Source organism: Salipiger sp. PrR002 (assembly GCF_010500775.1).
GTDB lineage: Bacteria > Pseudomonadota > Alphaproteobacteria > Rhodobacterales > Rhodobacteraceae > Salipiger.
The window spans coordinates 109,499-165,838 of sequence record NZ_JAAGOU010000007.1 but is presented as its reverse complement, the minus strand read 5'-3'; the positions used below and the strand labels follow the sequence as shown (position 1 = coordinate 165,838).

Genomic DNA, 56,340 nt, shown 5'->3' with positions numbered 1-56,340 from the left:
GACCTTCGTCGATCACATCCGTCAATCGGTGCCCCTCTATGAAGACGGGCATCAGCTGGTGTGCGAGCTTTCGAGCTTCTTCTGTCACAATTCCAGCACCTGCTATGAGATCGGCGTCTCGACCGGCGAGTTGCTGCGCAAACTTGCGCTGCACAATGCGGCGAAGCCCAAGATCAACTGGGTGGGTCTGGACGTCGAGGACTCGATGGTGCGCAAAGCGCGCGACCATTGCGACGACGTGCCGAACATCCAGATCCTGCGTGAGGACGCGCGGGATTATGAGTTCGAGAAGGCCGATCTGATCGTCTCATACTACACGATGCAGTTCATCCCGCCGCGCCACCGGCAGGCGCTTTTCGACAAGATCTATGAGTCGCTGAACTGGGGCGGTGCCTTCATCTGCTTTGAGAAGACGCGCGGCCCCGACGCCCGTTTTCAGGACATCCTGTCTTCGCTCTACACGGATTTCAAACTGCGCAACGGGTTCAACTGCGACGAGATCATCGCGAAATCGCGCAGCCTGAAGGGCGTTCTGGAGCCCTTCTCGACCCAAGGCAACATCGACCTGATGCGCCGCGCCGGCTTCGAAGACCTTATGACGATCCAGAAGTACATCTGCTTCGAAGGCTTCCTCGCGATCAAATAGTGACCCGTATCCGAACGAGAGACTGTGGAATGATGAAGGGCCCAATGGCGAGCATAAGCGCGTTCCGGCTGCACGCTTGGTTGGGCCTCGTCTTTTCCTTGCTGCTTTGGGCTGTCTTCCTCAGCGGCACGCTTCTCGTCTTCGGAGATCAAGCGGACAAAGCGGTCTACCCGCAGACGCGGGCCAATAGCGCCCCCGCCGCACTGGTGAGCTTTGGACAGGTCTATGACGCCGCCAAGGCCAGCGCGCCGAATACCCAGATCGTGTCGATCCGGCGCGTCACCAAAGCCGGGCGCGCCGATCAGGTGGTAATAAAAACCCCAGACGGCGGAACCCAGCATCTCTGGATCGATCCGGCAACCGGCGATGCCGCGGGAACCACACCAACCATGGGCCCGCGCCGCCTGCTGCACGATCTGCACAGCCATCTGTTCATCTACAACACCTTCGGGGCCTATCTGGTCACCGGCCTTTCGGTGGTGCTGGCCGTGTCGATTTTCACCGGTCTGGCAAGCAACAGATGGTTTTCGGGAAATTGGTTCCCAAAGCTCTCGCTCAAAGGAAGCCGACGCGCGCTTTGGCGCGCCCTGCACCGCATCCTCGCCATCACGTCCCTGCCCTTTCTGATCGCAATCACGCTGACCGGGGCCTATTACCTTCTCGCCGATCCGCTCAACCTCTGGGGTCGCCTGCCCGCAGCCGAGCCCGCTGCCGAGAGAGCCGCCGCCCTGCCCGAAGGGTTCGATGGCGCGCAACTCGACCGGGCGGTATCGGTCGCCCTGACCAGCTTTCCCGAGTTGGCAATCCACCAGATTTCGCTTCCGACGTGGCGCGGCGACGGGATCAAATTCGACGGCCAGGCGAGCGCCGCGATGGTCGGCGATGTTGCCAATAGGGTCACTGTCGATCCGGTCACTCTCGATGTGCTCGGACGCTATCGCGCAGAAGACCTCTCCGCCGCGCGGCGGATCACCGAAGCGGTCGACCTGCTGCATTCGGGCCATTGGGGCGGGCGCGCCGTGCAGGTGATCTGGTTCGCCTTCGGCCTGATGGGCACGATGCTCGCCTTTACCGGCGCCCTGCTATGCACCCGAAGCCTGCGCCGAAACCCCGCTTCTGCCGCCTCGGCGAGCAGTCGGGCCTTGCCCATGAGCTTGCCGCGCAACCTGCTTGGCTGGCCATGGGTGTCTTTGCTTTTCCTCGCCATCATCGCCCTCGCCTCTTCGCTCTCGATCAAGCTGATCGCCAGCCGAGAGGATGGGCAGAAATCCGCACAACTCCCGACCGCGCTGGCGACAGGCGCAGGGCCGGGCATCGAGGTATCTTCGGAAGAAGGACCCGGAAAATGACCAACCGCTTTGCTCACACAGGTCCGCTCCGGTCCCGCTCGCCTTTGGCGACACTGGTCTGGCTCGTCATCGCCCTCGCGATTTGCCTGTCCGTAACGATCATAAACCGCACGCCCACGGCCTATTTCGACACCGGCCTCTACCTTACGCGCGGGGAAAACACGCTTCAGACGCTGGGGCTTGCGCCCAAGCAGAAGGCCGCCGACGAAAGCGGAACAGCAGACCCGAAAGCCGCTGCAAAGGGCGCGGCAAAGGGCAACGCCGGTGCTGACGACGACCGCACGACCTCTGGCAGCCGCTCGCTTTTCTATGCGGTGTTTCTGGCCTCCGCGCTCACCTTCGCCGATCTTCGCATGGTGCCCATCCTGCAGGCCTGCGCCCTGATTTTGACGATCCTGATCTCGGTCCGAACCATCGTGCGCCGCTACGATCTGAGCATGTCACCGCCAGCGCTGACGGCCCTTGCCGCGGCCGGCGCCGCGATGGGATCGGCGCCTTTCTATGTGGCCTTTCTGATGCCCGACATCTTCGCGCCGATCCTGCTGCTTGTCGTGGCGGGCTTCGTGGCCTTCATCGCCGACATGCTGCCATGGGAGCGCGCGGCGCTTTTTGTGCTCGCGGCTGTGGCGGTGATGACCCATCCGTCGCATCTGGCCATCGCATTGGTCCTCGTCCCGCCCGCGCTTCTGGGGATCGTGCTCTTTCGCAGGCCGCGGAAGTTGCTGGCGGCGGTGATGGTGGTGGGGATCCCTCTGGCCGGGCTGGCCGAACATATGGCGGTCCGCACCGCCGTCAAAACCGTGGTCCACTCGGACGTGGTCTATACGCCCTTTCTGACGGCACGGCTGATCGTCGATGGCCCCGGTCTGGAGTATTTGCACGCCACCTGCCCCAACCCCGAGGTCGCCAGCTGTGCGCTCTTGCCGATGCTCAACGAGCCGCAGCGGGTGACGCCATACAACATTCTCTTTGAGAAACAGCCCGACCTTGGATCCTTGGCGCTGCTCCCGAAAGAGACGCAACGGCAAATCATGGCCGAGCAGGTCGATTTTGCCAAAAACGTCTTCACCTCAAAGCCGCTCAGCGTGTTTGCCGCGGTCACCAGAAATACGCTGATCCAGCTTCGCAAATATTCAGCGGGCACAACGATCACCGAGCCCCGCGAACTTAGCGCAATCCGCAGAAGCGCCTTCGATCTGCCGCCGCATTTCGACGACGCGCGGCTTTCCACGCGCCAGCCGTGGATGGATCAGACAAACACGCTTCACGCCGCCGCCTATGCCGTCTCGACCGTGCTGATCCTTTCGCTGGTCCTCTGGCCGCGATCCGGGCTTCCGCTGCAACTGCGGTGCTGGGCCCTCTTCCTCCTCGTGGGGATCATCGCCAACGCCTTCGTCTGCGGAGCCGTGTCGCAGCCCGCCGCGCGCTATGGGGCGCGGGTTCTCTTCCTGCTGCCGATGGCGGCGGTTCTGCTCGTCGCGGTCAGACCAGCGATCCAGTCCTCGACGGCGGCGCGCTTCGTGAAGCCAAAGACCTCAATCCCAAGCGAATAGAGTGCGATCAACCTGCATGAGCAAAGCTGAACATTCCGCAAGGGCCAAGATTACCGTGGTGATGCCCGCCTATAATGCGGCCGAGCTGATGGCGGATGTGCTGACGCCGCTGCTGCAGATGCACGAGGCAGGCGAGATCGACCAGATCTTGGTCATCGACGACAGATCGACCGACACCACCGCAGCGCGTGCGCGCGAACTTGGTGCTGAGGTCATCATCGCCGAGCGCAACGGCGGCCCCGGTGCCGCGCGCAATCTTGCTGCCCGACATGCGGATGGCGAGATCCTGTGGTTCGTGGATTCCGACGTGATAGCCGATCCCGCCGGACCAGCCTTGATCCGCAAGGCTTTCACATCGCCCGACGTGGTGGCGGTTTTTGGCTCTTACGACGATGCGCCTCGGGGGACATCGTGGATCAGCCAGTACAAAAATCTGGTGCACCGCTATTACCATCAGCGCGCCCCGAGCGAGGCGTCAACCTTCTGGGCAGGCTGCGGCGCGGTACGCAAATCGGCCTTTCTGGAGATCGGCGGCTTCGACGTCGAGACATTCACCCAGCCCTCCATCGAGGACATCGATCTGGGCTATCGGCTGCGGCATAACGGCGGGCGCATACTGCTGTTGCCGGATCTGCTGGGCAAACACCTCAAAGTCTGGACATTTTCCAGCGTGCTGCGGACCGACATCTTCATGCGCGCGCTTCCATGGTCGCGGCTGTTGATCACGCGCGAAGGTCTCAGCGACGATCTGAACATCAGCGTGGCCGAGCGTTTCCGGGCGGGCCTTGCCCTGCTGCTGCTGCTCGGCCTTCTGATGCTGCCGTTCTATCCTGCGGCCTGGCCCGCCGTCTGCGCGATCTTCATTCTGTGCATCCTCGCGAACGCATCTCTCTACCGTTTCATGAAGGCAAATGGTGGCTTTGCCTTTGCCATCTTTGCGGTATCGTTTCATCAGATTTACTACATCTACAGCAGTGTCGCCTTCGTCTACTGCCTTTTCGAAGCCAAATTCATTTCCCCCCGCAGCGCCCAATAGCTGCGGTTCCGACCGGCACGTCATCGCTGATTTCACCCGCGCCCCCGTGCCAGCCCAATTTGTACGTCATCGAGGTTGCGCGAGGCCCCATACGGCCCTGCCGACAGGAGGATCATTGAATGACAGCACATCGCGGACCGCGTGACCTTGGCCCGGCACACCGCGTGACGCCAGTCCAAGCTCGCCGCCACGCCGCCGCCAATCCCACCGAAGCCACGGAGGGATCGACGTGAAATGTGTGATCCTTGCGGGCGGCCTTGGCACCCGTCTTGCAGAAGAGACCGTGCGGATCCCAAAGCCCATGGTCGACATCGGCGGCTACCCGATCCTGTGGCACATCATGAAGATATACAGCGCCCATGGGATCAACGAATTTATCGTGTGCCTTGGCTATCGGGGCTATGTGATCAAAGAATATTTCGCCAATTACTTTCTGCATTCCTCAGATGCCACCATTGACCTCTCGACCGGAAATCTGCGGATCACACGCAACCAGTCAGAGCCATGGGTGATCCATATGATCGACACCGGCCAGACCGCGATGACCGGCGGGCGGTTGAAGCGGGTGCTGCATCTGGTCGAGGACGATGAAGCCTTCTGCCTGACCTATGGCGATGGCGTCGCAGACATCGACCTGACCGCCGAGCTTGCATTCCACCGCAGCCATGGGCGGCTTGCCACCGTCGCCGCGGTGCCGCCCCCGCGCCGCTTTGGTCGGCTGGAGCTCAATGGCGACGAGGTCACCTCTTTTTCAGAAAAGCCCTTGGGCGAAGGCGGGCTGATCAACGGCGGGTTCTTTGTGCTGTCGCCGGACGTCGGCTGTTATCTGGAAGATGACGCAACCGTTTGGGAGCGCGAGCCCCTGATCAGCCTCGCCTCTGACGGCGAGTTGCAGGCCTTTGAACATCGGGGCTTCTGGCAGCCAATGGACACGGTGCGCGAGCGTCAGGAACTCGAGGAGCATTGGTCGAGCGGCAGGGCCCCATGGAAAGTATGGTAGCGGCGCAGCGACTGGCCGGACGCCGTGCGCTGGTGACCGGGCACACCGGGTTCAAGGGCGCATGGCTCGCCGCTTGGCTGGCCGAGCACGGCGCGAAGGTCACCGGCTATGCGCTGCCCGCCGAACCGGGCGAAAGCCTCTGGCGAATGCTGGACGATGGCCGCATCCGCTCGGTAGAGGCCGATCTGAACGACCGGGCGGCGCTTGATGCCGCCATCGCCGATTGCGATCCCGAAGTGGTGTTTCACCTTGCGGCGCAAGCGCTGGTGCGGCGGTCCTACCGCGAGCCGGTGACGACATTTGCCTCGAACGTACTTGGAACGGTGCAATTGCTGGATGCGCTGCGCGCCGCGCCCTCCTTTCGCGCGGCAGTGGTGGTGACCTCCGACAAGGTCTACGAGAACAGCGGCCAGATCTGGGGATACCGGGAAACCGATCCGATGGGCGGGCATGATCCCTACTCTGCCTCGAAAGGCGCGACCGAGATCGCCGCAGCGGCCATGCGCCGCTCGTATTTCTACGGGCCCGGCGCGCCCCATCCCGCGCGCATCGCCTGCGCCCGCGCGGGCAATGTGATCGGCGGCGGCGACTGGGCCGAGGACCGGCTGGTGCCCGACATCGTGCGCGGCTGTCTTGGGAGCACCGGATGTGTGGTTCTGCGGCAGCCCAATGCCATCCGGCCATGGCAGCATGTGCTCGAGGCGCTGGACGGATACATGCGCCTCGCGGGGGCGCTGCTTGACGGCGCGCCAGTGGATCAGGGATGGAATTTCGGCCCAAGCCGCGACGACGAGCGCCCGGTGATAGATGTGGCGCGGGCGGTGGTTGCCGGCTTGGGTCAGGGCCGGATCGAGATCGATCCCGCTGCCGCCGATCTGCACGAGGCCCATCTGCTGCGGATCGATGCCACAAAGGCGCGGACCGCGCTGGGATGGACCCCGGCGCTTGGCTTCACCGAGACCGTCGCGATGACCGCCGATTGGTATGGCGAGCTGCACCGCGGCACCCCCGCCGCGGCGCTGTGCCGCGCCCAGATCGCCAGCTACGAGGCCCGCCGATGTGCCCAGACGGAGACGCCGTGTTGACCGACCATCCCCCCTGCCGCGCCTGCGGCGCCCCCCTGACGCTCACCCTTGTGGACCTTGGCTTGTCGCCGCTGGCAAACTCCTATGTGCCGCTGGACCAGACCACCACTCAGGATGCGCGCTACCCGCTGCACGCCCGCGTGTGTCAAAGCTGCTGGCTGGCGCAGGTCGAAGACGCGGTGCCCGCCGAGCAGATTTTCTCTGCCGATTACGCCTATTTCTCGTCTTTCTCAGAGAGCTGGTTGGCCCATTGTCGCCGCTACGCCGAGGCGATGACCGACCGGCTTGACCTCGGGCCGCGCAGTCTGGTGATCGAGATCGCCTCGAACGATGGCTATCTGCTGCAATATTTCGTCGAGCGCGGCATCCCGGTGCTTGGCGTCGAGCCTTCTGCCGGGGTGGCCGAGGCCGCCATCGCCCGCGGCGTGCCGACCGAGGTGGATTTCTTCGGCGAAGCTTTGGCCCGATGGCTCAAATCCGAAGGGCAGCGCCCGGATCTCATCTGCTCGGCGAATGTGCTGGCCCATGTGCCCGACATCAACGATTTCGTGGCAGGCGTGGCGGTGCTGCTCGAGGCAAACGCGATCTACACGGTGGAGTTTCCGCATCTGCTGAACCTCATCGAGAAGGTCCAATTCGACACGATCTATCACGAGCATTATTCCTATCTGTCGCTGCTCGCGGTGGAGATCCTTTTCGCCCGGCACGGCCTGCGTGTCTTCGACGTCGAGCAGATCCCGACGCATGGCGGCTCGCTTCGGGTCTTTGCCTGCCGGAGCGAGGCGAACCACCCCGAAGGTCCGGGTCTTGCAAAAGTGCGCGCGCAGGAAAGCGCGGCAAAGCTGGACGAGGCCGCCGGATATCAGGGCTTTGCGCCGCGCTGCGAAGACCTGCGCGATGGGCTCCTCGCCTATCTGCAGGCGGCCAAATCCGAAGGCCGCCGGGTCGCCGCCTATGGTGCCGCCGCCAAGGGCAACACGCTGCTGAATTACGCTGGCATCGGGCCGGACCTGATCGCCTATTGCGTCGATCGCAACCCCGCCAAGCAAAGCACCCTTCTGCCCGGCAGCCGCATTCCGGTGCACCCGCCCGAGATGCTGCAAAGCTGCCGACCCGACGATCTGCTGATCCTGCCCTGGAACATCCGCGACGAGGTGACCCGGCAAGAGGCCGCACTTGCCGAGAGGGGCACGCGCTTTGTCACTGCAGTGCCGCGGATCGCCTTCGGCTGATGGCGCGGGTGCTCGTCACCGGCGCCACCGGGCTCATCGGGCGGGCGGCAGTGGCCGCGCTTGCCGCGCAGGGCCATCAGATCTGGGCGATGTCGCGGCGCGGCAGCGCCCTGCCCGGCGCAACCCCCATCGCCTGCGATCTGACCGACCCGGCCGCCCGCAAGCACGCCGTGGCGCATGCAAAGGCCGACGCGCTGCTGCATCTGGCTTGGCTCACCGGCCCGGCGCGCTGGCACGGCGCGGAAAATCTGGACTGGGTGCGTCACTCGCTCGGCCTCGTTCAGGACTTCGCCGCCAGTGGCGGCCGCCGGGTGGTCGCGGCGGGCAGCTGCGCTGAATATGACTGGAGCGCGGGCACATTCAGCGAGGCGACCCCCCTGCGCCCGGCAACCGCCTATGGGGCCGCCAAGGCAGCCACTGGTCTCGCGCTTTGCGGGGCCGCACCGGCGCTCGGGCTGTCGCTTGCATGGGCGCGGGTGTTCTTTGTCTTCGGACCCGGCGAGCCAAGGGGACGGCTGTTCGGCGACCTGATACAGGGGCTTGCCGCGGGCGAGACGGTGGCCTGTACCGATGGTCGCCAGAGGCGCGATTTTCTGCACGTGGACGATCTTGGGCGGGCGCTGGCGCTGCTGTGCGATGCCGAAGACCTGACCGGAGCCGTCAACGTCGGCCATGGCGATCCGGTGGAAGTGCGGCAGCTGATCGGCGAGTTGGCGCGGCAATTGCACGCCGAGAACCGCGTCCTGCTTGGCGCACGCCCGCGCGCTGCGGGCGATCCCGATCTTCTTGCCGCCGATGTCACGCGGCTGCGCGCCGCGCTTGGCTTTCGACCAAGGCTCAGCTGGCCCGAGGCGGTTGCCGCGGTTCTGCGGGCCGAGGGGGTTCTGTGAGGCGCTTGTCGGCGGCGCTGAACACGCCAGAGACCCTTCGCTTCTTAAAGTTCCTAGCGGTGGGTCTGCTCAATACGCTGTTTGGCTATGTCGTCTTCGCCCTGCTGGTCATGCTGGGCCTCCCGCCGCAACTGGCCTTGGCGCTGGCCTTCGTGCTTGGTGTGCTTTGGAACTATCAAACCCATGCCCGGCTTGTCTTTGCGGTGCGCGGTTTCCAGCGGCTGCCGGGCTATCTGGCCGCCTATCTGGCCATCTACGGCATGAATGCCGGGGCGCTGGCCGCTCTGATGTATCTTGGGCTGGGCCCGGCGCTTGCGCAGGCGCTGTTTCTGCCGGTCGCCGCGGTGCTGTCTTATCTCGCCATTGGCCGGGTGCTCACTGGCTGCTTTCCGTGGCGCCGCCCTGCCCCTCGCTGACCCAGCCCTTCGGGCCCAGACGCACATGCGACGTGCCGCGCTCGGGATAGAGGGCGGCAGCAGCGGCATCCGCCTCCGGCCCCAGCGCGCGCAGAAAGATCGGCTTGTCGGGCGGCAGGAACGGATCATTGAGAACCAGCGCCGATTGCACATCGCCCTCGGTCGAGACAAACACCAGATCCGTGCCGAAATCCTCCAGCCTCAGCCCCGCGTAATTGCCGCGGAACTGGTAGTATTTCACCGCCCCGCGCCACGCGGTGAACACGCAAAGCCCGCTGATGCAGAGCAAGGCGACAACCGCCCAGAGCCGCGCCTGCGCGGCGGCAGGCAGCCGGTCCTTCAGCGCCAACAGTCCGGCGGCGGCGGCGTAAAACACCGGCAGGCTGGCGATCGTCCAGTAGCGCGGACCGATGTAGAAACTGCCCGCGAACCAGTAGAACACCAGCCCGCCCACCGTCACCGCGAAAAGCGCGAACAAAAACCACGCGGCAGCGCCGGGCCGTGACCAGCGCCGGAACAGCAGCAACAGCACCGCAAGCGCCGATCCCGTCGCCCATCCCAGCGCCTCGAGGTTGAGCGACGCCATGTTCTGCAGCGTGTTGATCGTGCCTTCAAAGAGCGAATGGCCCGCGCGAAAATCAAGCAGCTGCCACGAGCCTGCGGGCGGCCCGAGGTCCGGGCCAAAGCCAAAGGCGTTGCGGGTCGTGGGCCATTCGGTCTGAAGGTAGCGTGCCAGCGGCGCGACCAGCGGATTGCCGGTCATCGCCCAGTTGTAGGAGAAATAGACCAACCCGGTGATCAGGCAGCCCGCGCAATAGCCAAACACCGCGCGCCACGGCAAGGGCCGCAGGGTCAGCAGCGCGGCGCCGGTGACGACGCCCGCCACCAGCCCGTCGTATTGGCGCGTGGTGAACACCCAGCCCATGGCCAGCCCGCCCGCCACCGCCCAAGGCAGTGACAATTGCCCGCGTGCCCCCTCACGCAGCGCGCCGCCGCGGACCAGACACCACCAGCCCAGCAAAGCCATGCAAAGCGCGGTGCTTTGGGTCATCAGCGATGCGCCGGTCGCCAACAGCCATGGCGAGCAAGCCATGAGCCACGCGACAAGCGCCGCAAGCGCGCGCTGCCCGCTGGCCCGCCGCACGAGGTCATAGGCGATCAGCACCGCCAGCGCCGTGAGGATGGGATTGACCAGCCAAGCCGCCCCTGCAAGCGTGCCGAGCGCCAGCAGCAGCGGGTATCCCGGCGCGGTGGTGCAGAACCAGCGCCCCTCTTGGATATCGAGCAGGTAGTAGCTCAGCCCCTCGCGCAGCGCCTCGGGGGGCGCGGGCACCGTCAGATGTCCGCTGGCGAGCGTCTTGGCCTGAAACAAATAGCACAGATCATCGCCCACATGCGGGATGTTCTGAAACGCATAGCGGGCCAGCAGCGCAGAGGCGATCAGCGCAACCGCGCTTGCGGCCAGCGGCACTGCGCCGCGCGGAAGCCGCAGCAGCCTCGGCCCGGGCACCAGCAGAAGCGCGCCGAGCGTCGCCACCTGAAGCGCCGACATCACCCCGCCGCGCAGAATCTGCGCGACATACTCCGCAGGCTGGCCATTGGCGGCGTAACTGGTGGGCGAGACCGACAGCAGCGCCAGCCCGCCAAGCAGTCCCAAAAGCCGCACCAGCGTCCCGGCACGGCCAAGCGCGGCGCGAAGCTCGATGCGGTGGCGCCAGAGCACATGCAGCGTCACCGCCACTTGCAGGGCAAGGACCACCAGCGCGATCAGGACAGGGATGCTCAGGGGCTTCAGCGCAAGCGACGGAAACCACACCCCGCGCAGCAGCATCAGCCGCCCCGCGCTGCCCAGCAAAAACAGCCCCGCCAGCAGACCAAAGCTGCGATAGCCGCGCAGGGCCAAGCCGCCGCCCAGCACCAAGGCCAGCACTGCGACCGCCGCCAGCCACCCCAGCACCCTTGCCTCGCGTGCGCCAAGCTCGGCTGCGAAGGCAGGCGCCGCGCTCGCCCAGAGCCCCAAGACCGCCAGCGCCGCGCATCGGCCCGCCAGCCTCATCCGCGCCCCCGCGAGCGTCCGGTCGGCGGCGGCTCATCCTCGACGTTCAGCCGTTCGCGTTCCACCACCAAAGGCCCGCCCCGCACTTGGCTGTGGATCGCCGTGATGTACTCGCCAAGCATGCCGAACATCAGCATCTGGATGCCCGACAGGAAGAACAGCGCCACGATCACCGTCGTTATGCCGCGCGGCGCGGCATCGGGGGCGGCGAAATAGATGACGACGGAGGCAATCGAGAAAAGGATGGAGGCCAGCGCAATCACCAGCCCCAGCAGCGTGCAAAGCCGCAGCGGCGCCCGCGTGAAGGCGAAGATTGCGTTCAGCGCCTGATCCGTCAGCATGCCGATATTGTGCTTTGAAACGCCGCGGCGGCGGGCGCGCCAGAAGTAGGGCACGATCACCCGGCGAAAGCCGCAAGAGGCGATGATGCCCCGGATATAGGGATATTGATCGTCGTGGCGCAGCACCGCCTCGAGCACTTTGCGGTCGATGAGTTGAAACTCTCCCACCGAGGGCACCAGTTCGACGTCGGACAAAGCGTTCACGATGCGATAAAAAATCCCGCGCGCGGCGCGCATCGTGCGGCTCTCGTCCCGCTCGTTGCGGGCCCCGGCGGCGATGTCATAGCCGCTTTCCCAAAGTTTGACGAACTCCGGGATCAGTTCCGGCGGATCCTGCAGATCGACCGGCAAAAGAACGATCACCGCATCGCCGGTCGCGTAGCGGAGCGCATTGAAAGACGAGCGGAACACCCCGAAATTCCGCGCATTGAACACGACCTTGATCGCCGGATTGGCCGCTGCCATCCGCCTCAGGATCTCTGGTGTCTGATCGGTCGACCCGTTGTCGGCGAAGACATGCTCCAGCCGATAGTCCGGCAGGTGCTCGTCAAAAATCTGCCGCACGGTATTGGCGCAGACCTCAACATTGTCTTCTTCGTTGTAACAGGGCGAAACAACGGAAATGGTTTTCATCTGAAATTAACGATTAATGAAAATATCGGGCTCAATTGTCTCCCAAAGTAACTCAGGCAGCGACAGTTGCACAGCATTCAAGTGCAGATCACCGCCCCGAGCCTCAAGAAGCCGCGATTTTCGTCTACGCTTTTGGCAAATTGCGTGCAGCGCTGCGGGAGCATGGCCCCGGCCAAAGCCGCGCGGGCCTTTTCCAGCCCGGCGGCAGAGCGCCTACCCCGCGATCGCCCGCAGCGCCTTGGCCCGCGCCGGAGGGATGGCGGCGGTCTCGACCCCGGTGAACACATGCAGCGTGTTCATCTGCCGGTCCACCACCGCGTGATCGCTCACCCAGCCGCCCATGCCCAGATAGGTGCGCAGCAGCGGCGGGATCAGCCGCATCACTCCGCGCGCCTCCGCCTCGGCGGGCAAAAAACCCACCCGCTCCGCTGCCTTGGCACCGATCCGCCAACGCTCGGGGGCCGCATGGCGCGCCGCGAGAAAGCCGAAAGCCTCGGCATAGGGCGCCGGATCGGTCCCTGCGAAACTGGCGCAGCCAAAGAGCATCCGCGCGCCGCCCCGGTCGACGAGCGCGGTGATCGCCCCCCACGCCAGCCGCAGCACATCGGGATCCACCAGACCGGGCCTTGTGCAGAAGCGCCCCAGTTCGATCATCGGCCCGCCGTAGCCCGCGAGCCGCTGCAGATCGTAGTATTGCGCCGAATAGCTGGTGCCGATCTCGGCGCTGGTATCGAGCCAGAGATAGCGGAAACAGGCCTGAAGCTGCCCGGCGCGATCCTCGATCAGCGCGTGGCTGCAGCGCGTGTCGAGCGGGTCCACATCGGCCCCGCCCTCGGGGCCGAAGAACGCCAGCCCGCGCAGCCGCTGCGCCGCCGCGACATCGGCAGCGCCTTGCGCGAGGCGGACCCTCAGGCCGCCGCGGGATAGAAGAACGCCGCCCTCTCCCGGTGCAGCGTCGTGCAGGCGGGAGGACATGGCGCGTGCCTCACTGCTGGTCGAAATCGCCGAGGGAAAGCCCGCCGATGTTGCCGAAGAGCTTGCGGATGAAGCCCAGTTCGCCATCGGTGGTGCGGGTGATCCGCCGGGTCAGCGGCACGACATTGCCATCCTCGAGCCCGTAGCGGGTGATATTGTCCACCACGCCCTGCCCGTCGAAGGTGATCGCCAGCACCTGCCGGTCCACCACTTCGGGCTCGTGCCAGGCAAAGCTGCGCACTTCCGACTCGATGTAGTAATAGCCGCCCTGATCCAGCACGCCCGAGGCCGTGGGAACGCCGATCACGTCCTCTACGGTCGCGCGGGTGTCGATACCGGGCACGATCTGCTGCAATTCGTCTTCGCGCGGCACGTAACCGTGGGTCTGGTACTGCGCCGAACAGGCGGTCAGTGCCAGCGTAGCCGCTCCGGCCAGAAATGCGAATCTCAACCGTGATACCATGGACGCAGTCCTGCCCCTTGCCTTGCCCTCGCGGGCCTTCTATCCCGCATTACACAACCGAGCCAAGCGCTTCAAGCAAAGGAAAGCCCAGCCTATGGACAGAGGCGGAAACCCCGCGCGGCTGCGCGTCTCGACGATGCGCCGCGACTCCCCCACAGAATTCGATTTCCGCCCCGACGCGGACGAGCGCGCCGCCATGGCCGAGCAGCTGGGTCTGCTGGGTCTGCGCAAGGCGCGGCTTGCCGGACGGCTCAGCCCCGAGGCGGGCGGGGCCTATCGGCTGACCGCCGAGCTTGGGGCCACCGTGGTGCAGCCCTGCGTCGTCACACTCGATCCGGTGACCACGCGGATCGACGAGCCGCTGAACCGCGTCTTCCGTCCCGCCGCGCAGATCGCCGAGCCCGATCCCGGCTCGGAAATCGAAGTGCCCGAGGAGGAAGAGGACGAACTGCCCGACGTGATCGACCTTGCGTCGATTCTGACCGAGGCCCTCAGCCTCGCGCTGCCGCCCTACCCCCGCAGCGAGGGGGCCGAGGCCGCCGCCGAGCAATCGTCGCAAATCATCGACGCCGCAGAGGCCGAGGAGCAGGACCGCGAATCTCGTCCGAACCCGTTTGCCGGGCTCGCCGGACTGCGCGATCAGCTCTCAAAAGACGAAAAAGACGAGAAGTAAGAGCGATAAGCGCGAAAACTCTCTTGCGTCTTTGCAAGAAATACCTATTTTCGCGCCTTCATCGGAATTCCGGGTTGCCAGCCGCCATGGGTTAAGACTATGAGGCCGGACACGCCCGAACGTTATCGGGCACTCGTATAGCCCCCACACGCGAACAATCGAGGTTGAGACATGGCCGTCCAACAGAACAAAGTATCGAAATCGCGCCGCAACAACCGTCGCGCCCATGACGCGCTCGTCGCGGCCAACCCCAATGAGTGCAGCAACTGCGGCGAACTGAAGCGCCCGCACCACGTCTGCCCCTCCTGCGGCCACTATGCCGACCGTGAGGTCGTCGCCATGGCCGACGAGATCGACCTGGACGAAGACGCGGCATAATTTGCTGAAAGGCCCGGTCGTCGCATGACATCCGCAACGGATAACCGTCAAGCGCGCGGGCCTCTGGTCCTTTCCATCGACGCCATGGGTGGCGATCGCGGACCGGCAACTATTGTTGCCGGTCTTTCCGCCTTTGCGCGGAAGCACCGCGATGTCCGCTTCCTTTTGCACGGACCCGAGGCAGAACTGCGCCCGCTGGTGGACAAGCACAAAGGCTTGCCCGCCCAGGTCGAGATCCGCGACGCTTCCGGCGTCGTGTCGATGGAAGACAAACCCAGCCACGTGATGCGCAACGGGCAGGACACGTCGATGTGGTCCACGCTCGACGCGGTGCGCAACCGTGAGGCCACCGTTGCCGTGTCCTGCGGCAACACCGGCGCGCTGATGCTGCTGTCGATGGTCCGGCTGCGCAAGCTGCCCGGGGTGAACCGCCCTGCCATCGCCGTGCTCTGGCCCTCGCTGAACCCGCAGGGGTTCAACGTGATGCTGGACGTGGGCGCGGACATCCGCGCCGACGCCGACGATCTGCTGAAATACGCGATGATGGGGGCGTCCTACGCCCGCAACGGCCTGTCGCTGACGCGCCCGCGTGTTGGCCTGCTGAACGTCGGCACCGAAGAGCACAAAGGCCGCGCCGAGCTGAAAGCCGCGCATGACCTGATCGCCGCGAACGCCGAGGCGGGCAGCTTCGATTATGTCGGCTTCGTTGAAGGCGGAGACATCCCCGGCAAGCGCTGCGATGTCATCGTCACCGACGGGTTCACCGGCAATATCGCGCTCAAGACCGGCGAAGGCACCGCCTCGCTGATCAACAAGCTGCTGCGTGAGGCCTTCACCTATTCGCCGCTGTCGCGGCTTGCGGCCCTGCTGGCGCTGAGCTCGCTCAAGCGGCTGCAGGCGCGCGTCGATCCGCGCCGCAAGAACGGCGGCGTGTTCCTCGGGCTGAACGGAACCGTGGTGAAATCCCATGGCGCCGCCGATGCCACCGGGGTGGCAGCAGCGGTGGAACTGGCCTATGACCTCGCGCAGTCGGGCTTTGGCGACAGGCTGGCGGCACGAGTTGCCGCCTCTGCCGCAAGCGCAGAGCCCACAGAGGCCACAGAGCCGGCAGAAGCCACAGAGACAAAAAAGAGCGGAACAGGCATATGAGCATACGGGCAAAGGTCGCGGGCGTCGGGCATTACCTGCCGGAGCGCATCGTCCCCAACTCGGAATTCGAGAAAACCCTCGACACCTCCGATGAATGGATCCGCACCCGCTCGGGCATCGAACGCCGCCATTTTGCCGCCGAGGGCGAGACCACCTCGATCCTCGCCGCCCATGCCGCCGCCGCTGCGCTGAAAGATGCCGGCGTCGACGCCTCCGAGGTCGACGCGCTGATCGTCGCCACCTCGACCCCCGATCTCACCTTCCCCTCCGCCGCCACCATGGTGCAGGCGCGCATCGGCATGACCGGCGGGTTTGCCTTTGACGTGCAGGCGGTCTGCGCGGGCTTCGTCTATGCGCTGGCCAATGCCAACGCGCTGATCGTCGCGGGCACCGCCAAGCGCGTGCTGGTGATCGGCGCCGAGACCTTCTCGCGCATCATGGACTGGACCGACCGCTCGACCTGCGTGCTCTTCGGTGACGGCGCGGGCGCGCTGCTGCTCGAAGCGGATGAGGGCGAGGGCACCTCTGCCGACCGCGGCGTTCTCTCGGTCGATCTGCATTCCGACGGCAACTTCCGCGATCTGCTGTATGTCGACGGCGGTGTCAGCACCCAGTCGATCGGCTACCTGCGGATGGAGGGCAAGGAAATCTTCCGCCACGCGGTCGAGAAGCTGGCCAAGACCGCCACCGCCGCGATGGAAAAGGCCGGGATCAGCTCGGAAGAGGTGGATTGGGTCGTGCCGCATCAGGCCAACATCCGCATCATCAACGGCACCGCGAAAAAGCTCGGCCTGCCGATGGAGCAAGTGGTGGTCACCGTGCAGGATCACGGCAACACCTCCGCCGCCTCGATCCCGCTGGCGCTGTCGGTCGGCAAGGCCGAAGGCAAGATCAAAACCGGCGATGTTGTGGTCACCGAGGCCATCGGCGGCGGTCTGGCATGGGGCGCGGTGGTGCTGCGCTGGTAAGCGCCAGCGCCTCGCCCTGCCCCAATCCCAGACCCGGCTGCCCACCCAGCCCGCAACCCAGCCCGAAAACTCCGGCAAAATCCGGCCCTTGCACGGCAAGAGGACGCTCCGCGCGCTTGACTCGGAATCCGCCTGCCCCCTATGCTTGGCCGCAACCTTTGGAGGCTGCCACTATGAGTGACAAGACTTTGACCCGGATGGACCTGAGCGAAGCCGTGTTTCGCGAAGTGGGCCTGTCGCGCAATGAAAGCGCGGAACTGGTCGAATCCGTGCTGCAGCACATGTCCGACGCGCTGGTGCGCGGCGAACAGGTGAAGATCTCGTCCTTCGGCACCTTCTCGGTGCGGGACAAGGCGGCGCGCATCGGTCGAAATCCCAAGACCGGCGAAGAGGTGCCGATCCAGCCGCGCCGCGTGCTGACCTTCCGGCCCTCGCACCTGATGAAAGAACGCGTGGCCGAGGGCAACAAGTCCTGAGCGGCCCGCGCTGATCCAACTGCAACCCTGCGTCCCCTCCGCCCCGCGCCCCAGCGCTTCGTCTGGGGGGCGCTTCTGAGGGGACCGACCACATGAGCAAGTCGCGCGACGCCTTCCGCACCATCAGCGAGGTCGCCGAACTGCTGGAGACCCCGGCGCATGTGCTGCGCTTCTGGGAAACCAAGTTCACCCAAGTCAAACCCGTGAAACGCGCCGGCGGCCGCCGCTACTACCGGCCCAATGACGTCGCGCTTCTGGCAGGGATCCGGCAGCTGCTGCATGACGACGGGCTGACCATCAAGGGCGTGCAGAAGGTGCTGCGCGAACAGGGCGTCAAACATGTGGCGGCCATCGCGCCGCCGCCCGGCTTGCTGGACGAAAGCGGCGAGGATGTCGCCGAGGCCCCTGCCGCGCCGACCGCTGCCGAGCCCGCACCGCAACAAGACAGCGCCACCGTCCTGCCCTTCGCGCAGCCGCAAGCCGCGTTGCCCGAGGCCGAGTCGGAAGCCTCCGCCGAACCGGCGCCTGCCCCCCAGCCCGACTCCACTGCGCCCGACGCACCGCTCTTTGCCGAGGCCAGCGATCCGGAGCCGCAGACCGCCACCGATGACGCGCTCTGGCAGCCCGACCCTCAGGCAAACGCTGAGGCCCTGCCCGCAGACCCTGTCGACACCCCGGAAGAGCCGCTTCCCGACTTCCTGACGCAATCGCTGGAAGATCGTGGCGCCACGCCTCTGCCCGAGGCCGGAAGCGCCGAAGGCGCGGCTGACACCCCCGCGGTCGCTGCCCCGCTACCCGAGGTGGCGCAGCTCGACAGCCTGCCCCAGCCCGCGTCCGGCCCACTCACGGCGCTCGCCACAGCCCCGCAACTGACCGCGCAGCAAGCGGTTTCTGCCCGCGCGCAACTGGCCGCGCTGCGCGCCTTCGTCGCCGCGCGCGACAGCCATTCGGCGGCGTGAGAAAATTGGTGAAAAAACTTGCGCATTAGGGGTTGTGCCTGCGCTCAGAACCAGTAAATACCGGCCTCACAAGTCGGGCTATAGCGCAGCCTGGTAGCGCGTCCGTCTGGGGGACGGAAGGTCGCAGGTTCGAGTCCTGCTAGCCCGACCAATTCACCCCCGCCGCCGTTTCTGACTTGTTCCTCCCCTCGGGGTGAGAGAAACGGCCAGAGGTAAGCCTCTCTAAAAACATCGAAATTTTGCACCGCTCGCCCTTGGGCGTAGCTGCTGTGTTGCCCTGAGGGCCGCTGTCACACAGCCGCGCCCGAAGCGCTGCCCGCGCGCATTTGCCGTTCCCCTCGCCCACGCCGCTTGCTAAGCAAGTTCAACGCAATACCGGGGGATCGTGACCATGACAGGGGTGCTCGCCAGCCAGCAGATTTCGGCGCTCGTCGACAGCGGAGCCATCCGCAGCGCAGCACCGCTCGTCGAGGGGCAAATCCAACCCGCCAGCCTCGATCTGCGACTCGGCCATGAGGCGATCCGCGTGCGCGCCTCCTTCCTCGCCGGGGCCGGACGCCCGCTGGACGCGCGGCTGCAGGAGTTTGAGATGCACCGCGTCGACCTCACCGAAGGCGCCGTGCTGGAAAAGGGCTGCGTCTATGTGGTGCCGCTGCTCGAAAGCCTCGATCTGCCCGAAGACCTCTCGGCCGTCGCCAATGCCAAAAGCTCGACCGGGCGGCTCGACCTGCTGACCCGCACGATCACCGACGGCGGCACCGAGTTTGATCGAATCGCGCCCGGCTACAAGGGCCCGCTCTACGCCGAGATTTGCCCCCGGTCCTTCTCAGTGCTGGCGCGCACCGGCATGCGGCTCAACCAGATCCGTTTTCGGCGCGGCCAGTCGGTGCTGAGCGACGCCGAGCTTGCCACCCTGCATGAGGCCGAAACGCTGGTCAGCGGCGGCCCGGCGGTGATTGGCGAGGGTCTTGGCTTTTCCGTCGACCTGCAGCCCGGCGCTGGCGAACTTGTCGGCTGGCGCGCCAAGCCGCACACCGGGGTGATCGACCTCGACCGGATCGGGCAGTATGACCCGGCGGAGTTCTGGGACCCGCTGCAGGCCTCGCGCGGGCAGTTGATCCTCGACCCCGACGCATTTTACATTCTCGTCAGCCGCGAAGCGGTGCATATCCCGCCGCTCTACGCTGCCGAGATGGCGCCCTATCTGGCCATGGTCGGCGAGTTCCGCGTGCATTACGCGGGCTTTTTCGATCCCGGCTTTGGCCATTCCGCGGCGGGGGGCAGCGGCTCTCGCGGGGTTCTGGAAGTGCGCTGCCACGAAGCGCCCTTCGTGCTTGAGCATGGGCAGATCGTCGGGCGGCTGGTCTATGAGCGTATGGATGAGCCCCCAGAGCAGCTTTATGGGGCCGGGATCGCCTCGAACTATCAGGGTCAGGGTCTGAAGCTGTCGAAGCACTTTCGCAGCTAAGACCCCATAAGACTCCGCGCTGACCGCCGAAGCGTCACGCCGCCTCACAGAGGACCACGCCCCGCTCGCCCTGCTTGCGGGCCTCATCCAGCGCCTGCCGCGCCCGGCGCAGCGCAGGCCCGAGATCGCCGTCGCCGCGCCGCGCCATAACCACAGCAGCGGTGAGCGCAATCGGCAGCAATTCCCGCTCGGGATCGCGCAATTCCCCGCCCCGCGCGCAGAGGTCCTGCGCCCGCATCGTCAGGGAATCCAGTGTGCAGTTCCGGGCTAGCAGCATGAGGCCCATATCCTCGTCGCGGCAAAGCAGTTCCTCTGGTGCGAGGTCGCGGTGCAGCCCGACAGAGACCAGCCGCAGCACCCGTTCGGCGGCGGTGCGGCCATAGCGCGCCTCCAAAGCGTCTATCCCCTCAACCTCGAGGAGCACGAGCCCTTGGCTGGTCAGCGGCCCGAAGGTGGCGCTGTACAGCTCCGCCGAGGCCCGGGTGCGCATGCCCGTCGACGGATCGCGCATCGCAGCACGGTAGAGCCGCCATTCGGTGAGACGCAGCCGCGAGGCGCTGGCGTCAAATTTGCCGCCAAGAAAGAGGATCGCTGCCAGCATCACCAGCGTGTCCACCAGCATCAGCGTCACGCTCGACAATTCGAGCCATGGGCCCGGCACGAAGCGGACAGAGACCGCCTGCACCGCCACCAGCACGAGCCACGCGAGGAGGATGCCGCGCACGATCCGCCCCGAGGACGAGCCGCTGACCAGCGGCCGCAGCAGCGCGCGGCGGGCATGTCTGGAAACATTGGCCACCCCAAGCGCCAGCAGCAGCAGCGATGTGGACAGGGACATATCGCCGAACATCACGGGCTGTCCGTTGAGATAGCCCACGGCGGCGATGAACGGCAGGAACATGGTCATCAGCGTCAGGCTGAAAGACGACAGCGGCAGCCGCCGGTAGCAAAGCTGCGCCCCGGCCAGCAGCACGAAGGACACCGCGGTGTTGCCGCCCATGCGCCCGGCGCCCACGGTGATCCCTGCGCGGTAGCCGAGCCCGGTGAGCAGGCACAGCGCAATGACCATGAGCCAAAGCAGCGTCTCGCGCCCGTCAGAGCGGCGCAGGGGCCGCTGCAGCAACGTCGCCGACAGCGCCGCGACCCCCGCCAGCAGCGTCGGCAGAGACAGCGCCGCGTCGCCGCTAGGCGCATAGAGACGCGAGATGCCGTAGATATGCCCCTCTGCCGCGATCAGCAGCAGCGCACCGGCCAGCACCAGACAGACCATGCGCGTCCACGCGAGGGGCCGGAGGCTGGGATGGGCGGGCGCGAGAAACACGCCGTTCTGCGCCGTCAGAGCCTGAAATTTCGCACTGTGATCCACCTGTCCGGCCTCCGGAATTCGCTTGGTAAGACAGGCATCCTCGCAGATCGCAGTTAAGGCGGGCTTTAGATGACGCCGCCGCCGCGCCGCGATCTTCGACTTACTCCGACGCATTTGACGAAAACCTGCGCGGACCTGCCATCACCGGCTGCCGGGCGACGTCAAAAGCATACCCAGATCGCGCGAGGGCAAGATAACTCCCCCCGTTGCGATCTTGTTCCAATTCACCAAGCCGCCAAGCGCCATTCCGCCCAAACAATGAAATATCAATCACTTCGGGCGGTTTTTTCATCTTTCCGGGAACGGTCTTGCTGATCTTGCGGTTGAGGCACCAGAACGGCGGATCGCAGCGCGGCCGCCAAAGATCAGAAAGGATTACTCCGATGACCACCAAGAAAACGCTTCTGCTTTCGCTGCCGCTTGCCGCTCTAGTTGCCGCTCCCGTCTCCGCCGCGATGAGCGCCTCGGCCACCACCGAGCTGAACCTGCGCGCAGGCCCCGGCCCGCAGTACCAGATCGAGAACGTGATCCCCTCGGACGCCGAAGTTGACGTGAAGGGCTGCCTGGCAGACGCGGAATGGTGCGAGGTGAGCTATGAAGGTGTGGAAGGCTGGGCCTATTCCGCCTATCTGACCACCCCGGTCGAGGACGAGCCGGTTGTGCTTTACGAAAATCGCGATCGCGTCGAGGTGAAGACCATCACCTATGAAGACAAGGACAATGCCGCAGCTGGCGCAGGCGTCGGCGGTGCATGGGGCGCGGCCGTGGGCTCGCTGCTGGTGGGCGGCCCGGCTGCCGTCGCAGCAGGCGCGGTGCTGGGTGCCGTGACCGGCGCGGCCAACAACGCCGAAGAAAAGACCGTCACCTATATCGAACGCAACCCGGTCGAGCCGGTCTATCTGAACGGTGAAGTCGCCGTGGGCGCAGGCATCCCGCAGGAGATCGAGGTCTATGAGGTGCCGGAGAGCGACTTTGAGTATCTCAACGTCAACCAGCAGACCGTGCTGATCGACCCCGAGACCCGACGCATCGTTCAGGTCGTGCGCTAACTTATCGCCACAATGGTCTGATTATAAATACGAAAGGCCCCGATTTATCGGGGCCTTTTGACGTCTGCAGCGCGCCTTGGACTGGCAAAGACGGAGTCAGTCTTCGAACAGTTCCGACTGACCGGGGGCTTCGTCTTCCTCGTCGTCCTCGTCTTTCTGACCCAGCGAAATGCTGCCCGGCGGCGGGCGGTTGTCGAGCAGACCGGCGGCGCGAAGTTCCTTCAGCCCCGGCAGGTCGCGCGCGTTCTCCAGCCCGAACTGGTCGAGGAAATCCTGCGTCACCACGAAGGTCACGGGGCGGCCCGGGGTCATCTTGCGGCGGCCAAAGCGGATCCACTCCATCTCCAGAAGCTGGTCGATGGTGCCGCGCGAAACGCTGACGCCGCGAATCTCCTCGATCTCGGCGCGGGTGACCGGCTGGTGGTAGGCAATGATGGCCAAGGTCTCGATCGCCGCGCGCGAGAGCTTGCGGGTCTCCACCGTTTCCTTTTGCATCAGGAAACCGAGGTCGGGCGCGGTGCGGATCGCCCAAGCGTCGCCGACGCGCACCACATGCACGCCGCGCCCCTCATAGCGTTTGCGCAGATGCGCCAGCGCTTCGGCGGGATCGCAGCCATGCGGCATGCGGTCTTCAAGCTCGCGCACCGTCACCGGCTCGGCAGAGGCGAAGAGGATGGCCTCGACCATGCGCTCCTGCGCGCCCATGGGCGGTGCCTCGAACAGGCTGTCCTGATCCTCCTCGGCAGGCTGCTCGGGGCGGAAATCGTCGATATCTTCACTCACGCGGGGTCTCTCTCTTGCGCAGATGGATCGGCGCGAAGGTCTCGTCCTGCCGGATCTCCACATGGCCTTCCTTGGCCAGTTCCAGCGAGGCGGCAAAGGTGGCGGCGGTGGCAGAGCGCCAGCGCATGGGATCCTCGGACCAGCCATCGGGCAGCCAGCCGGAAATGTCGGTCCACTCCCCGGCAAAGCCCATCAGCCCGCGCATCCGGTCGAGCGCCTGCTCCATGGTGAAGACATCGTGGCGGTCCATCACGAAGGGGCGGAACTCGTCGCGGGTGCGGATGCGGGCATAGGCCTGCATCAGGTCGATCAGCGAGGCGGTGTATTTCACCTTGCGCACGCGCTGCATGTCTTCGGGGATGCCACGGGCGAAGAAGTCGCGGCCCAGACGGTCGCGCGCCATCAGCCGGGCGGCGACGTCGCGCATGGCCTGCAGACGCTCGAGCTGGAAGGCAAGGTGGGCGGCCAGTTCCTCGCCCGACGGCCCCTCTTCGGTGGGATCGGGCGGCAGCAGCAGGCGCGATTTCAGGAAGGCCAGCCAAGCGGCCATCACCAGATAGTCGGCGGCCAGTTCGATGCGCAGCTCCTTGGCGCGCTCGACGAAGGCGAGATACTGGCGCGACAGCTCCAGCACCGAGATCTTGCGCAGATCGACCTTTTGCGTGCGCGACAGCGACAGCAGCAGGTCGAGCGGCCCCTCATAGCCCTCGACGTCGACGATCAGCGCCTCCGCCGCAAGACGGTCGGCGACGCTGAGCGTCTCGAACTCCAGTTGCGAATTGTCCTGCATGTGATCAGCGGTGCCCGGCCAGCAAGGCCTCACGTTCGGCCCTGAGGGCCGCTATGTCAATCTCGGCAGGCACGGTGCGCGTGCGCAGCGCCGCCTCGGCGCGCGTCTGCGCAGCCTCTGTCATCAAGCCCGCCTCGCCCACAGCCTGCTCCATCTCGGGCATCTTGCCGTTGCAATGCAGCACCAGATCGCAGCCCGCGGCAATCGAGGCCGCGCTGCGCGCGCCGATGCTGCCCGAGAGCGCCTCCATCGAGATGTCGTCGGTCATCAGCAGGCCCTGAAAGCCGATGTTTTCACGAATGAGCGTGATCATCGCCGGGTCGATGGTGGCGGGCTTGGTGTTGAGCCCTTCAAAGACCAGATGCGCGGTCATCGCCAGCGGCAGATCGGCGAAGGGCCGGAAGGCGGCGAAATCCACCTCTTCCAACTCCGCGCGCGGCGCGTCGATGCGCGGCAGGTCTTTATGGCTGTCGAGCTGCGCAAGCCCATGACCGGGCAGGTGTTTCATCACCGGCAGCACGCCGCCATCGACCATGCCCTTGGTCGCGGCCTTGCCCATTTCGACGACCTGCGACAGGCTCTCGCCATAGCAGCGGTTGCGCAGGAAGGCATGGGTCTGAGGCCGCGCCACATCGAGCATGGGCGCACAATTGCCGTCGATCCCCAGCGCCAGAAGCTCGGCGGCGATCAGGCGATAGCGCAGTTCCATGGCGCGCGCGGCGTTGGGTCCGGCCTGCATCACCTCGTCGAGCGGCGGCAGGAACTCGGTGGCGAGCGGCGGGCGCAGGCGCTGCACGCGGCCCCCCTCCTGATCAATGAAGATCGGGGCGTGCCAGCCCACAGCGGCGCGCAGATCGTCGCAGAGCGCGCGGATCTGCTCCGCCGTATCAAGGTTGCGGGCAAAGAGGATGAAGCCGAACGGGCGCGCTTCGGCAAAGAAACGCGCCTCGTCCTCGCTCAGCACCGGGCCGAGCGGGGCCAGAATAGTCGCTCCGAAGCGGCTCACCGGGTGGTCACCGGGATGCAGTCGGCGTTTTCGGCAACGAAGGCGGCGCAGAAGCGGCGCGCGTCGGCCAGATCGTCAAAGCCCGCAGCGCGCAGCCGGTAGAAGGTGCGCCCGCCCGAGCTTGCCTTTTCGATCACCCGATCCTTGCCGTCCATGAACTCGCCGAACCGGGCGCTGAAGCGCTGCCATTCCTCGCGCGCCACATCGGCGCTGACATAGGCGCCAAGCTGCGCAAGCCGTGTGCCCGCGGGCAGCGTGTCGGGGCTGATCTCTTCGGGGCCAACGGCTTCGGGCTCTGCCGGGGCCAATGCGACCGGCTGGTTGAGCAGATCGCCGGGACGGGTGGAGGGCCGCAGCGAGCGGATCAGCGCGCCCGCGGGCGCGGCGCCGGTGACGCTGGCGACCAGTTCGCCCTCGCCGTTCTCGCCATCAAGATCGCTGAGCGGCTTGGCATTGGCGGCGATCTGATCGGCAAGCGCCTGAATCGGATCGACCTCGCCGCCTTCGGCCAGATCATCGCTCAGCCCCTCGCCGGACGCGTCGCTGGACAAGACCGCCGGTTCGATCCGGTCGGCGTTGCGCCGCGCCTCGGCCAGCCGCGATTGCGGGATATCTTCGTCCGAGAGGCCAATGCCCTGCGGCGCCAGCAGCAGCCGGTCCGCGCCGCCCGCGGCGGTGCCGGTCCCGGCTACGGCGTTGACCGCAAGCCCCTGATGGTCGGCGGTCGAGCCGCCCGGATCCTCGGGCGCGACGCGCATGGGACCGTCCATGGCCTGCACCACGGGGATCCCGTTCACATCACGCATCAGAAGATCGTAGCCCCAGACGCCAACGCCAACGACCAGCGCCAGCGACACCGCCGCGCCGGCCCAATTGGCCAGCGATGCGGCGCGGCGCCCGGACGGGGCCGGTGCCTCCGGCCCCTCATAGGGGTAATCGGGGTAGTCCGCGGAATAATCCGCCGGGTAGTCCGCCATGTCTGCCTCGGTCTGCCTGTCGGGCCGGCGACGGGTGTCGCTGCCGGCCATCTTGCTCTGCCTTGTTGCCCCGAGGCGCCTTATGTCAGCGCATCTCTTCTGCCGGGGTCACGCCCAAGATACCAAGACCCGCCGAAATGACAACCGCGACGGCCCGTGCCAGCGCGATTTTGCCTTGGCTGACAGTCGGATCGTCCTGCAGGAAGCGCAGGTCGGGCTCGTCGTGGCCGCGGTTCCACAGACCGTGCAGATCCGAGGCCAGTTCGTTGAGCCAGATGGCAACCTTATGCGGCTCGTGGCCCTTGGCGGCGATCTCGACGAGGCGCGGCCATTCGGCGACCTTCTTGGCCAGCGACAGCTCTGCCTCATGGGTCATGCCCGACAGATCGACCTTGGAAAGCGCCGCATCGCTGACGTCGATCCCCGCCTCCTGCGCCTTGCGCATCACCGAGCAGACACGCGCGTGGGCGTATTGCACGTAGAACACCGGGTTCTCGCGGCTCTGCTCGACGGCCTTGGCAAAATCGAAGTCCAGCGAGGCGTCGTTCTTGCGGGTCAGCATGACGAAACGGGTGACATCGGGGCCAACCTCTTCGACCACGTCGCGCAGGGTGACAAAGGTCCCCGCCCGCTTGGACATTTTGAATTCTTCGCCGTTTTTGAAGAGCTTAACCAGCTGGATCAGTTTGATATCCAGCGGCACCTTGCCATCCGACAGCGCCGAAACCGCCGCCTTCATCCGCTTGACGTAGCCGCCGTGGTCGGCGCCGAACACGTCAATCAGCATGTCGAAGCCGCGGCTCACCTTGTCGTAGTGATAGGCGATGTCGGGGGCGAAATAGGTCCAGCTGCCGTCCGACTTCATGATCGGGCGGTCGACGTCGTCACCATGCTCGGTCGACTTGAAGAGGGTCTGCTCGCGCGGTTCCCAATCCTCGGGCTTCTTGCCCTTCGGCGGCTCCAGCACGCCGCGGTAGATCAGGCCCTTCTCTTTCAGCGAGTCGATGGCGGCCTCGATCTTGCCGGTGCCGTAGAGCGACTTTTCCGAGAAGAAATGATCCATCTTCACGCCGAGCAGCGCCAGATCCTCGCGGATCATGCCCATCATCTCGTCGGTGGCGAAGTTGCGCACCTCTTCGAGCCATTCGGCCTCGGGCTGATCGACATATTTGTCACCAACCTGCGCCTTCAGCTTCTCGCCGACGCCGATGAGATACTCGCCCGGGTAGGTTCCGGCTTCGAACTCAACGGTGCGGCCATGCGCTTCGAGGTAGCGCAGGTACACCGACCGCGCCAGCACATCGACCTGCGCGCCGCCGTCGTTGATGTAATACTCGCGCGTCACAGCGTAGCCCGCGTAGTCCAGCAGCGAGGCCAGCGCATCGCCGAAGACAGCGCCGCGGGTATGGCCCACGTGCATCGGGCCGGTGGGGTTGGCCGAGACATATTCGACGTTGACCTTCAGCCCCTGCCCCATGTCCGAGCGGCCATAGTCGGTGCCGGCCTCTAGCACGGTGGCGGGCAGCGCCTGCCACACCGACGGGTCGAGGCGCAGGTTGAGGAACCCCGGCCCCGCAACCTCGGCGCTGGCGATCCGGCTGTCGGCGCCCAGCTTGGCGGCGAGCGCCTCGGCGATGTCGCGCGGCTTTTGCTTGGCGGGCTTGGCCAGCACCATCGCGGCATTGGTCGCCATGTCGCCATGCGAGGGGTCTCGCGGCGGCTCCACCGTCACGGCGGCGGTCGCCAGCCCTTCGGGCAGCGCGCCTTCGGACTGCAGCGCCTCGATTGCCTGAAGGACAAGCGCGCGAATGTCGGTGAAGAGGTTCATCTATCTGTCTCCATACGGTCGGATGCTCCTCTACCATCTTGGCCCGCAGGGTCAAATGCAGAGAGCGGCGGAATGGCCGGGAATGTGCTGGAACGCCGGCAGGCGGCCCCGAAACCGAACCCCGGCCCCTGCCCTAGACCGCTTTCGCGCCCTTCAGCGTGTCATTGCCGTTCTCGTCGCGGCGGTCTTCCTTGCGCTCTTCGCGCTTGGGCGCCAACACCACCAGCCGCACGCCGTCGGCCTCTTTCGGCGCATCGTCCGGCCCGAGCAGGCGGAAGGTGCCATTGGGCCCAAGATCGGCCACGATATGCCCGCGCGGGTTCATCTCGCGCCAGTTTTCCAGCGTGAACTCTTCGGTGAGCCGCGAGACGCGGAATTCCCAGCCCTCGGAGATGCGCGCGTTGCCCTCCCAATAGCTTTCGTCCGGCCCGAAGCGGCGCCCGCCCAGCGTGGCGGGCAGTGCGTGGCGGGACGAACTGTCGCGCTGGGGCTTGAGCTGGAAGATGTGCTCGCGCCCGAAATCCGGCGCAAGGTCGGTGGCCACCAGCGTGTTGTAGGCGTCATTGTCGGTGGCGGCGATCAAATGCTCGTAGCTCACCAGATCGAGCCGATGCTCGGCGGCTTCCGACAGGATGTCACCAAAAAACGTATCGAGCCCCGCCTTGCGCGCGTCGCGCAGATGCGCGTGGTTGGGATCGGCGATCAGAACGGGCAGTTCCAGCTTCTTCAGCGCCAGACCCAGCGCCACCGACCAGCGCGAGCCGCCGGTGATCAGCACGCCGGGCGTCTCGGTCGCGGTCTGCCCCAGCAGCCGCGCCATGGGCGCCAGCGTGAAGCCATGCAGCACCACCGTCGCCGCCACCAGCGCGAAGGCCAGCGCCGGAATGCGGCCCGCGTCCTCGATCCCCAGCGACACCAGCCGCTGCCCAAAGAGCCCGGCCACCGCCACCAGCACCACGCCGCGTGGCCCGGTGAAGGCCACCAGCAGCCGCTCGGACCACGGCAGATTGGTGCCAATGAGCGAGATCAGCACCGGAATCGGCCGCGCCAGCAGGATCACCGACAGCACGAAGGCGGCGGCGCGCCAGTCGAGCGACGTCAGCGTCTCGCGGCTCATATTGGCGGCGAGCAGGATGAACACGCCCGACACCAGCAGGATCGTCGCGTGCTCCTTGAAGCGGCGCATCTCTTCGTAGCTGGCGAGCCCGGCGTTGGCGATCCACACGCCCATCAGCGTTACCGCCAGCAGCCCGCTTTCATGCAGCACCGAGTCGGCCAGCGCAAAGACCGCCAGCATCGACACGAACAGGACCGGCACCTTCATATACTCGGGCACCTTGCCGCGCTTGAAGGCCTGCGACAGCCCCCAGCCGCCCAGCACCCCCAGCGCCGAAGCCGCAAGAATGCCCACCGCGATATCGACCAGCGCCTCGCTCATGGACACGGCATCGGCCAGCACGGTGACCACCTCGAAGGCGAGCACCGCCGCCAGCGCGCCGACCGGGTCGTTAACGATGGCCTCCCATTGCAACAGCGCCGAGGGGCGGTGTTTCAGCCGCGCCTGCCGCAAGAGCGGCGCGATCACTGTGGGGCCGGTGACGATCATGATGCCGCCGAAGACCGCCGAGCTCTCCCAGCTCAGCCCCGCCACCCAATGCAGCGCCGCCGCCGAGGCCAGCCAGCCCAGCGGAGCGCCGACAAAGATCAGCCGCCGCACCCCAAGCCGCGCGTCGCGCAGCCCCTGAAAGTTGAGCGTCAGCCCACCCTCGAACAGGATGATAGCCACGGCGATCGCCAGCATCGGCTCCATCAGCTCGCCGAAATCGCCATGCGGATCGAGAATGCCGAGACCCGGCCCGATGGCCAGCCCCGCCACCAGCATCACCACGATCGCCGGCAGCTTCATCCGCCATGCAAGCCATTGCGATCCCACGCCAAGCGCGCCCACGAGGGCGAAGCCAAGTATAGGGTCGATCCCGCCCATATCAGGTCCGGTCATTCATGGGCCCTTTCGTCTGTCCCGCGCCTCCCGCGTCCATGATCTGGTCCGCGGGGCAGCTCTGTCCAGAGCACAGGCTAACACGGGCTCATGGCACGTCGTGCAGGATATCCTTGCCGGTGAGCTTGGCATGCTGCTGCAGGGCGAAACGGTCGGTCATCCCGGCCACGTAATCGGCCACCATCCGCGCAAGCTCGGTCTCGCCGCGCGGCTCGGTCGCGCGCCAGCGCGCCGGCAAGAGCAACGGGTTGTTCATATAGATCGGGAACAGCTCCATCAGCGCCTGCGTCACCTTCTCGCGGATCACCACCACCGAAGGGGCGCGATACATGCGGGTGAAGAGGAACGTCCGCACCTGTTTCAGCTCGCGGTACATCTCATCCGAGAAGGCCACCACCGGATGGCCAAGCGCGCGGATGTCGTCGCAGCTCTGCGGGTTCGCGGCGGCGATGCGGGCGCGGCTGGTGTCGATCACGTCGCTGACCATATAGCCGAAGACCCGGCGCAGCGCCTCATGGCGGCGGCGGTAGGCGTCGAGGCCCGGATAGAGCCGGTCGACCTCGGCATAGGCGGGCGCGATCAGCGGCAGATCGGCGATATCCTCTTCGGTGAACAGCCCGGCGCGCAGCCCGTCCTGCAGATCGTGGTTGTTATAGGCCACATCGTCGGCGATCGCCGCCACCTGCGCCTCGCCGCTGGCATGGGTGTGAAGCTCCAGATCATGCTCGGCGTTATATTCGGCCAGCGCCAGCGGCAGCGTCTCACCCTCTTTCAGCGGCAGCAGCGGGCCGTTGTGCTTGGCGATCCCCTCCAGCGTGTCCCAGGTGAGGTTCAGCCCGTCGAACTCGGCATAGTGGCACTCGAGCCGGGTGACGATGCGCAGGGTCTGGGCGTTGTGATCGAAGCCGCCATAGGGCGCCATCAGATCATGCATCGCATCCTCGCCGGTATGGCCAAAGGGCGTGTGCCCAAGGTCATGCGCCAGCGCCACCGCTTCGGTCAGGTCGGTGTTCAGCCCCAGCGCGCCGGCCATGGTGCGCGCCACCTGCGCCACCTCGATGCTGTGGGTGAGCCGGGTGCGGTAGAAATCGCCCTCATGTTCGACGAAGACCTGCGTCTTATGTTTGAGCCGGCGGAAGGCCGAGCTGTGAATGATGCGGTCGCGGTCACGCTGAAAGCACGAGCGGAACGCGCTTTCCTCTTCCGCCACGCGGCGGGGTCTCGCCCCTTCGGGGTCGCAGGAATAGATAGCCATCTCTTCAGCCTTTCAGCGCATCGGGTCGCGGCTCACGGCACGGTGGTTGGCACGGCTGCGCCGGGTGGTTGCCGCTGCTCTTGAGGATCCCTATATTATGGACCGACCGGGAGATAAACCTTTGAGGCCGCCCATGAACCTGCCCCCGAAAGTGACTGACCGCGCCTATGAGCGCCTCGCCGAGATCGGTGCGGGCGCGCAGGGCAAGGCGCTGCGCATCGCCGTCGAAGGCGGCGGCTGCTCGGGCTTTCAGTATGACATCCGCCTCGACGAGGCCGCCGAGGACGATCTCGTGCTCGAACGTCAGGGTGAGCGCGTGGTGGTGGACAGCGTCTCGCTGCCCTTCCTGACCGACGCAGTGATCGATTTCTCCGAAGAGTTGATCGGCGCGCGTTTCACCATCGAGAACCCCAATGCCACCAGCTCCTGCGGCTGCGGTACCAGCTTCTCGATGTAAACGCGCCCTGCCCATGACGCATCAAAGCCACGGCAGCGCCGTGGCTTTTTTGTTTGCCTGCAAGGCCTTCCACGCCTATTCTCCGGCGGCCGCGGTGGCGAAGCGCTGCAGCGCCTCCTCCATCTTCTCGATGTACGCGGCGTCATCGTCGATATCGAGATCGTCGAAGGTCTCCTCCGGCTCCTCCCAGAGGATCTGCGTTTCGCCATCCTCGCCCGCATAGACCAGCATCTTCAGCGGTAGGTAGAGCCCGGCCCGCATGTCGTCCTGCATGGCGGGCGTGCCGAGCTTGGGGTTGCCGAAGATCAGAAGCTGCGCCTCGGCAAGCTCCATCCCCGCCGCCTGCGCGCCCGCGCCGTGATCGACGCGCGCAAAGACACTCGCTCCCGCGGCTTTGATACTGGCCTCGAGCCTGTCCGCGACCTCGGCCACCGAACCTTCGGCCTGCAAGCGCTCCACATCCGCGAAAGCTGCGGCGGGCAAAAGCGCCGCGAGCGCAATGGGTGCAAGAAGATGTTTCATATCGCTCCTCCCTAAAGCTGCGTAGCCAAAACCAGCATCCGACGCCAGAGGTTCCCCGCAAGCCTCTCCGCCACCGCCACAGCCCGCTGCGGCAAAGGAAAAAAAGGGGCGCGCCCGCCAAGGCCCGCCCCTTCTTCTCTTTTCAAATACGCATGTCGCGATCGCGCCATCGGCGCTGCGTCAGCGGTCCCGACTGGCGGTCAGCACCAGTGGTCCGCGCCTCAGTCCTCGGTGACCGCGTCGTCGCCGTCGCTGCCGTTGAACTCGAGCCCATGCGCCGCCCGGATCTTATCCTCGATCTCGGTGGCGATCTGGGTGTTTTCCTTCAGGTAGTTCTTGGCGTTCTCACGCCCCTGACCGATGCGCTCGTCCCCGTAGGAATACCAAGCACCGGATTTGTCGACCACTCCGGCCTTGACCCCAAGGTCCAGCAGTTCGCCGGTTTTCGAAATGCCTTCGCCGTACATGATGTCGAACTCGACCTGTTTGAACGGCGGCGCGACCTTGTTCTTCACCACTTTGACGCGGGTGGCGTTGCCGACCACTTCGTCCCGGTCCTTGATCGAGCCGATGCGGCGGATGTCGAGGCGCACCGAGCTGTAGAACTTCAGCGCATTGCCGCCGGTGGTGGTTTCGGGCGAGCCGAACATCACGCCAATCTTCATCCGGATCTGGTTGATGAAGATCACCATGCAGTTGCTGCGCGCGATCGAGCCGGTAAGCTTGCGCATCGCCTGGCTCATCAGGCGGGCGTGCACGCCGACCGAACTGTCGCCCATGTCGCCCTCAAGCTCGCTCTTGGGGGTCAGCGCGGCGACGGAGTCGACCACCACGAGGCTCACCGCGCCCGAGCGCACCAGCGTGTCAGTGATTTCCAGAGCCTGTTCGCCGGTGTCGGGCTGCGAGATCAGCAGCTCGTCAAGATCGACGCCCAGTTTCTTGGCGTATTGCGGGTCAAGCGCATGTTCCGCGTCGACAAAGGCCGCAACGCCGCCCTTTTTCTGTTCCTCGGCCACCGCATGCAGGGTGAGCGTGGTCTTGCCCGAGCTTTCCGGGCCATAGATCTCGATGATCCGGCCCTTGGGCAGGCCGCCAATGCCGAGGGCGATGTCGAGCCCCAGCGAGCCGGTGGAGGTTGCCTCGATGTCGCGCAGGGCGTTGTCGCCGCCCAGCTTCATGATCGAGCCCTTGCCGAATTGCCGCTCGATCTGGGCCAGCGCCGAGTCGAGTGCCTTTTGCCTGTCCGCGTTGCGCTTGCTGTCCATAGTCAGAAGATCTGCCGTTGCCATGATTTCCGATCCTTATTTCACACCGCGTCCGGGGCGGCAATCGCTGCTTTTGTTCGCCTCTTGTTCTTACTTGCCGTTATGGGACCAAAAAGAGAACATTTCAAGCACGAACTCACGTAAGTCTTGCGAAACATGGTTAAAGAGTAGTTTATCGGCAAAAAGACAAAGCTGGGGACGGGAATGCTGGTGTTCTGGAAGGCGCGGCTGGTGCTGCTGGCGGTTCCAAAGACGGGAACCTCTGCCTATGAGGCGGCGCTGGGGCCACATGCGTCGATGGCGGTGCTCGACCCGCCCGAGCTGAAACACGCGCCGGTCTACCGCTACAACCGCTTCTTCCGGCCGATGTTTGAGAAGATGGGCGTCGAGCATATGGAGCTTATGGCCGTGGTGCGCGAGCCGGTGTCCTGGCTCGGCTCGTGGTATCGCTATCGCCAGCGCGGGTTTCTGGAGGGCAAGCCCACCTCGACCCGCGGCCTCAGCTTCGACGATTTCGTCGAGGCCTATACCCGCGGCGAGCGCCCGCCCTTCGCCAATGTCGGCAGTCAGGCGAAATTCGTCGAGCCGCGGCCCAATGGCACCAACGTCACGCATCTGTTCCGCTACGAGAACCAAGCGGTGATCACCGGCTTTCTGGAAGAGCGTCTTGGGCTGCAGCTGGATCTGCCGCGAGAGAACGTCTCGCCGCGCGCCGATCTGGCGCTGTCTCCCGAGATCGAAGCGAAGCTGCGCCGCAAATGCGCGGCGGATTTCGAGCTTTGGGAGCGAGCCGGCTGAGCCCGCCCCTCAGGCCAGCTGCCGCTGCACCGTCTCGGTGAGATCGCTGAGCGAAAACGGCTTGGGCAGGAACACCGAATTGGGCACCTCGATCCGGCTCTTGTCGAGCGCTTCCTCGGCATAGCCCGACACGAAGACCACCCGCGTGCCGGGCCTATCGACCAGCGCCCGGCGCACCCAGCTGGGCCCGTCGAGCCCCGGCATCACCACATCGGTGACAAAGACATCCACATGCAATTTCGCATCGCCGAGGATCTCCAGCGCCTCCTCGGCGGTCTCGGCCTCGATCACCTCAAAGCCCCGCAGCCGCAGCGCCCGGCCCGCAAAGGCGCGCACCGGCGCTTCATCCTCGACCAGCAGCACGGTGCTGCCGTCGCGCGGCGCTGAGCTGGCGCTCTCCTCGGGCCTTACTGTTTCCACCTCGGCGGCCTGCTCATGGGCCGGGAAGAGCAGCGTGAAACAGCTGCCCTCGCCCACCACGCTGTCGACAAAGATGAAGCCGCCGGTCTGTTTGACGATGCCATAGACCGTCGACAGGCCAAGCCCCGTACCCTCGCCCGTGCGTTTGGTGGTAAAGAAGGGCTCAAAGACTTTCTGCAGCTTGTCCTGCGGGATGCCGACGCCCTGATCGACCACCTTCACGCAGGCATAGGCCCCCGGCTCGACCCGCGCGCGGTCGCGCTGCAGCGGGTCGTGCAGCACGCAGCGCTCGGTCTCGATGGTGATCTCGCCGCCCTCGGGCATGGCGTCGCGGGCGTTGACCACGAGGTTCATCATCACTTGCTCGAGCTGGCGGCGGTCGCCGCGGATCGGCGGCAGCACCGGATCGTGGCGCAGGGTCAGATTGACCCGCTCCCCCACCAGCCGGTTGAGCAAATGGGTGAGGTCCGACAGCGTGTCGCGCAGGTCGAGCTTTTCGGCGCTGAGCGTCTGCTTGCGCGAGAAGGCCAGCAACTGTCCGACCAGCGCCGCCGCGCGGTTGGCGTTCTGGTTGATCTGCATGAGGTCGGCGTAATCGGCATCGCCCTGATCATGGCGCAGCAGCAGCAGGTCGCAATGGCCCGAGATGGCGGTCAGCAGGTTGTTGAAATCATGCGCGACACCTCCGGCCAACTGGCCGATCGCCTGCATCTTCTGGCTCTGGACGAATTGCGCCTCGAGCGTTTTGAGCTCGGTCGCGTCGTTCAGCACCGCGACAAGCTCGGCGCGCCCGCCCTCCATCACGCGGTTGAGGGTGACCTGCACGAACACCTCGCGGTCCGGACGCACCAGCCGCAGGAACTCCGAACGGTGCAGGCCACGGCCCGCGGCGGCATCCACCAGCCAGTCAGTGATCGCGCGGCCCAGCCCCTCCATATGTTCGCCGATCCGGCTGCCGTCGGCGCTGGTGACTTCGAGCATCCGGCAGGCCTCGGGGTTGGCGCGCAGGATCAGCCCGTCGGGGCGCAGCCGCAGCAGCGGCACAGGCAGCTCGTCAACGCCGTCGCGCACCGCTGCGCCGCTGGTGTCCGGCAGCCGCTGCAGGGTGATTTCCTGCCGCCCCACGCCCGCATCGGCGATATGGATCTCGAAACTCTCCGGCCCTTCCGCCGTGACCACCTGCTGCACCATGCCCGAACGCGGCGCGGCTTCGAGCACCTCGTCGAGCCGCTTGATGCGGCGGCCCAGCAGGCGCCGCGCGGGCGCGTTCATATAGAGCACCGCGCCGCTGCGCCCCACGGTCAGCACCGGCGTTTCGGGGCTATGGAGGCGCGGCGGCACCGCCGGATCGGCCAAGGGCCGCGGCGGCAGACGTTCGAGCCGCCAGCAGGCCGTGCCCGCGGTTTCGATCAAAGTGACCCGGTAGCGCCCCGCAGAGGACACCACATCCTCGCTCGCCCCGCCCTCGCCATCGGCGCGCAACAAGAGCCGCTGGATCAGCGCCGCAGCGTCGGGCAGCAGCGGCGACAGCACCGCCTCGACCCGGTCGCCCGGGCCCGCGCCCAAGCCAGCGCGCGCCGCGCGGTTGGCATAGCTCACCCGCCCGCCGCTGCCCGAAAGCAGCGCCGGCACCGGGTCCACCTCGATAAGGCCCTCAAGCGCCGCCACATCGCGCCCGGCGCGGCGCCGCCCCAGACCGCGCCGCAGCGCCAGCAGCCCCGCCAGCGCAAAGAACGCGCCGCCCGCGGCAAACAGCGCAAGCTCCATCTCGGCGCTGGCCATATCGCCCGGCGGCGGCAGGAATGCCGCCGCGGCGACGCAGCCCAGACCGGCCGCCGCCAAAACGAGACCCGGAACCATCTCGCGCAACTGCCGCGGCAGCCCTTTCGCCTCATAGGCCTCTGATTGCGTCACACTGCCTCCATTCCCGCGACAAGCATCACGTCTTCATGTGGCACATGCAGGATTAACCAAAGGTTAACCGCGCCGTGACATGACGTCAGGCAGCGGATGGAGCGGCAAGATTGCGCTTCAGGAAGGGAGTTTCAAAAAGGGAGCTTCAGGAGGCGCGCTTCAGGAGCGCGTGATAAAAACCGTCGCCACCGTCGCGCGGCAGATACTGGCGCTGCTCCGTCACCGTCCACTCCGGGTGGCGCTGCGTGAACGCCGCGATCTGCGCGCCGTTCTCGGGCGCCAGCATCGAGCAGGTCGCATAGGCCAGCACCCCGCCGGGGCGCACCAGACGCGCGGCGATATCGAGGATCTCGGCCTGCACCTTCTGCAATTCCTCCAGCCGCTCCGGCGTCAGCCGCCATTTGCCTTCGGGCGCCCGGCGCCACGCACCGCTGCCGGAACAGGGCACATCGCAAAGCACCAGATCGTAGCTGCCCTTGGGTTTGGCCACGGGGCGCACACGGGCCCCGGCGCGCTCGGCGCGGGCGGGCAGATCGGACATGCGGCGCGGCTCGGCGTCATGCGCCTCGATCTCGCCGCCGGTGCGGGCGGCCATGGCGAGCGCCTTGCCCCCACCCCCGGCGCAATAATCCAGCACCCGCAGTCCCGGCGCCAGCGGCAGCGCCTCGACCACCGCCTGACTTGCCACGTCCTGCAGTTCTACCAGCCCATCGGCAAAGGCGCGGCCCTGCGCGATACGGCGCGCGCCTTCGATTACCTCGAGCGCCCCTGCGGCGAGCGGATGCGGGCGGGTCTCGATCCCCTCGGCGGCCAGCGCCTCCTGCGCCGCGGCCAGATCCCCGCGCAGGCTGTTGACCCGCAGAAACACCGGCGCGCGCTCGCGCAGCGCCTCGGCTGCCGGACCCGCCTCATCGCCAAGGCTTTCGGTCAGCAGAGCGTCGAGCCAATCGGGCATGTCGCGCGCCTCGGCGCCCTCGGGCAGCGCGCCCGCCGCCGTTTCGGCATCGGTCAGCGGCGCGGGGGCGTGGCCGTCGCCGGTGAACAGCGTCTCGGGCGCGATCCCCTGCTGGCGCAGCAATCCGATGAGCCGCGCGCGACCGCTCTCGCCGCCGCCCTGCACGGCGGTCGAGCGCCAGCGCCGCAGCGTGTCGAAGACATGGTCACGCACCGCCGCCCGATCCTTGGAGCCCGCGTAACGCGCGCCCCGCGACCAGCCAAGCAGCGCCTGTTCCGCCGCCATGCCGCCAGCGATCCGGTCGAGCACCTCGGCGGCGGCCTGAAGCCGTGCGCCGGGGGTCATGCTGCGCGCTCCGCCCAGAGGGCCGCGCCCGTGATCGTCCGGCTGACCCGCCCTGTGATGGAATGCTGCATGGCGCCTGCCCCTCTACCTCGCCCGCCTTGGGCCGTTCAGCGCCCCTCTACCCGGCTCCGGCGCGGCGCGTCCAGCGCTTTCCCCGCAGCGCCTGCCCTGCGACGCCCAAGCTCAGGGCCACAGCAGCCGCGGCGCGGGCGCCTCAAAGCTCATCCGTCCGGCGCGCATCCCCCACAGCGGCCGCCCGATCTCGGCAACCGTCGCCGCCCGGCTCGCCCCCGGCAGCAGCACCAGATCCGCCGCGCTGCCCAGACGGATCGCCGGATCGCGCCCCAGCAGGCGGAACGCCGCGCCGCTCACCATGTCGAAACAGGCGCTGAGATCCGCCTCCTGCCCCAGTTGCGCGACATTGGCGAAGAGATTGGCCATACGCGGCAGCGAGCAATCGCCATAGGGCGTGAACGGGTTGAGCACATTGTTGGTAGCCACCGTGCAGCACACGCCGCCCGCGTGAAAGCGATGCGCCGGCGCCACCCCGCGCGGCACCGCATGATCGAACTCGCGCCCGGTGATGAAGAGATCGGTGGCCGGCAGCACGGTCAGCGCGATCCCCGCCTCACGCAGCAGCGCAACGCTCTGCGCCAGCGCCTCGGGCGGCAGCATCGAAAGCTTCGTGACATGGCCGATCGCCACCCGCCCCTGCATGCCAAAGGCGATGGTCTGGCGCGCCACTTCATCCAGATGCCGCCAGCCGGGATCGAGGTCGAAATCGAGGTGGAAATCCAGATCCACATCGAACTCCCGCGCCATCTCGAAGATCCGCGCAATCTGCCCATGCGGGTCACTGTCGGTATAGGGGCAGCCGCCCAGCAGATCGGCCCCCTGCGCCAGCGCCGCGCGCAGCAACTCTTCGGTGCCGGGATAGTTCAGCAGCCCTTCCTGCGGAAACACGCAGATCTGCAGATCGAGCGCCCAGGCATAGTCCTTGGCCAGTTGCTGCACCGCGTGAAACCCCGCCAGACCGATCACCGGGTCGATCTCGACCTGCGTGCGGATGAGCGTGGTGCCCTGCCCGATCGCCTGTTCCAGCACCTTCGCGCCGCGGGCGTAGACGTCTTCTTGGGTGAAACCGCGCTTGGCCTCGGTCACCGCCTCCAGCGCGCCCTTGAGCGTGCCACTGCGGTTCACCGCGCGTTCGAGGATGCAGGCCTTATCGAGGTGCAGATGGCTGTCGGCAAAGCCGCGGATGAGCAGCCCGCCCCGCGCCTCGCGCACCGGCGCATCGCTGTCGATCCGCGGCGCGATGGCGGCGATTTTTCCCTCTGCGATGCCAATATCAACCGGCGCTGCACCGTCCTGCAGCCGCGCCTGAGAGATGACGAGATCGAGGGACATGGCAAGGCCTTTCGCATGGGAGGCGCCGCGTGCGGCACCGTTCAACCGCTTCTAGCCATTGGGTTTCCGCCAAGGCAAGACAGGCACCGCAGGATCGCAGTTCGCGCAGTTGGGATTGCGCAGAAAAAAGGCCGGCCCCGAAGGACCGGCCCTGATCTTCTCAAACCGCCGCGGCTTAGCCGATGCGGTAGTTCGGCGACTCGCGGGTGATCTGCACGTCGTGCACGTGGCTTTCCGACAGGCCGGCGTTGGTGATGCGCACGAAATTGCAGTTCTTGCGCATGTCTTCGACGGTGGCGTTGCCGGTGTAGCCCATGGCGGCGCGCAGGCCGCCGACGAGTTGGTGGATCACCGCCGAGGCCGAGCCCTTGTAGGGGACCTGGCCCTCGATGCCCTCGGGCACCAGCTTGTCGCTCGCCGCGTCTTTCTGGAAGTAGCGGTCCGCCGAGCCGCGCGCCATGGCGCCGAGGCTGCCCATGCCGCGGTAGGCCTTGAACGAGCGGCCCTGATAGAGGATCACCTCGCCCGGGCTCTCGTCGGTGCCCGCGATCATGCTGCCGACCATGGCGCAGGACGCTCCCGCCGCGATCGCCTTGGCGAAATCGCCCGAGAACTTGATGCCACCGTCGGCGATCACCGGCACGTCACCGGCGGCCTTGGCGCAGTCCATCACCGCCGTCAGCTGCGGCACGCCAACCCCGGCGACCATGCGGGTGGTGCAGATCGAGCCCGGGCCGATGCCGACTTTCACCGCATCCGCGCCCGCGTCGATCAGCGCGCGGGTGGCATCGGCGGTGGCGACGTTGCCCGCGATCACCTGCACGTGGTTCGACAGGTTCTTGGCGCGGGTCACCGCCTCGAGCACCCCGGCGCTATGGCCGTGCGCGGTGTCGATCACCACGATGTCGACGCCCGCATCCACCAGCGCCTCGGTGCGCTCAAAGCCAGCCTCGCCGACGCCACTCGCCGCAGCGACACGCAGACGGCCCAGTTCGTCCTTCGAGGCGGTGGGGTTGACCACGGCCTTCTCGGTGTCCTTCAGCGTCAGCAGGCCGGTGAGCTTGCCGGTGGCATCGGTGACCAGCAGCTTCTCGATCCGGCGCGCGCGCATCAGGCTGATCGCCTCTTCGCGGTCGGCGGGCTCTTGCAGGATAGCAAGGTGTTCCGAGGTCATCATCACCCGCACCGGCGTGTCGGGCTTTTGCGCAAAGCGCATGTCGCGGTTGGTGACGATGCCGACCACGCGGTGTTTCTCATCGACCACCGGGAAGCCGGTGAAGCCGTAGCGCTCGGTCAGCGCCTGCGCATCGGCCAGCGTCTGCTCGGGGGTCAGCGTCACCGGGTTGTAGACGATGCCACTCTCAAAGCGCTTCACCCGGCGCACTTCCTGCGCCTGACGCAAGATGTCGAGGTTCTTGTGGATCACCCCGATGCCGCCGGCCTGTGCCATGGTGATGGCCATGCGGGCCTCGGTCACCGTGTCCATCGCCGAGGACAGCAGCGGAATGTTGAGCGCGATGCTCTTCGTCACCCGCGTGCGCGTGTCAGCCGTGGACGGCAGAACGCTGGACGCAGCGGGAAGCAGTAGGACGTCGTCGAAGGTGAAAGCCTCGCGAATCTCCATGGGGGTGGCTCCTTGGGAGGGTATCGGTTGGCACGTCCCTATTGCACGGATGTTGGGCGGGGGAAAGACCCCTCGCAAACTCGAGGGCTTGGACGTGGTTTTTGTGGGGGCGCTGCCCCCGCCCTGCGGGCTCCCCCGGGATATTTTCGTCTAGACGAAGAGACGCCAGACAAGATCGATCAGCGCGAGGGCCGCGAAAGGCAGCGACAGAACCAGCGCCAGCAACAGCGCGGCGGCGCGGGTCGGACGGGCGCGCGGTGCTGTGGTATCGCATCTTTGGGTGGGGCGCGGGCTGAGGGGCGGGCGGCTCATGCGGCCATGTTAACCACATCGTGACTTATCACAGCGTTAATGCCCGCATGGATGCGCTCTGCCTGACCTTGCCCCTGCCGCAATCGCCGCAATACGCCCGCGCTTGCGCGGCTCTCGGCACCGAGACGCGCGGCGGCACATTGACTAGCTCCGGCAGCGTCTCTGGCGCCCACTGGCTGCACTGGCAGACGCAGGCGCGGCACCTGCCCTGCCTTGGCCGGGTCGAGTTGCTCTCACGCGGCCCGGTAACGCGCGATTGCGACGCCCCCGCACCGCTGGACGCATGGTTCGAGGGGTTTCTCGCAGCCCGCCCCCGTGGGCCGCTGCTGCTCAATGCCGATGGCACGCCGCCCGAGGTGCTGCGCCGCGCGGGGTTCTGGCCGCTGCTCACCCCGGCGAGCCTGGCGCTGCTGCCGCTGGGCCCCGAGGCGGAGATGCGCGCCGCCATGGCGCAGAAATGGCGCAACCGGCTCAACCGGGCGCAGCGCAGCGGGCTGCGGCTGCGGCGGCTGGCGCTGCGCGGCGATCACTGGCTGCTGCCCGCAGAGGCGGCGCAGGCGAGCGCCCGGCGCTATCGCAATCTGCCGCCGGGCTTCCTTGCCGCCTATGCCGCCGCCAATCCCGGTGATGCGCTGATCTGGGAGGCGCGGCTGGAGGGCGCGCCCGTCGCCGCCATCGCGGTGCTGCGCCACGGCCTGATGGCCAGTTGGACCACCGGCGTCGCAAAGCCCGAGGGCCGCCGCTCCGGCGCGATGAACTTGCTGCTTTGGGAGGCCGCGCGCTGGCTTGCGGCGCAGGGGCACCTCTGGCTCGACATGGGCATCCTCAACCAGCATGACGCGCCGGGGCTGACGCATTTCAAGCTCGGCACCGGCGCGCGCGTGCATCGGCTCGGCGGCACTTGGCTGCACAGCCGCGCCCTCGCCCCGCTGGCCCGCCGCCTGCCACGCGCCCTGACGCGCTGAAAGCCGCGACGCCGCCCCCGCCCCATCCTTCCCGCAAATAAAAAGGGCCAGCCACCGCGCGGTGCCCAGCCCTTCTTCTCTTCCCAAATACGCCCCAAGAACTCCCGGGTGAATTGCCCGCAGGGCAAGAGGGGCAGCGCCCCTCCCCGGCGCAAGGCTTACTCGGTCACGCTCACCGAGGTCATCACGTCGGGCTTGCCGATCACCGCGCCGTTGCGGCCTTCGCCGCGCTTGATCGCGTCAACCACTTCCATGCCCGAGGTCACCTCGCCCACCACCGTGTACTGGCCGTTCAGATGCGGCGCCGGGGCGAACATGATGAAGAACTGCGAGTTGGCCGAGTTGGGGTTCTGCGAGCGTGCCATGCCGACCACGCCGCGCTCGAACGATTTGTCCGAGAACTCCGCAGGCAGATCATCCATGTCCGAGCCGCCGGTGCCCGCCATGCGCAGGTCCTCGCCCAGCTTGCCGTATTGCACGTCGCCGGTCTGCGCCATGAAGCCGTCGATCACCCGGTGAAACACCACGCCATCATAAGCGCCGGATTTCGCCAGTTCGGTCAGCCGGGCCGAGGCCTCGGGCGCGACATCGTCGAACAGTTCGATATGGAAGGTGCCATTGGCGCCCTCGCCCTCGACCTGCACGTCGAGCCCCGCCGCCAGCGCAGGCGAGCCCAGCACCGAAAGCAGCAGTGCCAGCTTACGCATCTGCAGCCACCTTCACCGAGATCATCCGGTCGGGCTCGGCAGGCGGCTCGCCGCGGGTGATCGCGTCTACATGCTCCATGCCTTCGACAACCCGGCCATAGACGGTGTACTGGCCGTTGAGGAAGTGGTTGTCCTTGAAGTTGATGAAGAACTGCGAGTTGGCCGAGTTCGGGTTCATCGAGCGCGCGGCGCCCAGCGTGCCCCGGTCATGCGGCAGTTTCGAGAACTCCGCCGGCAGGTCCGGCAGGTCCGAGCCGCCGGTGCCGGCGCGGCGCAGGTTGAAGCCGTCTTCCATGTCGCCATGCTCGACATCGCCGGTCTGCGCCATGAAACCGTCGATCACGCGGTGGAAACAGACGTTGTCATATTCGCCCGCGCGCGCCAGTTCCTTCATGCGCTCGGCGTGTTTGGGGGCCACGTCGGGCAGCAGCTCGATGGTGACGGTGCCACCTTTCAGCTCGATGAGAATGGTGTTCTCGGGGTCCTTGATCTCGGCCATGTCGATACTCCCTATGGCAAGTGCTGGCCGAGATTTAGTCTGCCCCGCTCCGAATGCCAAGTCGGGCGCGCGCCCAAACAGCGCAAGCTCTTGTGTTGCATTGACCTCTGGGGCCGCTCGGGGCAGACCTTTGGGCAAGGACGAGATCAGGAGGACCAGAATGGCCTGGAAGACACTCGACGACATGGACCTGAGCGGCAAGCGCGTGCTGACCCGTGTCGACATCAACGTGCCGGTGGATGGCGGCGTGGTCACCGATGCAACGCGGATCGAGCGCGTGGCCCCCACCGTGCAGGACATCCTCTCGCGCGGCGGCACGCCGGTGCTGCTCGCCCATTTCGGCCGCCCCAAGGGCAAGGTTGTGCCCGAGATGTCGCTGAAAATGCTGGTGCCCGCGCTCGGGGCCGCCTTTGGCACCACCGTCAATTTTGCCACGCTCGACGAGGCCGCGGCGGTGATCGAAGGCTGCGGCGAAGGCCAGATCGTGTTGCTGGAGAACACCCGCTTCGAGCCCGGCGAGGAAAAGAACGACGAGGCGCTGGCGCAGCGCTACGCGGCGCTTGGCGATGTCTATTGCAACGATGCCTTCTCGGCGGCGCACCGCGCCCATGCCTCCACCGCCGCGCTGGCGCATCTGCTGCCGGCCTGCGCCGGGCGGCTGATGCAGGCCGAACTGGAAGCGCTCGAGGCGGCTCTGGGCAACCCCAAGCGCCCGGTGCTGGCGGTGGTCGGCGGCGCGAAAGTGTCGACCAAGCTCGACCTGCTGGGCAACCTCGTCGAAAAGGTCGACATGCTGGTGATCGGTGGCGGCATGGCCAACACCTTCCTTGCGGCGCAGGGCGTGGACGTGGGCAAATCGCTCTGCGAGCATGAGATGACCGGCACCGCCCTCGAGATCGCCGAGAAGGCCGCCGCGGCGGGCTGCGAGATCCTGCTGCCGCGCGACGTGGTGGTGGCGCGCGAGTTCCGTGAAAACGCGCCGTCGGAAGTGGTGCCCGCCGAGGCCTGCCCCGCGGATGCGATGATCCTCGACGCCGGTCCCGACAGCGTGGCCCACGTCGAGCAGGCCATCGGCCGCGCCGAGACGCTGATCTGGAACGGCCCGCTTGGCGCCTTCGAGATCGCGCCCTTCGATGCGGCCACCAATGCCGCGGCCAAATTTGCCGCCAAGCGCACCGCGCAGGGCGAACTGGTCTCGGTCGCCGGTGGCGGCGACACGGTGGCGGCGCTCAACAAGGCCGGCGCGTCAGAGGATTTCACCTATATCTCCACCGCGGGCGGCGCCTTCCTCGAATGGATGGAAGGCAAGACCCTGCCCGGCGTCGCCGCACTGGAGTAATAGGCAGTCACTGGCGGTAACCGGCCACCGCAACTGCGCTTTTCCCGGCACACCCGCCGGGAAAAGCAACAAATTCCGGGCCCGCGCCCGCCCCCGGCACCGGCAAGCATTCCCAACACGATTCGCCTGTGGCATAGTTTCTGCGCCGGAAGGCCCCCGCACGAACGAGGGGCCGCGGCAGAGTGCAGAGCGGTACGATCTTTGAGCAGGACCCAATTTTCATGACGGGCAGACGCAAACCGGCCTTTGGCGGCCTGATTTTCGCGAGTATCGCGGTGAGCCTTGCAGGCTATTTCACCTTTGCTGCGGTTCAGGGCGACTACGGCGTGTTCCGCCGCGCCGAGATCGAGGTCGAGGGCGACCGGCTGACCGCCGAGCTTGACCGGCTCAACACCGAGGTGGCGCATATGGAAAACCTCACCCGCCGCCTGTCGGATGATTTTCTCGATCTCGACCTGCTCGACCAGCAGGCCCGCGACGTTCTGGGGATGATCCGGTCGGACGAGATCGTCGTGCGCTAAGGCCCGCCGCGGCCCGCCCCACCAGGTCCACAGATCTAGGGGCTCCGCCCCCGCCCGCCGCTGCGCGGCGCGCTCCCCCGGCGTATTTTTAAAGAGAAGAAGCCCAGGGGGGAGTCCAGGCGGACCGCCTCTGAGGGCTTCTTCTCTTTCCAAATACGCATATCGCACCGGTCCGTCCGGGCGCCGCGCAGGCAGCGGCGCGCGCCGGCGGGGTTTCGCCACCCGCGTGCCCTGAGCCCGGCCCGCACCACTTTTTCCCGCAAGAGCCGCCAGCGCCCTTTGACACTGACGTGTCAGGGCTTTACTGTGTGAGAAAGTTTAACACTAAACTAAGTTGGGAGGAGCGCTAATGGCCGCCCGGAAACCAGCCGCCAAGCCGAACGTCTCGCCCGAAGAGCTCAAGCAATACTATCGTGACATGCTGCTCATCCGCCGCTTCGAAGAGAAGGCGGGTCAGCTGTATGGCATGGGGCTCATCGGTGGGTTCTGTCACCTTTACATCGGTCAGGAAGCCGTTGTCGTCGGCCTTGAGGCCGCAGCGGAGGAAGGCGACAAACGCGTCACCTCCTATCGCGACCACGGCCACATGCTCGCCTGCGGCATGGACCCCAACGGCGTGATGGCCGAGCTCACCGGCCGCGAAGGCGGCTATTCCAAGGGCAAGGGCGGCTCGATGCATATGTTCAGCCGCGAGAAGCATTTCTACGGCGGCCACGGCATCGTCGGCGCGCAGGTGCCGCTTGGCGCCGGTCTCGCCTTCGCCGATGCCTATCTCGACAACTCCCGCGTGACCTTCACCTATTTCGGCGATGGCGCCGCCAACCAGGGCCAGGTCTATGAGACCTTCAACATGGCCTCGATCTGGAAGCTGCCGGTGGTCTTCGTGATCGAGAACAACCAATACGCCATGGGCACCTCGCAGAAGCGCTCGACTTCCACCGACGAGATCTACACCCGCGGCGCGCCCTTCGGCATCCCGGGCGAGCTGGTCGACGGTATGGACGTGCTGGCGGTCAAGGAAGCCGGCGAAAAGGCCGTGGCGCACTGCCGTGCCGGCAAGGGCCCCTATATCCTCGAGATCAAGACCTACCGCTACCGCGGCCACTCCATGTCGGACCCGGCGAAATACCGGACCCGCGAGGAAGTGCAGAAGATGCGCGACGAGCGCGACCCGATCCAGAACGTGCGCGAACTGCTGCTGCAAGGCAAGCACGCTACGGAAGATGACCTCAAGGCCATCGACAAGGAAATCAAGGACATCGTCAACGCCTCGGCGGAGTTCTCGAAAGAGAGCCCGGAGCCTGCTCTGGAAGAGCTGTGGACCGACATCTATGCCGACGAAGTGCCGCAAGGCGACGCGGTAGAGGCCTGAGGCAGAAGGACTAGACGCATATGGCAACCGAAATTCTCATGCCCGCGCTCTCGCCGACCATGGAAGAGGGCACGCTGGCCAAATGGCTGGTCAAAGAAGGCGACACCGTCAGCTCGGGCGACATTCTCGCCGAGATCGAGACCGACAAGGCCACGATGGAGTTCGAAGCGGTCGATGAAGGCATCGTCGGCAAGATCCTCATCGAGGAAGGCACCGAAGGCGTGAAGGTCAACACCCCGATCGCCGTGCTGGTCGAGGAAGGCGAAGACGCCTCGTCGATCGAGACCTCCTCGGGTGGCGACGCCGCTCCGGCAGCCGCCGAAGAAGCCCCCGCGGCTCCGGCAGAGGCGGCACCCGCCTCCGCCCCCGCGACACCCAAGGCCAAAGCGGTCGAGCCCGACTGGCCCGAAGGCACCGAGCTCAAGCAGCAGACCGTGCGCGAAGCGCTGCGCGACGCCATGGCCGAGGAAATGCGCTCGGACGCCAATGTCTTCGTCATGGGCGAGGAAGTGGCCGAGTATCAGGGCGCCTATAAGGTGACCCAGGGCCTGCTCGACGAGTTCGGCTCGAAGCGCGTGATCGACACGCCGATCACCGAGCACGGCTTTGCCGGTATCGGCGTCGGCGCGGCCTTCGGCGGGCTCAAGCCCATCGTCGAGTTCATGACCTTCAACTTCGCCATGCAGGCGATTGACCACATCATCAACTCGGCGGCCAAGACGCTTTACATGTCCGGCGGCCAGATGGGTGCGCCCATGGTGTTCCGCGGCCCGAACGGCGCGGCGGCCCGCGTCGGCGCGCAGCACTCCCAGGACTACGCGGCATGGTACGCGATGGTGCCCGGCCTCAAAGTGGCGATGCCCTACTCGGCTTCGGACGCCAAAGGCCTGCTCAAATCGGCGATCCGCGATCCCAACCCGGTGATCTTCCTCGAGAACGAAATCCTCTACGGCCGCTCCTTCGATGTGCCGGTGATGGATGATTTCACCGTGCCCTTCGGCAAGGCCCGCATCTGGCGCGAGGGCGAGGATGTCACCATCGTGTCCTTCGGCATCGGCATGACCTACGCCCTCGAGGCGGCGGAGAAGCTGGCGGAAGACGGCATCTCGGCAGAGGTCATCGACCTGCGCACCCTGCGCCCGATCGACTATGGCACCGTCATCGAGTCGGTCAAAAAGACCAACCGCTGCGTGACCGTGGAAGAAGGCTGGCCCGTCGGCTCGATCGGCAACCACCTGTCGGCCTACATCATGCAGAACGCTTTCGACTGGCTCGACGCTCCGGTGATCAACTGCACCGGCAAGGACGTGCCCATGCCCTATGCGGCGAACCTCGAAAAGCACGCGCTGATCACCACCGCAGAGGTGGTCGACGCGGTCCGCCAAGTCACCTACCGGTAAGGAGAGCGCGTCATGCCCACGGAAATCCTGATGCCCGCGCTGTCGCCGACCATGGAGGAAGGCACGCTGGCCAAATGGCTGGTGAAAGAGGGCGACACCGTGTCCTCGGGCGACATCATCGCCGAGATCGAGACCGACAAGGCGACGATGGAGTTCGAAGCCGTCGACGAAGGCACCATCGGCAAGATCCTCATCGAGGAAGGCAGCGAAGGGGTGAAGGTGAACACCCCCATCGCCGTTCTGCTCGAAGAAGGTGAAAGCGCCGACGACATCGACACCTCGGCCGCCAAACCCGAGGCGAAAGCCGAAGCGCCCAAGGCGGAAGAGGCCAAGGCCGCGGCTGCCACCCCGGCAGCTGGCTCCGCAACCCCTGCCCCGGCAGCGCCCGCCGCTGCCGATGGCACCCGCATCTTCGCCTCGCCGCTGGCCCGCCGCATCGCGGCGGACAAAGGGCTCGATCTGGCGCAGGTCAAAGGCACCGGCCCGCACGGCCGTATCGTGAAAGCCGACGTCGAGGCCGCCAAGCCCGGCGCTGCTGCAGCACCTGCAGCCGTCGCCGAGACCAAGGCCGCCGAAGCTCCGAAGGCCGCGGCGATGCCCGCCGGTCCGTCCACGGATGCGGTGCGCAAGATGTACGACGGTCGCGACTTCGAAGAGGTCAAACTCGACGGCATGCGCAAGACGGTGGCCAGCCGTCTCACCGAGGCCAAGCAGACCATCCCGCACTTCTACCTGCGCCGCGACATCAAGCTCGACGCGCTGCTGAAGTTCCGCAGCCAGCTCAACAAGCAGCTGGAAGCGCGCGGCGTGAAGCTCTCGGTCAACGACTTCATCATCAAGGCCTGCGCGCTGGCGCTGCAGTCCGTGCCCGACGCAAACGCCGTCTGGGCAGGCGACCGCATCTTCAAGCTCAAGCCCTCGGATGTGGCCGTAGCCGTGGCGATCGAAGGCGGTCTCTTCACCCCGGTGCTGAAAGACGCCGAGATGAAGTCGCTGTCGGCGCTCTCGTCCGAGATGAAGGATCTGGCGGGCCGCGCCCGCAACAAGAAGCTCGCACCGCATGAATATGTCGGCGGCAGCTTCGCGATCTCCAACCTCGGCATGTATGGCATCGACAACTTCGACGCGGTGATCAACCCGCCGCATGGCGCGATCCTCGCCGTGGGCGCGGGCGTCAAGAAGCCGATCGTCGGCGAGGATGGCGAGCTGACCGTGGCCACCGTGATGTCGGTGACGCTCTCGGTCGACCACCGGGTCATCGACGGCGCGCTTGGCGCCGAGCTGCTGTCGGCCATCGCCGACAACCTCGAGAACCCGATGGTGATGCTGGCCTGATCCGCCGCAAAGCCCGAACACATCAACGGCCCTCGCCCTCGCGGCGGGGGCCGTTTTCCGTTCAGGCCTCGCGCTCGGCGCGCGGAAAGCTGCCCATGCGTCATGCAATGCCTGCATGGCGAGCTTGCGCAGGCGTCGCTTGAGAAGATGTACCATTCGCGTAGATTAAAATCATGCTGCGTCGCGGCGGGATTGCCATGCCTGTTTGACACCCGCCCCGCCAAGGCTTCCCGACATCGCATTCGACGACCCACGTCCGACCCATCTTCCGACCATCGGAGCTGTGACATGGCTACCCAAGACCGTCAGGCCGTTCTGACGATCCTCTCGCTGGCGCTTGGCGCCTTTGCAATCGGCGTTTCCGAATTCGCCGCAATGGGGCTGCTGCCCTATTACGCCGCCGATCTGTCGGTGACCGAACCCGAAGCGGGCCACGCGGTCAGCGCCTATGCGCTTGGCGTCGTCGTCGGCGCGCCGGTGCTGGCCGTCCTCGGCTCGATGATCCCGCGCAAGCTGCTGCTGATCCTGCTGATCTCTTTCTTCGGCCTCGGCAACCTGCTGAGCTCCATGGCCACCGATCTTACCACGCTGATCATCGGGCGTTTCGCCTCGGGGCTGCCGCATGGTGCCTTCCTCGGCATCTCGATGCTGTTCGCCGCCGAGTTCTCGCCCGAGGGCCGCAAGGCGCGCGGCGTGGCGCAGGTGCTGATGGGGCTGACCATCGCCAATGTGATCGGTGTGCCGCTGGCCGGTGCCGCGGGTCAGGTGTTTGGCTGGCGTCTGTGCTTTGTCGTGACCGCCGCCATCGCCGCCGCTTCGGCGCTGATGATCACCCGCGTCGCGCCCAATGTGCAGACCGGCCCGATGCCGAGCCCGCTGCGTGAGCTTGGCGCACTGGCCAACCGCGCTGTCTGGAGCACGCTGATGATCGGCGCCATTGGCTTTGGCGGGGTCTTCGCGGTCTACTCCTATTTCTCCGCCGCCATGCTCGACGCCACCACCGCCCCCGCTTGGGCGATCCCGGCGGCGCTCTCGGGCTTTGGCCTTGGCGGCGTGCTGGGCAATCTCATCGCCGGGCGTCTGGCCGATTGGTCGCGGCTCGGCGGCGCGCTGCTGCTGCTGGTGGGCATGGTGCTGATGTCGCTGCTCTACACCGTGGTGATCGGCGATTGGATGATGATGAGCCTGTCGATCTTCCTGCTCGGCACCACCGCCAGCCTCGCCATCCCGCTGCAGATGCGCCTGATGGATGTGGCCGGAGAGGCGCAGACGCTGGCCGCCGCGCTCAACCACGCCGCCTTCAACGCCGCCAACGCGCTGGGGCCGTTCCTCGCCGGGCGCGCGCTGGCTGCGGGCCATGGCTGGGGCGCAACGGGTCAAGTGGGTGCCGCGCTCGCCGCAGGCGGGATCGTGATGCTGGCTCTGGCATGGTTCGAGAGCCGCAGCCGCGCCCGCCGCGTCATGCCCGCCGTCATGCCCGCGGAGTGACGCGCCTACGCCGGAACAAGGCGCGCAGCGCCGCCGGCCAGCGGCCGACCGCCCCCTAGGCGGCTTCGCCCTGAGTCCGGGCGGATCAGGTCACCACCACAACGCAAAAGGCGCGGACCCCGAGGTCCGCGCCTTTCTCTATTCCGCGATCCTGAAATCGCTCACTCGCTGCAATTGCAGCCGGTCAGCTTCTGGTCCATTGAGCGCGAGGGCTGATCGCAGCCCGCCTCGCCGACGATCTTGGCAGGCACGCCCGCCACGGTCTTGCACGGCGGCACCTCGGCCAGAACCACCGAGCCCGCGGCAATGCGCGAGCCGCAGCCGACCTTGATATTGCCCAGCACCTTGGCCCCCGCGCCGATCAGCACGCCATTGCCGATCTTGGGGTGACGGTCCTCGTCTTCCTTGCCGGTGCCGCCCAGCGTCACCGAATGCAGGATCGACACGTCATCGCCCACCACCGCCGTCTCGCCGATGACGATGGAATGCGCGTGGTCGATCATGATGCCCTTACCGATCTTCGCCGCCGGGTGAATGTCGACGCCGAACACCTCGGACGAGCGCATCTGGAAGAAATACGACAGGTCGCGACGGCCTTGGTTCCACAGCCAATGCGCCACGCGCTGGCTCTGCACCGCCTGAAAGCCCTTGAAGTAGAGCAGCGGCTGCAGATAGCGGTGGCAGGCCGGGTCACGCTCATAGGTGGCCTGAATGTCGGCGCGCGCCTTCAGCGCCAGCGAGGGGTCCATGCTGTAGGCCTCATCGCAAATCTCGCGCAGGATTTGCTCGGACATCTCACCATTGGCCAACTTGAGCGAGATCCGATAGGCCAAAGCCCGCTCTATGGTGGGATGGTGCAGGATCGAATAATGCACCGAGCCCCCAAGCAGCGGCTCGGCGGCCACGACCTCTTCGGCCTCGTGGATGATCCGGGCCCAGACAGGGTCGAGTTCGGCGATCTTGGCGCGGGTCTTGGCCATTGGAATCCTCCGTGCGGTTGCCCAGCAGTCTAGCAGATAGGCGCGGCGCGCCGAAATGCAAAACCGTGATCTAGGGGATCGCGGGCGGAGATGAAAGCGCCGATTGCCCTGCGCCGCAGGTCTTAGTCTCAGGTCTCACTCTCAGGCCGAGAGCGCCAGCGTCGCGAAGGGTCCCGGCCCATAGCGCGCCGAGACTTGCGCCACGCGCAGCTCGAACGCGCCCGAAAGCCCATCGCTCGCCGGATCGTAACTCCAAGACGGCACTGCTGAAAACGCCTCGTGGATCAGCGTCTCCCCCTGCGTGACGCGAATGAGATAGCTCTCGCTTTCCTCGCCCAAGGGAACCTCCGGCAGGTCCCAATCATCGCCCTCGATCCGGGTGCGCCGAATCCAGCTGACCGACAGCCCACCCGCGCCAAAATCCGCGCGCAGATGCGCGGGCCTGTAGGGCCGCAGCCCGTTGCCATCGAACGCCAGCACCCGGTGCACATAGCTCGGATCGTCATAGCCGCGCCGCGCGGGTCCAATGCGGTAATGCCGCGCCTGCCGCCGCTGCGCCGCCGCCAGCGCGATCTGCTGCGGCGCGCCGTCGAGCAGCACAACCCATGAGCCCACCGGCCAGACCTCGGGCATCAGCCCGTCGCTGCCCGCCTGACCGCGCAGCCGGTGCGAGACAAACCAAACACCCGGCTCGGCCAGTTGCGCGTCGCGGAACTGCAGCACTTCCCAGTTGCCCGGGCTGCCGTCGCCGATGGCCATCAGATTGGCACCGGCCAGAAAGGCCGCCTCTTCCACCGATTGCAGCGCGCCGGACGTCAGCCGCAGTTGCAACGCATCGCCGCGGTCGATCCGTCCCGGCGGCGCGGCGAAAAGCGGTGTCTCGGTGCGCCCCACGGTGGCCCGCGCGGCGAGGATCTCGTTCAGCACGTAATCCGCATCGCTCGGCGCGTCATAAACGGCCACACTGCCCGGCCAGGGCTGCGCGGTCAGCGCAAGATGCGGCGCATGGGGCACCTCCTCGCCGCTCATCAACGGCAGATCGAGGAACAGCGGCAGCACCGGAACCGGTGCCGCGAAGGGCCGCAGCAGCGGCGCGCTGTCCTGCATGTGTGCAGGAAGATAGGTGTCGGGCTCGATCCGCACCGCCTCGATGCGCTGGCTGTCGCCGATCTCCACCCGGTCGATGCGCATCCGCGTGACACCCGAGGGGGATGGCAACGAAACGATGTCGCCCGCACCGAGATCGAGCCGCGACGGCGGCAGGCTGAAGTCCAGCGTGTCCCGCGCGATCCGCGCCTCGGCCAGCCAACGCTCGAGGATCATCCGTCCCTCGGCCCGGCTCAGCGACAGCGGCAGTTCGCTCTCGGCCACCGCATGGGTGCCCTCGTCGGGCAGCACCACCTCCTCGGCGGCGATGGCGTGATCGCCCTCGGCCTCGACAAAGCGCAGCCGCAGCCGCCCCGACATCTCGGCCTCGGCGGCACGGGTCTGCCGCAGGTCCCCCTCGTCATCGCCGTCATGCACCAGATCGGACAGGTCCAGCGCCACCGCGGCCCGGCCCCGGCGCGGCAGGAACAGCAGCACACCGTCGCGTTCGATCGCATCCACCGCATGCGCCAGCAAGAGCCCCTGCAGCGCGCTCCGCGCATCGCCCACACGGTCGATCTGATAGCCGCGCACCCAGCCCCAGAGGCGGCTCACGTCGAACTGCGGCACCCCGGCAGCGGTGCAGACCTCGGCCACCACCGACGCCAGCGTGCGCGCCGAGCAGCGCCCGTTCAGCCAATGCCCGCGCCGGTAGTTGCCGCCATCGCTCCACAGATCCTCGAGCCCCGGAAACCACGGAAACGGCCGCGCATCCCACGCCCAGACCAGCGCCTTGGACATGTCGAGCATCGGCCCGCCATAGACCTCCGAGACCGGGTTATGCGCCGGGTCATTCCAATGAGCATGGATTGCACGCAGGTACTGGCGCTGCATAAGATCGTCCCGCAAGCCATTGGAATAATGCGGAAGCAGGCTCTCAGAGCTTTTCGGATCGAGGAATTTATTGGGCTGGTTGGCGCCCTTGTCGATGGCGGCGCAGCCCAGTTCGGTGAACCAGATCGGCTTGCTTTGCGGCTCCCAACCGGTCGGTAGCGCCTGCCGCACACCGCCGATCCGCTCGTGGTGAAGGTTCGACCACCAGCTGCGCAAATCCTTGTAGCGATAGACCCACGGCTCGCCATGCGCGCCATCGGTGATCGCAACGCGGCGCTGCGCCTCGCGCGCCTCGGCGCTGGGATAATACCAGTCGAACCCCTCGCCGCCCTCGACGTTCGACATGAGGTATCCGGGATCGTAAATCGCCCCCCATGCGGCATCGGCATGCTCGTCGCCATCGCGCCAGTCCGACAGCGGCATGTAATTGTCGATGCCGATGAAATCGATCTGCGGATCGCTCCACAGCGGGTCGAGATGAAAATAGACATCGCCCGAGCCGTCCTGCGGGTGATAGCCGAAATACTCGCTCCAGTCGGCGGCATAGCCGATCTTCACCTCCGGCCCCAGCAGCGCCCGGCACTCGGCGGCCAAGGCGCGCAGAGCCGCCACCGCTGGAAAGCCCGAAGCGCCGCGGATCTGCGTCAGCCCGCGCATCTCCGAGCCAATGCAGAAGGCGGCAACACCGCCCGCCGCCGCGCAGAGCGCCGCCTGATGCAGGATGAAGCGCCGGAACGACCACTCATCCGGCCCCGCGTAGCTCACGCCGCCCGCCTGCACCGAGAAATCCGCCGCCGCGGCGCTGCCGAAGAAGGCCGCCACCTCATCCTCCGCCGCAGCCGTCCCATCGGGCGAGCCCGCGCGCCCCGGTGCCGCGCTCAGCGTGATCCTGCCGCGCCACGGCAGCGCCGGCTGCGCCTCGCCGCCGGTCCACGGGTCGGGAAGATCATTGCCCGCCATCTGCTCCATCAGGATGAAAGGGTAATAGACCACCTCGAGCCCGCGCGCCGCCATCTCCTGCAGCGCCTCGATCACCGAGGCATCCGACGGCGTGCCGCCATAGACCGGGCGGTCCTCCAGCCTCGGCACCAGACCCACCGCATCGCGCCCCAGCCCCGAGACGCGCCACGGCATCTCCTCGGAGTCCCATTCGCCCTGCTCCAGCTTGGGCCGGATCGCGCAACGCCCGCAGCGCAGGTCATCGCCGAACCAGCTCACCACCAGCGAGGCGGCGCGGCACGCGGGCAGCTCATCGCGCAGCTGATCCAGCGACACAAGGAAATCCGGCACATCGGCGGGCGTGTTGAGATTGACCGCGCCTTTCGCGCCGCCGCCGTAATCAAGATAGACCGGCCGGGTCGCCAAAGCATATTCGCCGGTGCCGGGGATCATCGCCACGCCGCGGATTGCCAGAGGCACATCCTCGGCATCCGCAAGCTCCGGTCGCGTGACCTCGAAACTCAGCTGCGGCACGCGGTTGCCGAAGCGTTCGAGCAGCAGATCCTCGATCACCACATAGGCGGTGCCGCGATAGGCCGGCACCAGCCCCGCGCCCTCCACCGCCTCCATCTTGGGATCGGGCAGCTGGTCCTCGCTGCCGCTGTAGACGCGCATGTCGAGGTCGCGCAACGCGATCTCACTGCCATCCGCCCAGACCCGGTTCACCCCAGTGATCTCGCCCTCGCAGAGCGCCAGAGCGAGGCTCACCGAATAGCTGTAGCTTTTCACCGTGGTCTCGCTGCGCGGGCTGCCCTTGCCGCCGCTCGAGACCGTCTGTTTCTTCACCTCTTCGCGGAACTCGCTGGCCCAGATCACCTGCCCGCCGACGCGCATCCGGCCAAACACCTGCGACACCGCCGCGCCCTCGCCAGCGCCGCTGAGGCGAAAGCGCTCGATCCGCCCGGTCTCGACGGTCTCCGAGCCGCCGCCCATCAGGCGCTGATCCAAAGCGCGCCCCAGACCGGCGCCGATGAAGCGGCCAACGGCGGTCATCGACAGGCCAAGCACCGAGCCGCCCACCGCGCTGCCAAGCGCCGCACCCGCGGCGGAAAGGAGGATAGTCGCCATCAGTCGTTCTCCATCGGAAAGGCAAAACGTGCCGCGATGCGCCGCCGCCACGGCGCGCTGAGGGCGCTTTCGATCACCCCATGGCCGCTGTAGGCGTGGACGAAGGACGCCTCGGCCCCAATGCGCGCCTGCAGCCCCAGATGTTTGGCGACGCTGCCCGCGCGCATCCGGAACAGCAGCACATCGCCTGGGGACTCATCGCCCAGGGCTTTCGGATGCAGGTGGCGCAGAGCGGCCTGCAGCAGCGCCTCTTGGCCCTGCGGCTCGGACCAGTCCATGCTGTAGCGCGGCACCGGCTCGGGCTCTGGCCCCAGCAGCTCGCGCCAGACGCCGCGCAGCAGCCCGAGGCAGTCGCAGCCCGCGCCGCGCCGCGATCCCTGATGCAGATAAGGCGTGCCGATCCAAGCGCGGGCCACCGCCACCGCGCGCGCGCCGCTCATCGTCTCGACCCGCCGTCGGTGACCGATGCGCTGCTGGCATGGGTCAGCATCCAATCTTCTTCCGGCACGTCAGGAAACCCTTGGAAGTTTATGATGTTGTTGAATTTAAAGCGGCAGGTTTCGAACATCTTGTCGCAGCCCGCGGTGAGCCGCACGCGATCTCCCGGCGCAAGCGGCGCGCGCAGCGGCTCCCACAGGTCGATGACCCGCAGCCCGTCGATGTGGCGGTCACGCTTGATCCCTCCGGACAGCCCCGCAGCGGCGCCGCTCAGCATCTCGAGCCGCCCACGGCTGAACCAGCCAAGCTCGAACCCCGGCAGAGGCGCGACCGAAAGGCTCTGCGAGCCATCCACAAAAACGATATCTTTTTCAGCAAGATAACCGGCAGTCTTGAGATCGAACTTGCACGCTGCATCGCCCAGAACCGCG

The 56,340-nt window shown here is 66.5% G+C and carries 52 protein-coding genes and 1 tRNA gene (2 of these 53 only partly in view); 27 read left to right on the top strand and 26 right to left on the bottom strand.

Going from position 1 to position 56,340, the window contains the following annotated elements:
* The 9 genes from G0A00_RS09790 to G0A00_RS09750 form a co-directional block, all read left to right on the top strand.
* Positions 1-646, top strand: the 3' portion of a protein-coding gene (locus G0A00_RS09790) for a methyltransferase domain-containing protein (RefSeq protein WP_164181919.1). Its footprint begins 77 nt before the window's first position; only the last 646 of its 723 coding nucleotides appear in the window; its start codon lies off the left edge, out of view; the stop codon is at positions 644-646.
* A gap of 44 nt (positions 647-690) precedes the next feature.
* Positions 691-1,995, top strand: coding sequence for a PepSY domain-containing protein (locus G0A00_RS09785; protein WP_164181918.1), 1,305 nt, complete (start codon positions 691-693; stop codon positions 1,993-1,995).
* Positions 1,992-3,548 carry a hypothetical protein gene (locus G0A00_RS09780; RefSeq protein WP_164181917.1) on the top strand — a complete coding sequence of 519 codons (1,557 nt, stop codon included), beginning with the start codon at positions 1,992-1,994 and terminating at the stop codon, positions 3,546-3,548. The genes G0A00_RS09785 and G0A00_RS09780 overlap by 4 nt, the downstream gene beginning before the upstream one ends.
* Positions 3,549-3,606: 58 nt before the next feature.
* The gene (locus tag G0A00_RS09775) at positions 3,607-4,584 is read left to right on the top strand and encodes a glycosyltransferase (RefSeq protein WP_164214201.1); all 978 of its coding nucleotides are present in this window, start codon (positions 3,607-3,609) and stop codon (positions 4,582-4,584) included.
* 229 nt (positions 4,585-4,813) lie between these two features.
* Positions 4,814-5,584, top strand: coding sequence for a glucose-1-phosphate cytidylyltransferase (rfbF, locus tag G0A00_RS09770; RefSeq protein WP_164181915.1), 771 nt, complete (start codon positions 4,814-4,816; stop codon positions 5,582-5,584).
* Entirely contained in the window at positions 5,569-6,669 is a 1,101-nt protein-coding gene (gene rfbG / locus G0A00_RS09765; protein ID WP_203595328.1) for a CDP-glucose 4,6-dehydratase, read from the top strand. Before rfbF ends, rfbG begins: the two co-directional genes overlap by 16 nt.
* A complete protein-coding gene (locus G0A00_RS09760; protein WP_235953062.1) occupies positions 6,666-7,901 on the top strand; it encodes a class I SAM-dependent methyltransferase in 1,236 nt (411 codons plus the stop codon). Before rfbG ends, G0A00_RS09760 begins: the two co-directional genes overlap by 4 nt.
* Positions 7,901-8,791: an NAD(P)-dependent oxidoreductase gene (locus G0A00_RS09755; protein ID WP_164181913.1), complete on the top strand. Its 891-nt coding sequence runs from the start codon at positions 7,901-7,903 to the stop codon at positions 8,789-8,791. Before G0A00_RS09760 ends, G0A00_RS09755 begins: the two co-directional genes overlap by 1 nt.
* The gene (locus G0A00_RS09750; RefSeq protein ID WP_164181912.1) at positions 8,788-9,207 is read left to right on the top strand and encodes a GtrA family protein; all 420 of its coding nucleotides are present in this window, start codon (positions 8,788-8,790) and stop codon (positions 9,205-9,207) included. The genes G0A00_RS09755 and G0A00_RS09750 overlap by 4 nt, the downstream gene beginning before the upstream one ends.
* Here the strand turns inward: G0A00_RS09750 and G0A00_RS09745 are convergent.
* From G0A00_RS09745 to G0A00_RS09730, 4 genes are all read right to left on the bottom strand, one after another.
* Entirely contained in the window at positions 9,167-11,263 is a 2,097-nt protein-coding gene (locus G0A00_RS09745; RefSeq protein ID WP_164181910.1) for a hypothetical protein, read from the bottom strand. The two genes, G0A00_RS09750 and G0A00_RS09745, sit on opposite strands and share 41 nt — an antisense overlap.
* On the bottom strand, positions 11,260-12,237 hold the full coding sequence (locus G0A00_RS09740; protein WP_164181908.1) for a glycosyltransferase family 2 protein: 978 nt from the start codon (positions 12,235-12,237) through the stop codon (positions 11,260-11,262). The genes G0A00_RS09745 and G0A00_RS09740 overlap by 4 nt, the downstream gene beginning before the upstream one ends.
* A 213-nt stretch (positions 12,238-12,450) precedes the next feature.
* Positions 12,451-13,212 (bottom strand): GNAT family N-acetyltransferase, encoded by a 762-nt coding sequence (locus G0A00_RS09735; protein WP_164181906.1) that lies wholly within the window; start codon positions 13,210-13,212, stop codon positions 12,451-12,453.
* Between the two features lie 10 nt (positions 13,213-13,222).
* Positions 13,223-13,675 (bottom strand): outer membrane protein assembly factor BamE, encoded by a 453-nt coding sequence (locus G0A00_RS09730; protein WP_164181904.1) that lies wholly within the window; start codon positions 13,673-13,675, stop codon positions 13,223-13,225.
* Between the two features lie 94 nt (positions 13,676-13,769).
* Here G0A00_RS09730 and G0A00_RS09725 point away from each other — a divergent pair, with 94 nt between their 5' ends.
* The 8 genes from G0A00_RS09725 to G0A00_RS09690 all read left to right on the top strand — a co-directional run bounded on the left by G0A00_RS09725 (position 13,770) and on the right by G0A00_RS09690 (position 19,746).
* Positions 13,770-14,348, top strand: coding sequence for a DUF177 domain-containing protein (locus tag G0A00_RS09725; protein WP_066106418.1), 579 nt, complete (start codon positions 13,770-13,772; stop codon positions 14,346-14,348).
* A gap of 171 nt (positions 14,349-14,519) precedes the next feature.
* Entirely contained in the window at positions 14,520-14,726 is a 207-nt protein-coding gene (gene rpmF, locus G0A00_RS09720; protein WP_066106415.1) for a 50S ribosomal protein L32, read from the top strand.
* A gap of 24 nt (positions 14,727-14,750) precedes the next feature.
* Entirely contained in the window at positions 14,751-15,875 is a 1,125-nt protein-coding gene (gene plsX / locus G0A00_RS09715) for a phosphate acyltransferase PlsX (RefSeq protein WP_164181902.1), read from the top strand.
* A complete protein-coding gene (locus tag G0A00_RS09710) occupies positions 15,872-16,843 on the top strand; it encodes a beta-ketoacyl-ACP synthase III (protein ID WP_164181900.1) in 972 nt (323 codons plus the stop codon). The genes plsX and G0A00_RS09710 overlap by 4 nt, the downstream gene beginning before the upstream one ends.
* Positions 16,816-17,319 carry an integration host factor subunit alpha gene (ihfA, locus tag G0A00_RS26720; RefSeq protein ID WP_255455340.1) on the top strand — a complete coding sequence of 168 codons (504 nt, stop codon included), beginning with the start codon at positions 16,816-16,818 and terminating at the stop codon, positions 17,317-17,319. The genes G0A00_RS09710 and ihfA overlap by 28 nt, the downstream gene beginning before the upstream one ends.
* Positions 17,320-17,411: 92 nt before the next feature.
* Entirely contained in the window at positions 17,412-18,278 is an 867-nt protein-coding gene (locus tag G0A00_RS09700; RefSeq protein WP_164181899.1) for a MerR family transcriptional regulator, read from the top strand.
* A gap of 74 nt (positions 18,279-18,352) precedes the next feature.
* Positions 18,353-18,429: transfer RNA gene (locus G0A00_RS09695), tRNA-Pro, on the top strand.
* A 240-nt stretch (positions 18,430-18,669) separates the two neighbouring features.
* On the top strand, positions 18,670-19,746 hold the full coding sequence (locus tag G0A00_RS09690) for a 2'-deoxycytidine 5'-triphosphate deaminase (protein ID WP_164181898.1): 1,077 nt from the start codon (positions 18,670-18,672) through the stop codon (positions 19,744-19,746).
* A 34-nt stretch (positions 19,747-19,780) separates the two neighbouring features.
* On the opposite strand, the gene G0A00_RS09685 is transcribed toward G0A00_RS09690, so the two are convergent.
* Together G0A00_RS09685 and G0A00_RS09680 are read right to left on the bottom strand one after the other, a co-directional pair.
* A complete protein-coding gene (locus tag G0A00_RS09685) occupies positions 19,781-21,112 on the bottom strand; it encodes a diguanylate cyclase (RefSeq protein WP_164181897.1) in 1,332 nt (443 codons plus the stop codon).
* Positions 21,113-21,212: 100 nt separating this feature from the next.
* Positions 21,213-21,506, bottom strand: coding sequence for a hypothetical protein (locus G0A00_RS09680; RefSeq protein WP_164181893.1), 294 nt, complete (start codon positions 21,504-21,506; stop codon positions 21,213-21,215).
* On the opposite strand from G0A00_RS09680, the gene G0A00_RS09675 reads away from it, so the two are divergent.
* Positions 21,496-22,161 (top strand): DUF1236 domain-containing protein, encoded by a 666-nt coding sequence (locus G0A00_RS09675; RefSeq protein ID WP_066106394.1) that lies wholly within the window; start codon positions 21,496-21,498, stop codon positions 22,159-22,161. The genes G0A00_RS09680 and G0A00_RS09675 overlap by 11 nt on opposite strands.
* A 96-nt stretch (positions 22,162-22,257) precedes the next feature.
* Here G0A00_RS09675 and scpB read toward each other — a convergent pair whose 3' ends face one another.
* From scpB to G0A00_RS09640, 7 genes are all read right to left on the bottom strand, one after another.
* Complete coding sequence (gene scpB / locus G0A00_RS09670) at positions 22,258-22,866, bottom strand: SMC-Scp complex subunit ScpB (RefSeq protein ID WP_164182008.1); 609 nt, start codon at positions 22,864-22,866, stop codon at positions 22,258-22,260.
* 70 nt (positions 22,867-22,936) lie between these two features.
* A complete protein-coding gene (locus tag G0A00_RS09665) occupies positions 22,937-23,734 on the bottom strand; it encodes a ScpA family protein (protein WP_066106391.1) in 798 nt (265 codons plus the stop codon).
* Between the two features lie 4 nt (positions 23,735-23,738).
* Positions 23,739-24,740: a glycoside hydrolase family 3 N-terminal domain-containing protein gene (locus G0A00_RS09660; protein WP_368667680.1), complete on the bottom strand. Its 1,002-nt coding sequence runs from the start codon at positions 24,738-24,740 to the stop codon at positions 23,739-23,741.
* Positions 24,737-25,768, bottom strand: coding sequence for an SPOR domain-containing protein (locus G0A00_RS09655; RefSeq protein ID WP_235953060.1), 1,032 nt, complete (start codon positions 25,766-25,768; stop codon positions 24,737-24,739). The genes G0A00_RS09660 and G0A00_RS09655 overlap by 4 nt, the downstream gene beginning before the upstream one ends.
* Positions 25,769-25,802: 34 nt before the next feature.
* A complete protein-coding gene (gene argS / locus G0A00_RS09650; RefSeq protein ID WP_164181891.1) occupies positions 25,803-27,545 on the bottom strand; it encodes an arginine--tRNA ligase in 1,743 nt (580 codons plus the stop codon).
* Between the two features lie 133 nt (positions 27,546-27,678).
* Positions 27,679-29,544 carry a sodium:proton antiporter gene (locus G0A00_RS09645; protein ID WP_164181889.1) on the bottom strand — a complete coding sequence of 622 codons (1,866 nt, stop codon included), beginning with the start codon at positions 29,542-29,544 and terminating at the stop codon, positions 27,679-27,681.
* 88 nt (positions 29,545-29,632) lie between these two features.
* Positions 29,633-30,799: a deoxyguanosinetriphosphate triphosphohydrolase gene (locus G0A00_RS09640; RefSeq protein ID WP_164181887.1), complete on the bottom strand. Its 1,167-nt coding sequence runs from the start codon at positions 30,797-30,799 to the stop codon at positions 29,633-29,635.
* A gap of 133 nt (positions 30,800-30,932) precedes the next feature.
* On the opposite strand from G0A00_RS09640, the gene G0A00_RS09635 reads away from it, so the two are divergent.
* Positions 30,933-31,256 carry an iron-sulfur cluster assembly accessory protein gene (locus G0A00_RS09635; RefSeq protein ID WP_164181885.1) on the top strand — a complete coding sequence of 108 codons (324 nt, stop codon included), beginning with the start codon at positions 30,933-30,935 and terminating at the stop codon, positions 31,254-31,256.
* Between the two features lie 75 nt (positions 31,257-31,331).
* Here the strand turns inward: G0A00_RS09635 and G0A00_RS09630 are convergent, their stop codons facing one another.
* Positions 31,332-31,778 carry a DUF302 domain-containing protein gene (locus G0A00_RS09630; protein ID WP_164181883.1) on the bottom strand — a complete coding sequence of 149 codons (447 nt, stop codon included), beginning with the start codon at positions 31,776-31,778 and terminating at the stop codon, positions 31,332-31,334.
* A 221-nt stretch (positions 31,779-31,999) separates the two neighbouring features.
* On the bottom strand, positions 32,000-33,067 hold the full coding sequence (gene recA / locus G0A00_RS09625) for a recombinase RecA (protein WP_164181881.1): 1,068 nt from the start codon (positions 33,065-33,067) through the stop codon (positions 32,000-32,002).
* 180 nt (positions 33,068-33,247) lie between these two features.
* On the opposite strand from recA, the gene G0A00_RS09620 reads away from it, so the two are divergent.
* Positions 33,248-33,841 carry a gamma-glutamyl kinase gene (locus G0A00_RS09620; RefSeq protein WP_164181879.1) on the top strand — a complete coding sequence of 198 codons (594 nt, stop codon included), beginning with the start codon at positions 33,248-33,250 and terminating at the stop codon, positions 33,839-33,841.
* 9 nt (positions 33,842-33,850) lie between these two features.
* On the opposite strand, the gene G0A00_RS09615 is transcribed toward G0A00_RS09620, so the two are convergent.
* The 5 genes from G0A00_RS09615 to G0A00_RS26365 all read right to left on the bottom strand — a co-directional run bounded on the left by G0A00_RS09615 (position 33,851) and on the right by G0A00_RS26365 (position 40,818).
* Positions 33,851-36,043 carry a PAS domain-containing sensor histidine kinase gene (locus tag G0A00_RS09615; protein ID WP_235953069.1) on the bottom strand — a complete coding sequence of 731 codons (2,193 nt, stop codon included), beginning with the start codon at positions 36,041-36,043 and terminating at the stop codon, positions 33,851-33,853.
* A 277-nt stretch (positions 36,044-36,320) separates the two neighbouring features.
* On the bottom strand, positions 36,321-37,475 hold the full coding sequence (locus G0A00_RS09610) for an RsmB/NOP family class I SAM-dependent RNA methyltransferase (RefSeq protein WP_164181877.1): 1,155 nt from the start codon (positions 37,473-37,475) through the stop codon (positions 36,321-36,323).
* A gap of 183 nt (positions 37,476-37,658) precedes the next feature.
* A complete protein-coding gene (locus G0A00_RS09605) occupies positions 37,659-38,882 on the bottom strand; it encodes an amidohydrolase family protein (protein WP_164181875.1) in 1,224 nt (407 codons plus the stop codon).
* A 175-nt stretch (positions 38,883-39,057) separates the two neighbouring features.
* Positions 39,058-40,506, bottom strand: a complete 1,449-nt coding sequence (guaB, locus tag G0A00_RS09600) for an IMP dehydrogenase (protein ID WP_164181873.1) — start codon at positions 40,504-40,506, stop codon at positions 39,058-39,060.
* Between the two features lie 150 nt (positions 40,507-40,656).
* Complete coding sequence (locus G0A00_RS26365; RefSeq protein WP_203595327.1) at positions 40,657-40,818, bottom strand: hypothetical protein; 162 nt, start codon at positions 40,816-40,818, stop codon at positions 40,657-40,659.
* A gap of 20 nt (positions 40,819-40,838) precedes the next feature.
* On the opposite strand from G0A00_RS26365, the gene G0A00_RS09595 reads away from it, so the two are divergent.
* The gene (locus tag G0A00_RS09595; RefSeq protein WP_368667679.1) at positions 40,839-41,783 is read left to right on the top strand and encodes a GNAT family N-acetyltransferase; all 945 of its coding nucleotides are present in this window, start codon (positions 40,839-40,841) and stop codon (positions 41,781-41,783) included.
* Between the two features lie 158 nt (positions 41,784-41,941).
* Here the strand turns inward: G0A00_RS09595 and G0A00_RS09590 are convergent, their stop codons facing one another.
* Positions 41,942-42,490, bottom strand: coding sequence for a peptidylprolyl isomerase (locus G0A00_RS09590; protein WP_164181871.1), 549 nt, complete (start codon positions 42,488-42,490; stop codon positions 41,942-41,944).
* On the bottom strand, positions 42,483-42,989 hold the full coding sequence (locus G0A00_RS09585) for a peptidylprolyl isomerase (RefSeq protein WP_066106345.1): 507 nt from the start codon (positions 42,987-42,989) through the stop codon (positions 42,483-42,485). Before G0A00_RS09585 ends, G0A00_RS09590 begins: the two co-directional genes overlap by 8 nt.
* Before the next feature lie 160 nt (positions 42,990-43,149).
* Between G0A00_RS09585 and pgk the strand changes: the two genes are divergently transcribed.
* From pgk to G0A00_RS09555, 6 genes are all read left to right on the top strand, one after another.
* The gene (pgk, locus tag G0A00_RS09580) at positions 43,150-44,328 is read left to right on the top strand and encodes a phosphoglycerate kinase (protein WP_164181869.1); all 1,179 of its coding nucleotides are present in this window, start codon (positions 43,150-43,152) and stop codon (positions 44,326-44,328) included.
* A gap of 221 nt (positions 44,329-44,549) precedes the next feature.
* Positions 44,550-44,849, top strand: coding sequence for a septum formation initiator family protein (locus G0A00_RS09575; RefSeq protein ID WP_066106339.1), 300 nt, complete (start codon positions 44,550-44,552; stop codon positions 44,847-44,849).
* A 349-nt stretch (positions 44,850-45,198) separates the two neighbouring features.
* Complete coding sequence (pdhA, locus tag G0A00_RS09570) at positions 45,199-46,221, top strand: pyruvate dehydrogenase (acetyl-transferring) E1 component subunit alpha (RefSeq protein WP_164181867.1); 1,023 nt, start codon at positions 45,199-45,201, stop codon at positions 46,219-46,221.
* A 20-nt stretch (positions 46,222-46,241) separates the two neighbouring features.
* Positions 46,242-47,621, top strand: a complete 1,380-nt coding sequence (locus G0A00_RS09565; protein WP_164181865.1) for a pyruvate dehydrogenase complex E1 component subunit beta — start codon at positions 46,242-46,244, stop codon at positions 47,619-47,621.
* Between the two features lie 12 nt (positions 47,622-47,633).
* Positions 47,634-48,956 carry a pyruvate dehydrogenase complex dihydrolipoamide acetyltransferase gene (locus G0A00_RS09560; RefSeq protein WP_164181864.1) on the top strand — a complete coding sequence of 441 codons (1,323 nt, stop codon included), beginning with the start codon at positions 47,634-47,636 and terminating at the stop codon, positions 48,954-48,956.
* Positions 48,957-49,244: 288 nt separating this feature from the next.
* Positions 49,245-50,444 carry an MFS transporter gene (locus G0A00_RS09555; protein WP_164181862.1) on the top strand — a complete coding sequence of 400 codons (1,200 nt, stop codon included), beginning with the start codon at positions 49,245-49,247 and terminating at the stop codon, positions 50,442-50,444.
* A gap of 161 nt (positions 50,445-50,605) precedes the next feature.
* Here the strand turns inward: G0A00_RS09555 and cysE are convergent, their stop codons facing one another.
* The 4 genes from cysE to G0A00_RS09535 form a co-directional block, all read right to left on the bottom strand.
* Positions 50,606-51,424 (bottom strand): serine O-acetyltransferase, encoded by an 819-nt coding sequence (gene cysE / locus G0A00_RS09550; RefSeq protein WP_164181860.1) that lies wholly within the window; start codon positions 51,422-51,424, stop codon positions 50,606-50,608.
* A 141-nt stretch (positions 51,425-51,565) separates the two neighbouring features.
* Positions 51,566-55,471, bottom strand: a complete 3,906-nt coding sequence (locus G0A00_RS09545; RefSeq protein WP_164181858.1) for a glycoside hydrolase/phage tail family protein — start codon at positions 55,469-55,471, stop codon at positions 51,566-51,568.
* On the bottom strand, positions 55,471-55,911 hold the full coding sequence (locus G0A00_RS09540) for an NlpC/P60 family protein (protein ID WP_164181857.1): 441 nt from the start codon (positions 55,909-55,911) through the stop codon (positions 55,471-55,473). Before G0A00_RS09540 ends, G0A00_RS09545 begins: the two co-directional genes overlap by 1 nt.
* Positions 55,908-56,340 carry the end of a DUF2163 domain-containing protein gene (locus tag G0A00_RS09535; protein ID WP_164181856.1) on the bottom strand. The gene runs 449 nt beyond the window's last position, so only the last 433 of its 882 coding nucleotides appear in the window; its start codon lies off the right edge, out of view; its stop codon occupies positions 55,908-55,910. The genes G0A00_RS09540 and G0A00_RS09535 overlap by 4 nt, the downstream gene beginning before the upstream one ends.

Excerpts from the sequence above, each read along its gene's own strand:
- G0A00_RS09700 (WP_164181899.1), top strand. The coding sequence starts at position 17,412 with ATGAGCAAGTCGCGCGACGCCTTCCGCACCATCAGCGAGGTCGCCGAA.
- rfbG (WP_203595328.1), top strand. The coding sequence starts at position 5,569 with ATGGAAAGTATGGTAGCGGCGCAGCGACTGGCCGGACGCCGTGCGCTG.
- G0A00_RS09545 (WP_164181858.1), bottom strand. The coding sequence starts at position 55,471 with ATGGCGACTATCCTCCTTTCCGCCGCGGGTGCGGCGCTTGGCAGCGCG.
- G0A00_RS09585 (WP_066106345.1), bottom strand. The coding sequence starts at position 42,989 with ATGGCCGAGATCAAGGACCCCGAGAACACCATTCTCATCGAGCTGAAA.
- G0A00_RS09555 (WP_164181862.1), top strand. The coding sequence starts at position 49,245 with ATGGCTACCCAAGACCGTCAGGCCGTTCTGACGATCCTCTCGCTGGCG.
- pdhA (WP_164181867.1), top strand. The coding sequence starts at position 45,199 with ATGGCCGCCCGGAAACCAGCCGCCAAGCCGAACGTCTCGCCCGAAGAG.
- G0A00_RS09615 (WP_235953069.1), bottom strand. The coding sequence starts at position 36,043 with ATGGCCAGCGCCGAGATGGAGCTTGCGCTGTTTGCCGCGGGCGGCGCG.
- G0A00_RS09640 (WP_164181887.1), bottom strand. The coding sequence starts at position 30,799 with ATGGCTATCTATTCCTGCGACCCCGAAGGGGCGAGACCCCGCCGCGTG.
- G0A00_RS09645 (WP_164181889.1), bottom strand. The coding sequence starts at position 29,544 with ATGACCGGACCTGATATGGGCGGGATCGACCCTATACTTGGCTTCGCC.
- G0A00_RS09560 (WP_164181864.1), top strand. The coding sequence starts at position 47,634 with ATGCCCACGGAAATCCTGATGCCCGCGCTGTCGCCGACCATGGAGGAA.
- G0A00_RS09710 (WP_164181900.1), top strand. The coding sequence starts at position 15,872 with ATGAGCATACGGGCAAAGGTCGCGGGCGTCGGGCATTACCTGCCGGAG.
- G0A00_RS09620 (WP_164181879.1), top strand. The coding sequence starts at position 33,248 with ATGCTGGTGTTCTGGAAGGCGCGGCTGGTGCTGCTGGCGGTTCCAAAG.
- G0A00_RS09735 (WP_164181906.1), bottom strand. The coding sequence starts at position 13,212 with ATGTCCTCCCGCCTGCACGACGCTGCACCGGGAGAGGGCGGCGTTCTT.
- G0A00_RS09605 (WP_164181875.1), bottom strand. The coding sequence starts at position 38,882 with ATGTCCCTCGATCTCGTCATCTCTCAGGCGCGGCTGCAGGACGGTGCA.
- G0A00_RS09755 (WP_164181913.1), top strand. The coding sequence starts at position 7,901 with ATGGCGCGGGTGCTCGTCACCGGCGCCACCGGGCTCATCGGGCGGGCG.
- G0A00_RS09675 (WP_066106394.1), top strand. The coding sequence starts at position 21,496 with ATGACCACCAAGAAAACGCTTCTGCTTTCGCTGCCGCTTGCCGCTCTA.
- G0A00_RS09730 (WP_164181904.1), bottom strand. The coding sequence starts at position 13,675 with ATGGTATCACGGTTGAGATTCGCATTTCTGGCCGGAGCGGCTACGCTG.
- G0A00_RS09630 (WP_164181883.1), bottom strand. The coding sequence starts at position 31,778 with ATGAAACATCTTCTTGCACCCATTGCGCTCGCGGCGCTTTTGCCCGCC.
- G0A00_RS09565 (WP_164181865.1), top strand. The coding sequence starts at position 46,242 with ATGGCAACCGAAATTCTCATGCCCGCGCTCTCGCCGACCATGGAAGAG.
- rpmF (WP_066106415.1), top strand. The coding sequence starts at position 14,520 with ATGGCCGTCCAACAGAACAAAGTATCGAAATCGCGCCGCAACAACCGT.
- cysE (WP_164181860.1), bottom strand. The coding sequence starts at position 51,424 with ATGGCCAAGACCCGCGCCAAGATCGCCGAACTCGACCCTGTCTGGGCC.
- G0A00_RS09655 (WP_235953060.1), bottom strand. The coding sequence starts at position 25,768 with ATGGCCGGCAGCGACACCCGTCGCCGGCCCGACAGGCAGACCGAGGCA.
- G0A00_RS09725 (WP_066106418.1), top strand. The coding sequence starts at position 13,770 with ATGGACAGAGGCGGAAACCCCGCGCGGCTGCGCGTCTCGACGATGCGC.
- argS (WP_164181891.1), bottom strand. The coding sequence starts at position 27,545 with ATGAACCTCTTCACCGACATTCGCGCGCTTGTCCTTCAGGCAATCGAG.
- ihfA (WP_255455340.1), top strand. The coding sequence starts at position 16,816 with ATGGGGCGCGGTGGTGCTGCGCTGGTAAGCGCCAGCGCCTCGCCCTGC.
- G0A00_RS09575 (WP_066106339.1), top strand. The coding sequence starts at position 44,550 with ATGACGGGCAGACGCAAACCGGCCTTTGGCGGCCTGATTTTCGCGAGT.
- plsX (WP_164181902.1), top strand. The coding sequence starts at position 14,751 with ATGACATCCGCAACGGATAACCGTCAAGCGCGCGGGCCTCTGGTCCTT.
- G0A00_RS26365 (WP_203595327.1), bottom strand. The coding sequence starts at position 40,818 with ATGAGCCGCCCGCCCCTCAGCCCGCGCCCCACCCAAAGATGCGATACC.
- G0A00_RS09785 (WP_164181918.1), top strand. The coding sequence starts at position 691 with ATGGCGAGCATAAGCGCGTTCCGGCTGCACGCTTGGTTGGGCCTCGTC.
- G0A00_RS09540 (WP_164181857.1), bottom strand. The coding sequence starts at position 55,911 with ATGAGCGGCGCGCGCGCGGTGGCGGTGGCCCGCGCTTGGATCGGCACG.
- G0A00_RS09740 (WP_164181908.1), bottom strand. The coding sequence starts at position 12,237 with ATGAAAACCATTTCCGTTGTTTCGCCCTGTTACAACGAAGAAGACAAT.
- G0A00_RS09590 (WP_164181871.1), bottom strand. The coding sequence starts at position 42,490 with ATGCGTAAGCTGGCACTGCTGCTTTCGGTGCTGGGCTCGCCTGCGCTG.
- pgk (WP_164181869.1), top strand. The coding sequence starts at position 43,150 with ATGGCCTGGAAGACACTCGACGACATGGACCTGAGCGGCAAGCGCGTG.
- G0A00_RS09665 (WP_066106391.1), bottom strand. The coding sequence starts at position 23,734 with ATGCAGGACAATTCGCAACTGGAGTTCGAGACGCTCAGCGTCGCCGAC.
- G0A00_RS09610 (WP_164181877.1), bottom strand. The coding sequence starts at position 37,475 with ATGACCCCCGGCGCACGGCTTCAGGCCGCCGCCGAGGTGCTCGACCGG.
- scpB (WP_164182008.1), bottom strand. The coding sequence starts at position 22,866 with ATGGGCGCGCAGGAGCGCATGGTCGAGGCCATCCTCTTCGCCTCTGCC.
- G0A00_RS09780 (WP_164181917.1), top strand. The coding sequence starts at position 1,992 with ATGACCAACCGCTTTGCTCACACAGGTCCGCTCCGGTCCCGCTCGCCT.
- G0A00_RS09690 (WP_164181898.1), top strand. The coding sequence starts at position 18,670 with ATGACAGGGGTGCTCGCCAGCCAGCAGATTTCGGCGCTCGTCGACAGC.
- recA (WP_164181881.1), bottom strand. The coding sequence starts at position 33,067 with ATGGCAACGGCAGATCTTCTGACTATGGACAGCAAGCGCAACGCGGAC.
- G0A00_RS09745 (WP_164181910.1), bottom strand. The coding sequence starts at position 11,263 with ATGAGGCTGGCGGGCCGATGCGCGGCGCTGGCGGTCTTGGGGCTCTGG.
- guaB (WP_164181873.1), bottom strand. The coding sequence starts at position 40,506 with ATGGAGATTCGCGAGGCTTTCACCTTCGACGACGTCCTACTGCTTCCC.
- G0A00_RS09635 (WP_164181885.1), top strand. The coding sequence starts at position 30,933 with ATGAACCTGCCCCCGAAAGTGACTGACCGCGCCTATGAGCGCCTCGCC.